Genomic DNA, 57671 nt, shown 5'->3' with positions numbered 1-57671 from the left:
ACCTATCCGGAAACCACCTATGGACTTTACGACACCCCCCTTTAATTCCCCCCTCGAGAGGGGACCAAGGGGGGTGTCCACTGCCGAGGTAGGTTTTCGGATAGGCTCTTAATCGAGGGACAGTCGTTTTATTCTGCGCTTGAGGAGGGAGACGTTGAAGTTCATGAGGGGATCCACGCTCTGATGCCCGTGAGTTTAAGGTAAGCAAGGAACTGGGCTTCGTGGATGGGTTGAAGGCGGTCGCAGGATTTGAGTTCCAGGAAGAGTTGTCGCACCACGGAGGCACGGAGGGCACGGAGCAGGAATCTTTTTTTACCGGCCGGGAGGCGGCCGGTAAGAAGGCTTGCCTTCAGGGTCTGAGGTCAAAGGGACGCAGGTCCATGCGGTATCCGCAGTCGAGTTTTGTTCTCTTGTAGTCGATAGGGAGAGGCTTTTCTTTTTCGTAGGGAATGGATCGGAGGTCCAGTTCCCTGCAGAGGCGGGTTGCGTAGGCGGATTCGAGGAGTCCGGGCCCCAAGGCTTTGTGGACTTCTATGGCTGCGCCGATCACCTGGCCGACGAGTTCATTGAGCTCGGAAGGAATCGGGGTTGCAGAGCGGTCAGAATCCATAAGGGCCTCCACCTGTTAGCAAAGGAGATCCTTTTTGCCGGCCGCCTCCCGGCCGGCAAAAAAGAATCCAACTCTGTGCCCTCCGTGTCTCCGTGGTTCTTCCATCAACCAATCCCAGTGTCCGGTTCCAATTATGACCAACCCTCTCATTTAATCCGCTACCCCGAACGTCTAGATTTCTTTCCAGAAAACGATAAGGTGCGCGCAGAACCCTTCCAGTGAAGATTAAAACTCCCCCCTTGAGGGGGGCCAGGGGGGGCAGGTTTTTCAAAATGAGAATCGCTGCCCAAAGCCCAGTTGGCCGGGCTTTTCTTTCAACTGGATCTTGGAAATTTTTTTTCTATGAAAGATTGCCAGGCCCGTAATACCGGAACCCAAAAGCAATAGCGTACCCGGTTCCGGAACGGGAACCGCTCCTCCAGTCGCACTCGTAGTCTTGGGGGAGGCAGAATCCTTATCATCGAGCCCGGTGGGATTCTTACCTTTGTTACTGTCATCAGCCATGGCAAAAAAATAGTCTCCCGGGTCAATACTGCCGGAGTATTGAAGCTTCACATTCAAGGCATAGAATGTTTGGTTGCCCGGAAAACCGGTGAGTTCATACCACCCCTTGCTCAAGTCCACCGGACCGAGATTCAATCCAAAATAGGGATCCGAATTGTATCCCTTTACTTTGCCGAAATCGTATTTGACGAGGGATTTTCCTTGAAAAGTCGGTGCATTCCGATTGTAAACGTCCTGGGAAGTGAGCAGGTAAATCTCCTTGCCTATAATGCTTGTAAAAAGCACCAGGTCGTGCCCTGAAGCCCCGATCAGGAAACCTTCCCCTTTTTCATCACTTGCCAGCTTGATGTAGGAATCAACGAAATAGTTTTGATAATCTTCCAGAAATCCATCCGGCCCGGAATATGCCACATCCGTTGCAACCCCCAACGCCGGAACTGCGTGGGCGGAAACCCACGGCAATCCAAGTAGAATAATGAACAACAGGAAACCGTTAACGAAAGCTTTTCTTCTGGTATTCACAGCAGACCTCCCATTCTGACAGCATAACTTCCATACAAAATTTTTTGTTTTTATGATCAGCCCGGCATCATCCTTGTGCTTATCGGCAGATTCCATAAAAACCTTCAATTTTATCGTGGAGAAGTCGCCCGGCCGGAATGGTCGATCTTATTCCCTGTCGAGTCACGCAAAACCCAGAAAAACCCAGTGGATGCAAATTTAGAAAGACCCTTGCTTTTCAGCGAGAGTTTCAGCGAGAGATCCTTCATCGGCAAAAGTCTCCAAACCAGGTTCATGCGGATGAGATCAGAGCGATCGCCTTCTGGGCTATTATTTTTTCCGATTTGATTTTGTCCTATGTCATGGGCTGACCCCAAATGACTGGGTTTCGCATTCTGAGATAATGCGCCGGATTTCTGCCGGTGTGATATCCAATTGTTCGGTCTTGGAATAGATGGTTATCAGCACGATTGGACCGCTACTGGGTCGATAATAGATAATCCGATAGCGCCACTCTTGCCTTTGGCTGCATCTGAATTTTTGGCTCGGACCTTGAAAACTTCGTATTGGATATGTTGAATTTGATCTCCCGGTGTCTTTCCCTGGGTTAGATCTTCAATGAGCGGTTGTACATCGGATTTTATACGTCGGTACTTCTTGGCCAACTGCCGAAGATTACGCTTGAACTCCGGAGTGTAAACGATCTCTGGCGCTTGAAGATTATTGGGCATCGATATCATCCCACAAGTCTTCCACCGGGGATGTCATGCCGCTTTGAGCCTCACACCACCCCTGCCGGAAGCTTTCCTCAGCCGGCTTCAGCGTAACACTCTCCCGGAAAGCACGCATCATCTGCAACAGAAATGGCAAATACTCTTCCGGCAGTGCATCTATCTCCGCCAGTACTTTATCTCGGCAAATTTTAGTCGCAGTACTCATATAAAACCTCCTTAGCTTGTAATCACCTCTTTTTCACCGCTAGAGGAGAAGTTCGTAATCTTCACCGTTCCATCGGGGAAAGGGGAAACGAGCCACCATATCGAGTGTCCCACCCATTGCCTCGATCGTCGCACGCAGAGCAGAAATGCAAATATCGGTGCGCTTTTCCAGCTCGCCATCCCACCATTCACCAAACTCGCCTGTGTATTTGATATCCTATATCAGATTTATACCTTGTGAAATATATATAGGGCTCATCCCACGGGAAGGCGGATGAAACACTCAGCAAAGATGTGCGCATTTCATGATGAAAAGACATCGAAGAACGCAAGTCAATAAACAGGTGAGCCTTAAACAAGGATTTCCTGTCCTCTTTGCGGGTCCTTGGCCGAGTTGAGGCAATTGCTTTTTCTATTCGATTTTATCCTATGTCAAGGGCTGACCCCGAATGATTCAGAAAAACCCAGTGGATGCACATTTAGAAAGACCCTTGCTTTTCAGCGAGAGATCCTTCATCGGCAAAAGTCTCCAAACCAGGTTCATGCGGATGGGATCAGAGCGATCGCCTTCTGGGCAATTATTTTTTCCGATTCGATTTTGTCCTATATCAAGGGCTGACCCCGAATGCACGATGTGGTTCGGTTCCGCCTTCAGCCCTTTGTCAGGCCAGAATTTCTGTGGGCTGGACTACGGAAAGTACCGATAGATATCGCTTCGATGCAGAAACCTGACGAATATAATCGTACCATCCACCACGCTCATACCGATTCTGTAATCGCCGAGCTTTATCCGGTAGTAGTGGCCCTTCACCCTGAGCTTCTTTAGATTCGCTATATCAGAAAGAGTCTGAGCAGATTCAGTCTCTTCAATTACTTTCTGAACTTGCCGATGAAGCTCTTTGTCCCTGACCCGCTTCAGGTCCCTGGCAAAGCTGGCTCTGAATTCGACTTTCATTCCCGGCCCTGAAGGATATCGAGTATCTCGTGTTTATCAGCCGGTTGAGTAGCCTCGCCTTCCGCAATAGCGTGCGCAAGCGCAATATCCTCAATTACCTCGGATAGTATTTCGTAAATCACTTCTTTACGGTCTTCAAGGACCTCCACGAGAGCCTGCTTCATCAATTCTTTGAGTTTACTTTCATCCACGCATATTTCCATGTAAATCTCCCATTCTGATGAGCTGGATACAATACAGCAATTCTCATTTTGGATGTCTCTCTTGATATTGGCACAGAGGGATTTTCACCGCTAGAGGAGAAGTTCGTAATCTTCACCGTTCCATCGGGGAAAGGGGAAACGAGCCACCATATCGAGTGTCCCACCCATTGCCTCGATCGTCGCACGCAGAGCAGAAATGCAAATATCGGTGCGCTTTTCCAGCTCGCCATCCCACCATTCACCAAACTCGCCTGTGTATTTGATATCCTATATCAGATTTATACCTTGTGAAATATATATAGGGCTCATCCCACGGGAAGGCGGATGAAACACTCAGCAAAGATGTGCGCATTTCATGATGAAAAGACATCGAAGAACGCAAGTCAATAAACAGGTGAGCCTTAAACAAGGATTTCCTGTCTTCTTTGCGGGTCCTTGGCCGAGTTGAGGCAATTGCTTTTTCTATTCGATTCTGTCCTATGTCAAGGGCTGACCCCGAATGACTGACCCCGAATGACTACCTGAACTTGACTGTCGGCTACGTGTCGCAATTGAAACGTGGGGTAAAGTGGCCGACAGGCGCAACGCTCGTCTTGCTGAACGTAATCCGCCGCAAGGGCATTGAAGCCATTCTTTAGAAGCTTTCACCTTTCACATTGCCTGCTTTACCGGACAACGCATCGAAAGTACTCCTGTTTTCTTTGCAAGTCCTTGACCGAGTTGAGGCAATTGCCTTTTTCTATTTGATTTTGTCCTATGTCAAGGGCTGACCCCAAATAACCAGAGCCTTTCATTCGTCGTCGGATTTCTTTACAGATTTACAATTTGGGGCAAACCAGCTTTGGGTAACACCTTTTGGAGCGTAAGCAAAATAACCGTCGCCAATGTTTACATTTTTCGCCCTATATGGAAAGGTGAATTTTGATTGGTTTGCATTTTTGGTAGCGTCATAACTTACTGACATATCATATGGAAACAAGAATAATTGAACAAATTGCAAGTTTGGCACAATACTTGTTAATTGTTAAATAAAAAAAAGAGGGCCAAAAAATAAGTTATAAAAAGCGAAACAAATTAATGATGGAGGATCTTATGCGCATCGATAGACTTTTTGCAGTTAGCTTCGTAATTTTGTTGAGTCTGGGGCTGGTAGTCGGTCAGGCGAGTGCTACCATGATTTATGATCTTAACATCTCTAACGTGAATCCGGCCAGCGGTGACTTTGGCACTGTAACCGTTGAATTGACCGATAGCACGCACGCAGCCATTACGTTCACAATCTCTGATGGTTACAAAATGGGCGATGGAGGAGCAGCCGCCTTCAACTTAAATGGCACCGCAACCATTACTCCTTCAAACTCTTCATTCACTTCAGAAGGTGCAGGGAATGAAGACGGCTTTGGCTCTTTCAATACTAAGTATACCACCGGTAACTTTAACCCTAGCAATCAGTTTTCCAGCGTTACATTCACCTTGCTTGCTACAGGCGGAACCCACTGGAACACCGACTCTGACGTTCTGACTGCGAATGCTAGTGGTTATATGGTTGCTGCTCACCTCACCGGTTTTATTCCCGATTCTGAAGGCAACATAACAGGATTTGTCACAAACGGTGCCCCTGTGCCCGAACCATCCACCTTGTTCCTTCTTGGTCTTGGATTAATTGGGGTGGCTGGACTCAGGAGGAAATATCTAAACTGATTCGTGTTCATTTGCAAGGTTGTACGACGAGGGCGAGGTCGGCAGTGGCCTTGCCCTCTTTTTTTTCTGTGCGCCCGGCAGGTGGATTAAAACCTTCAGCTTTTCGCAGATAGCCGTGATTTTTGGGAAATGAGGGACGCCCTTAATTTATTAACTTCTGACATGTGGCTGGGAGCAAGTCGGTTGTTCGAACAGCCAAGATTCCAAAAAAGAATGGAATGGACCGAGATTAAGTTAATAAGTTGAGGCTTGGTCATAATTAGAAAAACCGCGCCAGGACTTGCCTGAGCACGGTCACTGCCCTACTGTAGAGGTTAGTGTGTATCTGGGGTCAGCCCTTGACATAGTCAAATAGAAAAAATGATTGTCCAAGAAGTCGATCCAGCCAATCGCTTATGCCTTGGCTGAGGCATCAGAAGCACCTTGAAATGCCTTGTTTTTACTTCGAAAAGCCTCATTCCAGTATAAAGAGCCGGACCAAATCAATATATTTTTTTCGAATATTTGTTTTGAAGTTGGATGTTTTCGCCTTTAAAGCAGTTTTCTTGCATCCTTCTCAGTTTGCTTTGTGAAGACAATCTGCCGTTTCACCAGTCGGCTTTCTTTGCACATTCCTCGCTTGACGTATTCAGACCTTCCCTGATCTATTCTCGGATGCCGGGCATGGAGAGTAGATACACCGTTTCCTGTACAGTCCTCCAATCCTCCCCGGAGGCAAGAACGGCATTGGCGCTTTTGCCGGTAATGAGGATAGGCTGATGAAAAGCCGCTGTCTCATCGACTAGACGGTAAAGCTTCGAGCGAGCCCCGCCGACCGTAAGCGTTGCCATGAATTTCCTTTCCTTCCTGAACGTGACAATATTTCCGTCACGCGATCCCGTGCGATATGTCAAATGGCGGCTTATATGGCAGCAATTCTCATTTTGAAAAGTGAATACTCCCATGCCCTCCCTCAAGGGGGGAACTTGAACATTCAATTGAGCAATTTTATGCTTAGAGCCTATCCGAAAACCTACCTCGGCAGCGGACACCCCCCTTTAATTCCCCCCTCGAGGGGGGACCAAGGGGGGTGTCGCAAAGTCCACAGGTGGTTTCTGGATAGGTTCTTAACCTGAACACCAACCCCATCGAGAATTCCAGGGGCAAATTCCCCCTTTGAAGGGGGATCAAGGGGGATGTCGGAAATGCCAATATCATGAGAGACATCCAAAATGAAAATGGCTGCGCCTCCGATTTTGCCATCAAGATAAAAATACAATATGATTGTATGAGGTTCTCCGCAAATGAGAATCTGTCGGCTTTTAGAATACGGCAACACGGGAACACGTTATGCAGCTTTAGCCAAAGACTGCATTGTCGTCTTTATTGCACGGAGTGTAAGAAAAATACCGTTCCGATCATTTCCCTGATAAAGGCCCTCCAGCATGCCAATCATCTCCCTGTCCGCCAACGATAGGGAGCACATTGAAACAGGGTCGAAGTGAAGGAGTGTGTCATGTCCGAGCCGGCAAAGAAAACCGCGACCTATGAGGATCTCTACAGTATTCCCGAAAACATGATGGGAGAAATCATCAACGGGGAGTTGATCGTCACTCCGAGGCCGTCCCCGCAGCACATGCTCTCAACATCCGTGCTGGGGGGCAAGATATTGCCACCGTATCAATTCGGCGAAGGAGGTGGTCCCGGAGGTTGGATCATTCTTGTCGAGGTCGAAATCAGATGGGACGAACAGCTCGTCGTCCCGGATCTCGCAGGCTGGAGGAAAGAGAGATTCCCGAAAAAGTTGGAATACAACTGGATCGACGTCACCCCCGACTGGGTGTGCGAGGTCCTTTCCCCGAGCACAGCGCTGCGCGACCGTACGGTAAAGAAGACGCTTTACGAGCAACATGGGGTAAAGCACCTCTGGCTGGTCGATCCCTTTCACATGACTCTGGAGGTATTGAGGCTCGAATCCCATCGTTGGGTCCCTGCGGGTGTCTTCGGCGGCCACGAGAAAGCGCGCATGGAGCCCTTTCAAGAAATAGAAATCGATCTTGGCGATTTGTGGTTGGAGTCCGGATAACCTCTGTAGGACGCTTTCGTGTTTTGGCTGCTTGCTGTACCCCGGCAGTTCGAAGCCATGCGGAGGAAGATCCAGAGGTACGAGTCGGCCCAGGACATGGAAGACAGGGCTTCCCACATGAGGGCCATCGCTGGATGCATCCACAGCATCTACAGTGGGATGGAAAAAATTCTCAAAGATTTGATCCGGAGGTCATGGGAAAGGGGTCGGGCCGAACCAACATATTGTTTCTTCTTTGATATTTGTTTAAGAGTGAATACTTTTAGCCTCAGAAGGCCCTTTTCAACCTCCAAAATGCTTGTTTAAGGCTTCCGTGTTTTTGGATTGCGCTGTTTAATCTTTAGAGACAAAGCAAATCCGACTCGAAGCAAGCCTTGTCAGTCCGAAGTCACCGCAGGTCCAACAAAGCGCTGTGCAGCGGATTGGCTCCAGGCGCTGGCGCGCTTCCGCCAACCGGTGAGCGCCGTGATTAGTAGTCATAGCGAATGCCGTACCTTTCCGCATCAATTCGGACTTCCTCTCTGGTGGATGATGTCATATAATGATACTATGAAGCTGAGCAGCAGGCACCTAAAAACACTGCGTGCCATATTTGAAGATCCTGTCCGTTCTGATGTTGAATGGGCTGGTATCGAGAGTCTTCTCCTTGCCTTGGGGGCTGAACTGAGCGAGGGGCGGGGCTCAAGAGTACGCGTCTATCTGAACGGGGTTCGAGCTGTTTTTCACCGTCCACATCCACAGAAAGAGACTGACAAAGGGGCTCTCAAGTCACTGAGGCGGTTTCTGACAGAAGCAGGTATTCAGGCAAAGGAATAAAACGCATGCTGACGTACAAAGGGTACACGGGACATGTAGAATATGATGACGAAGCAGGTATCTTCCATGGAGAAGTCCTTGATCTGAAGGATGTCATCACTTTCCAGGGAAAAAGCGTTGAAGAAATAGAACAGGCTTTCCGGGAGTCCATTGATGACTACCTGGAGTTTTGCGAGCAGAGGGGGGAAGAGCCTGATAAACCATTCTCTGGGCGGTTAATGCTCCGCCTGCCACCGACCTTGCACCGGAAGGTATATGTCCGTGCCCTCAAAGAGGGCAAGAGCTTGAACCAATGGATTGCAGAGAGGCTTGAGAATGCCTGCTGATCGGGTAGTCGGGGCTCTTCCCCCCACAGCATCCGGCATGCGGGTATCTGGGGTCATCCCTTGATATAGTCAAATAGAAAAAATGATTGTCCAAGAAGGCGATCCAGCCAATCGCTTATGCCTCGGCTGAGGCATCAAAAGCACCTTGAAATGTCTTATTTTTACTTCGAAAAGCCTCGTTCCAGTGTAAAAGGGCGGACCAAATCAATATATTATTTTTTTATCGAATATTTGTTTTGAAGTTGGATGTTTTCGGCTTTAAGCTACTTGCTGTACTCCGACAGTTCAAGGGATCTTCATGGCACGAGGTTCCAAAGTCCGCACGGTTTGCCCGGCGCAACGATGCTGGATCACCCAAATGATTCATGTCGTTCCAATGGATTCCAGGCATGGAACGGCCCCCCTGATTTTTGGGATTTGACCGTCACTCCGAAAGAGCCGCTCCCAAAATCAGATGGGGATTTATCCTTCTTACCTGCTGTACCCCGGCAGTTCAAGGGTCGTGCAGCTGTTGCCCGGGCCGCAGTTTTTGGTCGTAACACTAGGGCCTGCAGCCTGCCCCTTTGACGATCCGGAATCCCCCATGATATAGCTGACGCGGCTCAGCACCCGTTCCAGGTCTTCGCACTGGCATTCCCTGCACTTCATTTCCACTTCCTCGGAACTGCTCGAAACGATGATTTCCTGAATATTTCCACACGCGGTACATCGAAATTCATAAATAGGCATTTTGATTCTCCTCGAGGATATCCATAAAAGTGACCTTAAAGCTGTGGGAACAATAACAAACGGCATTCAGGGTGTCAATTGCCCAAAAGGACACACTACTTTCTCACATTTAAGGCGTGACGCAGGCGGCACCGAGCCGTTATAATCCCCGGTACCATGAAAACCCTCTGCGCACCCACTCCCGAACTCGCCTGCTTCGGCTGCTGCCCACCCATTCGGCCGGCTCATTATGATCCCCTGGACTTTGCGGGCAGCCTGAGGCGCGAGTTCATCGAGAACCGTCGGACCTTCTTACAGGAGGGGCCCCGATACCGGCCCATCGTGGGGTATTCCTGTTGGGGGCTGGGTTTTCTGGATGCGCGGGGCCGCCGCGCCGGGTGCCTCCTGCACCCCTTCCAGAACGAGGGAAGGGATTTGCGTTACCTCATCGACTACGGAAACAAGTGCCACCGGGAGAGCTGCGAGCCATCCCGCATGTTTTCCCTGCTGCCCCCCGAAGGCCGGGAATTCTGGCTTCCCCTGGTTCGAGGCTTGAACACATTCCTCTATTCCAGCCCCCGCGCCAACCCGCTCTTTCACCTGATGCTGTGGGGGCCGCATGTTCTGGAACCCCTTCGAACGCTTGCACACTACATGAACTGGACGGAAACGGAACTCCTCCAGCGCCACCGGTTTCTCCTGGATTCCGCCTGGCCGCCTCGAACCTCCCGGTACCTGTTCCGACTGGTCCTCGAACGATTCCCCGGGACCACCGGGTCGGACGAACCCTTTGAAGAACTCTGCCGGGAACTCCGGCGGCGTGTTTTATCCCTCCCGGAAATCCGTCTTCCCCATGACACGCTCCCCGAAAGCGTATACACGCACAGATTGCCCATGGAACCCGACTTTTGCGATTTCCTGCGCCTGGGGCTGGGATGGAGAAAGGCATCTCCCCGACATGCCGGGAGGATCAAAGACCGAATCGAAGAAATTGCAAAGGAATGGGGCTGATTCCAAAGAGCGGCTTTATCTCTTTTTTGTGGACCCCGAGGTTTATCTCTTGGCCACAATAGGCTATATAGACCTGGAAATCAAGAATGGCGGCGCCGCCTTACATGGTGAAGAGGAAAACAAGGCTTGTGCCTTCAATCTCCTCGAACGCCGCCGTGGAAGGCGGCGCTACCAGGGAAGACAACCGGGTATCGGCAGTTCTCATTTAAAAAAGTGCCCCCACACCTTCCTTTAAGAGGCTGTCTGAAAATTCCTCTGCTTGGGAGCCGAACCTGCTTCGATTCCCCCCCTTGAGGGGGGGCCAAGGGGGGTGTTTTTCTGGTTCGCCAAATCTTGACACCCCCCTACCCCCCTCAAGGGAGGAATTTTCAGACAGCCTCCTAAGGGAGAAATTTTCAGACAATCTCTAAGGAAGGAATTCCCGGGGTAAAGCTCCCTTCGAAGGGGGATTGAGATGACGAGAGAGATTTTTCCATCCGTGTCGGGAAGAGGAATCCCGGCACGAAGGAACGAATAGGAAAGCTTCAATCCATCTGGACTATCAAGGAGAATGAGAGCACTTTATGACTTCTTCCAACAGCACTCGAAATCGTATGGATACAATGGGTTACCCGGGCGACTGGGACGTGGAAACGCTTCGCCGGAACTGGCTCGAATTTTTGACTTCGTTCATGAAAGAGACGGAAACGTCTCTCCCCTTGAAGCGCGTCCAATATCAGCTGGAACAGAGCATCACTTACCAGGAAATAGAAAACCGATGGCCGAGAATGAGTGCGTCGGAACGGCTGGATGCGTGGAAACGGCTGCTGGAATCCAGCGAACAGGTTGTCCGGGAAATCCTTCCCACCTGTGTGCAGTGCGGTGAGTGCTGCCGCAGGAGCGCTCCCACACTGCACCGGGAAGACCTCGAAATCCTCCGCCAGGAAAAGATTCCCTGGAACCAGCTGCTCACCCTTCGAAAGGGGGAGCCCGTTCGTTCGCCTCAGGAAGACAAACTGATTTTTCTGCTGGACGAGCGGATCAAGTTCCGGGAAAAGGAAGGATCTCAGGAATGCGTATTTTTCGACAACACCACCGACCAGTGCATGATCTACGCCGACCGTCCCCTCCAATGCCGGGCGCAGGCATGCTGGGACCCCAGCCAGTCAAAGGAACTCGCGACACAGCCCTACCTGAGCCGGCGCGACATTTTGCAATCGGTGGAGATTTTGCTGAAGATGATGGAGGAGCATGATGAACGCTGTTCCTTTGCAAAACTTCATGCGGCTTTCAAGAAGCTCGAAGATTCCAAAGGGGAAAACATCGATGAAGTGCTCCAGCTCCTCGCCTACGAAGACCATTTCCGACATTTCGCGGCCGAACAGTTGAATATCCCGGAAGATACCCTGGACCTCGTTTTCGGAAGAAGCTTCGCCGAAATGGTCCCCATTTTCGGCTTTCGCGTCACGGAGGAACCCGACGGCACCAGGTGTCTGGTCGCAGACCGGGGCTGAACCACAGCACTATTTCGAACTCGCTGCACACAGGAAAGGTGCAGCTTTTTTAAAACGACGCAAGAAGTACACTCAAACAGAATGGTAGCGCCGCCTTCCACGGCGGCGTTTTTGAGTTGTGGAGATTGCATCGGAGATTCCTGCCACCCACGCTCAAGCGGCGCCATGTAAGACGGCGTTATCAATATTGGGTCACCAAAACTATTCATGTCATTCCAATGGACTCCAAACCAGGACTTCCACCTGTTGATTTTTGGATTTGATCCTTCACTTTTCATCTTTCTTCGGCTTCAGCCAGGTACCTACCTGGGTGTAGCCCTGAGTAACCTCCTTGAGTTCCTTTCTGCGCGCCATGAACTCTCCTTTCATGCCCCTCAGCCATTCGGCATGGCGTTTGACGTCTTGCAGAGTGAGGAAAAGAGGGTGCTCCCCGGCTGTCGTCCTGATTTCCAACGCATTCTTTTCGTTCCACCCGTAGGGGCCCGAGCTGCTGCAGAGCATGCATCGAACCTGGCCGTTGGGAAGGAATCGAAAGGTATCTCCCCCACAGAGGGGGCAGACCGGGATCGAGGGGTCTTTTTCCCGCTCGCCGGTTTCAAGCGCCCGGGCCAGGCGCAGTGCCGTTTCTTTGCCTCCCTCCTTCAGGAAGATCTCTCCGGGAAGGGCTCCATAGACCACCGCCGATCCCCTATGATCCCCCAGAGTCAGCTTGATGAAGCTATCCACATTGAGCCTGGTGTAGCCTTCCATCCCTTCAATTCCAGCAATGGCAACCCCTACGGCGGGTTTTCCCCAGAGCTGGTCCGCATGGGCGTAAAAGCTCAGCCCCCGGTCCAGAAACCGTTTGAGGCTGGAAACGGCCCCCAGCAAGTAGGTGGGGACCGCAACCACGTAGGCATCCGACTCCAGCAAGGCTTGAAGAATGAACTGAAAGTCGTCGTCGAGAGGGCATTTCATCTCGCCGAAGAGGCACTGGTAACAGGCCCGGCAGGGCTGAATGTCCATCTCGGGCAGCCTCAGCAATTTCAAATCCCATTCCCCTGAAAGCCTACGATAGAGCTCCTTGATAAAAAGCTCGGAATTCCCAAACTTTCTGGGAGACACTACGAAACCCAACAGAGTTTTCCTCATTTCGATCATTCTCCTGGCAATGGCCGGTTCTTCCACCGAATTTAAAAAGCCCGATACGCGAACAAGAATTCGAGAATAGCATCAATTCATTACAGAGCGGAAAAAGTCTTTTCCCTGCCCACCACAGAATACGGGCAGGGCCGATGAACATCCAGGAAACAGGAACGAAGATAAAAAAAAGCTAACCGGAGGGGCTAGAACCGGTTAGCTTTTCGAGGAGGAAAGAGTTGATTTCTCTTTTGCTTTTCTATTTTGCAACAAGGATGCCAACTCCAATCATATTCATTATCATATTGTATTTACATTGTTTTTAAAAAATAACGGTTCTGAATTCATACACCTGGCGCCCTCAATTCACGACATAATCGCGTCAAATCCAAAAATAACGACATAATTGCGCCACAAAAAACCGCCAATCCCGCCATCCCCAGGGTGTTCTTCGGCGGATTTATGGATTCCCGCCATGAGCTATGAACCATGAGCCTTTTTTTCATATAAACCACGGAGGCACGGAGGGCACGGAGAAAAGCAACTATTCTCCATGCCGGGAGTCGGCATGGAGAATCCTGTCTGCCACCTCCGCGGCAGACAGGATCAGCTCTTCACTCTGTGTCCACCGTGCCTCTGTGGTTATTGCGCCAGGATCGCTTTCAACGCGTCCACCTCTGTGACCGGTTCTTTACACGCAAAGTTCTGGCAGACATAAGCCATGGGCTTGCCGTCGATGCTTTTGAGCGGTTTCACAAAGGGCGCCAGCTCCTCGATCCCTCCACTCCGGCCATCTTCGGACCGCAGCATCAAAACGCGATGGGGAAGGAACAAGCCATGAACGGTTTCCACCATTTCCTGTGTCGAAACTTCTTCGGGATTTCCAGCCACGATGATTTCCAGGGCCGGCCCCAGGGCGAAATCCACGGCATGGAGAAACTGAGTGTACCCCGCGGGAAAATCCGCGACCATCCCTGCAAATCTATTGAAGAGCTGTTGGGCCTTTTCTTCCCACTGCGTATTTCCCGTCATACGCGCCAGTCGAAGGAGGTTCAAGACCCCCACCGAATTGCTGGACGGCACGGCGGCGTCATAAATCTCCTTGTCCCGGACGATGAGCGGCTCATTGTCCTCGGCGGTGTAGAAGAAACCGCCCTCTTCCTCATCCCAGAAAAGATCCATCATCTGCTGATGGACCTTTACGGCCTCTTCCAGGTAGAACGCATCGAATGTGGATTCGTAGAGCTCCAGAAGCCCCCATACCAGGAAGGCATGGTCGTCCGCATATCCCCGGTGAGCCACCTCTCCGTGGCGATAGCGCCGGAAAAGCCTTCCCCCCTCCCGGCGCAGGGTGTTCAGAATGAAACGGGCCGCGGCGCAAGCCGCATCGAGGTAGGCGGGATCGCGCAGGACCTGGTACCCTTTGGCCAAGGCAGCGATCATGAGCCCGTTCCAGGCCGTGAGGACCTTGTCGTCTTTGAAGGGATGCACCCGTTTTTCACGCACGGCGAACAGCTTCAGCCTGCCCTTTTCCAGGAGCTTTTCCAGCTCTTCGGCTTCCATCCCGAAGCCCGGAGCCATCAGCTCCACTGACCTGGAAATGTGAGGGATACTCAGACTCTCTTCAAAATTCCCCTCGGGGGTAATGTCATAAAAGCGGCAAAAGACATCGCCCGCTTCCGCCCCGAGAATGTCCTTCACTTCTTGAGGCGTCCAGACATAAAAAAGCCCTTCTCTTCCCTCGCTGTCGGCATCTTCCGCCGAATAGAAACCGCCTTTCGAGTCCGTCATATCCCGGAGCACATATTCGAATATTTCGCGGGCCACCTGTGCGAATCTCGCTTTTCCGCCGGCCTGAAACGCTTCCGTGTAGGCCATGGCAAGCAGCGCCTGGTCGTAGAGCATCTTTTCGAAGTGGGGCACGAGCCATTTTTCATCCACGGAATACCGGTGAAACCCGAATCCCACCTGGTCGAAAATACCGCCGTCCCGCATGGCGTCCAGAGTTTTTTCCACGATATCGAGGGCTTCCGACTGAGGGTCACGCTTGTGCTGGCGTAGAAGGAAAGTCAAGTGATGGGGGGTGGGAAATTTGGGAGCCGCTCCGAAACCGCCCCACGTGTGATCGAAAGACCTGCTGAAATGGCGGTGGGCATTGTCCAGGGTTTCGGCATCGAGAGCCGGCCCCTGCCCTGTGGGCTTCCTCGGTTGAATGGCGTTGGTGATCTCATCGCTCACCCTCAACAGCCGCTGCCGGTCCTTTTTCCAAAGACCGGCCACCTGTGCGATGATGTCCATAAAACCGGGCATTCCCATCCGCCCCGATTTTGGAAAATAGGTGCCGGCAAAAAAGGGCTTCCGGTCGGGGGTCATGAAAACGGAAAGGGGCCACCCGCCGCTGCCGGTCAGGGCCTGACAGACAGTCATATAAATCTGGTCCACATCGGGGCGTTCTTCCCGGTCCACCTTGATGCAAACCGCATTTTCATTGAGAAGCTTCGCCACCTCCATGTCTTCGAAGGATTCATGTTCCATGACGTGGCACCAGTGGCATGTGGCGTACCCGATGGAGAGGAAAACGGGCTTGTCCTCCTCTTTGGCTTTTTTGAAAGCCTCTTCTCCCCACGGATACCAGTCCACGGGATTGTCGGCATGCTGCAATAAATAGGGACTCTTTTCCTGACTGAGACGATTGGCCATAGGTTTTACTCCCTTTATAAGAAAAAGGCTCATGGTTCATGGCCTCATGACGGTGCGGTGCAAATCAGGCCAAATGGATCCGCAGATTTCGCAGATTGCACAGATTAAATAAATCCAGTTCACGATAGTAAAGTTTCTCAATCTGCGAAAATCTGCACAATCTGCGGATCGAAAAGGAGGATTTCAATTGTTCGAAGGTCTCGAAAATGAAGGGAAAGGGCTTTAGCCCTTTCCCTTCCGGGACGTTTCAGTTCAGGAAGAAGAACAGGTGGCGGGAATTTTTGCAAAGAAGATTCGGAACAGGATCTTATCGCGGAGCATCTGCTTTCGCTGTAGATTCTATGGTGCACTTCGTGAAATCGATCTCCTTCTTGCAGCCTGGGCAGATATGCGGCTTGTCAAACTCATCGGAGAAAATTTCCTTTTCCTTGCCGCAATTCGGGCATTTGCAAATAAAAGAACTCAAGTTCTTAAATTTTTCCAACCCAGGACAATGTGCAGGCGTCGTACCGTTCATGGTTCCCTCCAATCAATGAATGTTTGAAACAGGCCCAATGCACTTCATGCGCACTTCTTATAGATGACGGTCGCAGGGTCTCGGCGGTACATTCGCGCATTCCCTGAAAAGATTTTCTTCCAAAAAAGAAGAGAAGGAACGCGGCGACCGAGTACTCCGCAACCTCTTTCATCCTGAATTCATCAAACCTTAGATTCTTCTTCCTCGATAATCAACTTTCCTTTGATCTTCGTCCCACAAGAAGGACACAAAATTTCAATCTCCTCCTCGGGACCGATATATTTTTCTTTCATGGTCTCTGGAGGAATGAATGACACATCACCACACGCACATTGTGGACACTGCCCGGTCACTTTATGCCTTTGTTTTTTGGCCATTTGAATTTCCTTCTAAAATTAACCCGTCTCCCCGTGTCACTCCATCGCTTGGGAAGATTTTCCATTTCACGGACCGGTTCCTCGATGTTTGGCTTCTCGTTGATCTCATGCAGATCAATATAATGCACAATACCCTCTTTATCGACAAGGAACAAGGCTTGATCCATGAAGGCTGCCGAAAACCTGTCCTCGGCAGCGCCTACATTCACTTCCCCCCCTTGAGGGGGGCTAACGTTCATGCCGAGATGTTCGCGGCACCCCTGATGATGAAAGGTGGTATAAAGGGAGCTGGCGAGGGCGAGGTCGCGCAAGTGAATACGTGGCTTGGACCCAGTCAGCTAACGAGACCCATTGTTTCGCATCGCACCCCGGATTGCTTCTATAGAGAGCGCACGGTAATAGGGCCACGGGTGCCGGGCACCCGCAGGTTGATTCGAAACATGTCCTCGCCATCTCAACATACATTTTACAGGAGGAGTCGAGGACATGGAACTGGAACCGATCCACAAGAGCGCTATAGGCCTTGATGTTCATCAAAAGCATGTGACGGCCTGTCTGATTGCGGAACAGGAAGACGGATCGATCCACACGGAAACACTGACTTTCGGTACGTTTAAGCGGGATCGGCGAGCTTTGGCCAGGTGGGCCAGAGACGCCAACCCCGAAATTGTGGTCATGGAGAGCACGGGCATCTACTGGAAGAGCATCTACTCGGCCTTGGAACGCGAGGGAATCGTTGCCGCCGTTGTCAATGCCCGACACGTCAAGCAGGTTCCCGGTCGCAAAACGGATGTGGCCGACAGTCGCTGGCTGGCCATGCTGGCCCGTTGCGGCCTGCTTCGCGGGAGCTTCATTCCTCCAGAAGAACTGGGAAACCTCCGTCTGATTTCCCGTGAGAGACAGAAGCTGGTTGGGATGCTTGCCAGTGAAAAGAACAGGCTTCATAAAGTCCTCACGGATGGCGGAATACGTCTTTCCGTGGTGGTCAGTGATATTCACGGTCAAGCCGCCCGGCATATGATCGAATGTTTGATCGAGGGCGGAACACCCCTGCAGGCGCTGGAGTTTGCCAACTCCAGGCTCAAAGCCACTCCCGAGGAGTTGCTCGACGCACTCGATGGCGATTTGACTCCCGCCCATCGATTCGTCCTGCGCGAAATCCTCCAGCACATCCGTGAGCTCGAGGCCCGTATCGCTCGATTCGACACCCAATTGCTGGCTGAACTGGAGTCTCACCGCTGGGCTCTGGACCTTCTCCAGACCATACCTGGAATCGATGCCGTGGGTGCGGCTATGTTGATCGTCGAGATCGGACTGGACATGGAGGCCTTCGGCTCCCCACAGCGTCTGGCCTCGTGGGCCGGGGTCTGCCCTGGCAATAACGAATCCGCCGGAAAGCGAAAAAGCGGTCGCATTCGCAAGGGCAACCCATATGTACGACGACTGTTGTGCGAAATGGCCAATGCCGCACGTCGTACCAAAAGCATGTTCCAAAGCAAGTATTCGGGGCTTGTCATACGCCGGGGACACAAGCGCGCCATTATTGCTTTGGCTCATAAGATTCTGAAAATCGTTTTCATTCTGCTCAGTCGCAGGGTACCTTATCGAGATTCACAGGTGGATTACAAAGAGCTGATGGTTCAGCGCAATGCTCCTCGATGGATCGCGGCTTTGCGCCAGTACCATATGCTGCCCACTGCGATCTGAACAGACCTTACCACAACTCAGGTTTTTTTCAATCCGCCCAAAAGCGGAGATGGTGGACTGTTCCCGAGAGCTCATAGTACTTTCACGGTAAGAACCTATCCGGCCCCCCCTGTGGACTTTGCGACACTCCCCTTCAATTCCCCCTCGAGGGGGGACAAAGCGGGGGTGTCCGCTGCCGAGGTAGGTTTTCGGATAGGCTCCAAGGGGGGTGTTCCGAAGTCCATAGGAGATTTCCAGATAGAGGTTTTCACGAGGTGTCAATCAAATAACCTGGGTTTTCTGGATTCCCGCCAAAAGCATGCGGGAATCCAAACGCTGAGCCTTCAAAACAGACAAGTCATTCCTTGACAATTCTTAGGCCGCTCCTCCTGCTCCATCCAATCTCCAGCCACCTTTTTCCATCATCCAGTTTTCCGTATCCACATAATAGAGCTTCAGGTCGGCAAGGAGCACGAAGTGTTCCCGCTCTTCCGAGATCATCCGCTCCAGCAATGCCCGCTCCACGGGGTCGGTTGCCCGTTTGAGTTCTTTTTCAAAAAATTCGATGGTCGCATTTTCCAGGTTCATGCCCGTTTCAATGGCCACCACATCGTCCAGACAAGCCTTGGGAAGCTTGCCGTGTTCCTTGGCCACTTTCCTGAGAAGCGTTTTCTTGTCGGCGCTTTCGAATGCATGAAACTTGCAGGTATCCGGGCCGATTTTCCCCTTCTTGAGCTCTTCATAGGCTGCCTGAAGGCTCTTGAGGTGTTCATCTTCAGCATTTACAAGCATCCGGAACGTCTCTATTCCGACCTGGTCGGGGCAGGATTTCATGGCGTCCTCGTACAATGCTTTTTTCTTTTCTTTCATTTCGACGGCAGTACAGAACATGTCAAGAGATGCTGATTCACTATTGCTCATGATACCCTCCTGCACAGTTGAAATATGCCTATCCCCCATCTTCTTAACGAAAACCTTTTATTTATATAAGAACTCCCACCGGACATGTCCATTCGTAATGCAAGTACTTTGATACGAAAGAATTTCGGTCACCATAGCCTTACCGAAAATCGGTCCCTTTCCGTCATCGAATGGAACAGAAAGGAAGGCACAAATATTGCTTTAGAACCTATCCAGAAACCACCTGTGGACTTTGCGACACCCCCCTTGGTCCCCCCTTGAGGGGGGAATTAAAGGGGGGTGTCCGCTGCCGAGGTAGGTTTTTGGATAGGCTCTTAATACTAATGCGACATTGTCACATTAGCCACGGAGACACGAAGAAAGACTTTCCAACTGAAATCTCCATGTTCTCCGTATCTCCGTGGTTTAAAGGAAAGCACCTCGAAAATATCGTTCGTTTGAAAATGGCAAACCAGTCGAAAGGCTGGGGCGCAAAGCTTCTGGCCTAAATCCTCACAGGATATGGCAGCGGGGTTGCCGGGCGAATGGAGCGCCTTCAGGGATGTGCATCGCAAAGCAAACCGCTTCGACAGGCACGCCGGGGAGGCCCGACCACGATACGTTCTTCCTGGCCCCCCGCAATCATTCCAAAGGCATCTTTTCCATCAAGAAGCTACAGATCCGGATTTTCAAACGGATTTGGCGGCATCGAGCCCATACAACCGGCCATGAAAATTACAAAAACCTATTATCTGATTTTTGGGACGCACACGGAAGACGTCATACCTGAGCAACACACTCTGTGATGCGGTTATCTGTGAGAGAGCTTTCCGAGGAAGACGGGGAGAGGGGCAACAGGCAGATCAAATAAACAAAAAGACGGGCGCAAATCCATACAGCTGAGGTTACCCATGAAAAAATGTCACACATTTTCAACGGAGGGATTCACTCTGGTGGAACTCATGGTCGTCGTTGCCATTACGGCCATATTGGCTTCCGTCGCCGTCCCTGCCTACATCAACCACATCAACCGGGTAAAACAGAGTGAAGCGGCAAGTCAACTGTTGACAGCCCGGATAGAGATGGAAGAATTCCTTTTGGACAACAACCGATATGCCGGAACGATCGGCTGCCTGCCCTCCTTCAACTCAAACCCTGCCTGTCTGGCTTCCTGCAGCGCCTGTACTCAAACCACACACAAGTTGAAATACTATTCGTTTTTCATAGAAAACGCGAGCACCACCCATTACAGAATCGCCAGTACGAGAAAAATCTACTCCTATGCACAAACGGATAAATTGATCATCAGCGCCAGTACACAAACTCCCAAGGTCTTGAATGAAGATGCCTTGAAATTTTCCGTTTACAAATGGCTGTTCGATTGATGGGATTTCGCATCAGGATCAACGATTCCCGGAAAGGCTTATTCAGACCTCTACCAACCGGACCATGTACTCATTCAAAAATTTTTGATTTTTTATAATAATAAAAACCACATAGAACTGATATGCTCAGAGCCGATCCACGCAAAAAATCGTCAAACGGTTGACTTTAAAGTCAAGAAATCAACATACAAAATATTTTTTGAACTCTTGATCGGACTTTAACTTAGAGGCACTCGAAGGAGACCATATGCTCAGAGCCCTGTGCATCACAACACTCATATTGGCTGTCTTAACATCTCTTTCTCATGCTTTTACCACGAAGGCAACGGGCATTCGACCCATGAACAAATCTCAAGCAATCAATGCCAAACCGGCACCTTCCATCCACACGGCGGTTAAAAACATTGTGCTACATAAAATAGAGGGAGGATACATCTATTCTCGAGACGGCCAGGCTTTTCAGATCAACCCCACCACTAAAATTATTGATAATTCGGATAAAAACAGCAGCAAAATGCGAATCGCGGAACTCTTTTTTCAAAGAGGAATATTAGTGGCCGTATCCATTAAATAGGGTTTTTCAGTGCAGCCTCTTAAAATAACTGCAATGATTAAGGATTCATATGAAAAGAAGCCTGATCGGTCTCATGACTATTGTTTTCCTGGCTCCGTGCTTTGCAAAAGTGGCTTGGGCCACAAAGCCCTCTAAATCCGCTACCATCAAAATCCTTTCCCCTCAAGGCGGGGAAAGCTTACTTGCAGGTACATCTCAGACCATTCAATGGGAGTACAAGAATGTTGGTCCCGGAGAAACCGTAACGATCAAACTTTTTGACGGGACCACTCCAGTTCAAACCATAAGCAGCGCCGCTTCTACCGGAAGTGATGGAACGGGATCGTACATTTGGCCGATCTTATCAAACCAGTCGACAGGAAATAACTATAAAATTAAAATCATTAGCAATGTTTATGATGTCAGCAGCACAAGCGGCACATTCTCCATAAGCTGCCAGTGCAACTCTCCTCCCTTCGCGAGCAGCGACATAAAGCCCAACGTTTTGATCATATTGGATAACTCTAACAGCATGGATGAAAACTTCTGGGGAGGAGCGGTTGGGTCCTACTCCTTTGCCGGTAAGTCACTGGTTGCAAGATTGGCTTTGAAAGAATTCGTGACGCAACTCAAAGACAAATTGAGAATAGGGTTGATGACCTACAAATTGAAGGACGATGTTGAAAAGCGGTATCTTCACAATGCGGCTTATTTTGCTTCATACAATCCGAAATCCTACTGCCCCAATCCACCGGCAGAATGCGTAGAGTATTGCCAGACAGGAGACAGTGCGAAGCAAGCGGCTTGCGTGGACGGATGCAAAAAAGGCAATGAACTCTTCGATCCCGATTATTTCGACGAGATCATAACCAACTATAGTACAGACAGCGAACGAAGAAACAGATATTGCAGCCTGGTATACCCGAAGGCGCAGCGCATCCCCAATCCCACGGACCGTTTGAATTACATTTATGTTAAACAGGCTTATCCTTACTATGATGTAAAGAACCAGGGAACCGGTTTTTTTTACTCAGAGAATTATAATCCTGACGAAGGGGGAGACACATATATTCCATATCTTACTAAAGTGGGGATAGACGATGGTTCCACAGGCTACTCCGATGGTCTTGCTCCTGTGTCGCTCGGACCTACCGATTCGGATTATGCTCTTGGATATCACGACTTTGGAAGGCGCATCCCCTGGTACTATGTGGGTGAAACCTGGTATTCCAACAGTTCGCCGGGGGGGGGATTCCTGCACGTCCCGGTCGGTGAGCTGAATGAGATAGTCGACGGCATAACCACCACGACGACGAATTACTCTTCGTTATTGGAAAAGCTCGGTCCCACGGCGGATGTCGAAACGGCCAATGAAGCAGACGTCCAGGCCGCTTACATGTTTTGCACGGCATCCGACAAAAACACGTGCTCGTACATCATCAATGCGGGCCTCACCCCGACGGCGGGCACATTGCAGACGGCCCTCGATTATTTCAAAGATGAAACAAACAGTCCTATCCAGGCAAGATGCCAGAAGAATTACATCATCTACGTCACGGATGGATTGCCCAGCGTCGATGAATCCGGCAGAACCGGCAATGCCGTTACACTTATGCCCACCGTATTGGAAAAATTGGACAGTCTTCGCACCACCATTACCAAGCCCTTTGCCGTCGACAACAATAGGGTAACCTATTCTTTCGATGTTAGAACATATGTTCTGGGAGTCGGGCTCTCCGACTCGGCAAAAAGCCAGCTCGACACCATGGCTGTCCACGGAGGCACCGCCGTCAACGGGCATGCATATTATGCCGATGATCCCGGCAAACTGATAGATGCACTGAGCACCATTTTCAGTAACATACTTTCACAAACTTCTTCGGGAACCTCCGTATCCATCCTTTCCGAAAAGGCCCAACAGGGGGCCAACATGATGCAGGCCGTGTTCTATCCCTCCAAGAAATATGGCGATTCGAACAACTGGTTGAACTGGACGGGGTATCTCTACGATTACTGGTTTTATGTATCGAAAACCGAATCCAATCTGAGGGAAGATACCGAGCAGAACAATATCCTGGATCTCGATGCCGACTACGGCCTGACATTCGATTTCGATACAGCGAAGAGTCAACTTTTAATACAACGATGGCAAGATCTCAATGGAGACGGAAATCTCACGGAGGATGCAACAGTGGGTGATCCCATCACCCTGGATGAGGTTGCCGCTATCTGGGAGGCTGGAGAGCTGCTTTCCAGGCGTTCGGGGTTGGATAGTGACTCGGATCCCCCTCCCCCGGATCCCAGAAAAATCTATACGGTAAGCTCTTCAAATCAGCTCGTTGAATTCAAAGCCGCCAACCTTGATGACTTTAAAACTTATTTGGGCGCTCCCGGTTCCTTTGCCGGTTGCCTCAAAGGAGCCGATGATAACGCGACTCTCGCCAATCTTGTCGACTATGTACGCGGCACCGACATCGCGGAATGCCGAAACAGAAGCTTTTCCATCCAGGAAGGAAGCACCACAAATACCTATACCTGGAAGCTCGGAGACATTGTCTATTCCACTCCCAAGGTTGAAAGCGATTATAAATACTGCTACGACAGCACAGCTCAGCAATTCACCAGCACTCTCTGCACAACGGATACACAGTGTGGAACATCTGGAACATGCAAGAAAAAGGAAAGCGTCGTCTTTGTAGGAGCCAATGACGGCATGCTGCATGCCTTCAAGACAGGGATACTGAGTAAGAATAAATCCGGGCTGTCGGACAAACAGGCGGCAAAGCTCGAAGGAACGGAGTTTGGCAAGGAACTCTGGGCATTCATTCCCAAAAATATCCTTCCCTATTTAAGGTGTCTCGCAAATTCCGACTACTGCCATTTGAGTTACGTGGACCTTTCTCCCCACATCGTCACCATGGGAAACAAGAGGGTTCTGATCGGCGGAATGCGGCTGGGAGGGGGAACTTGCGATGCGAGTCAGCTCACGGGCATCCCGTGTGACGCCCCTTCAGACACCTGTTCCGCGATATCCTGCACCAGTTGGGATTCGTGTTTCAATCCAAGCAATTGTGTGGGGCTCTCATCCTATTTCGCACTCGACATCACGGACGCGGAATCGCCGCAACTGCTGTGGGAGTTCAGCCATCCACAGCTTGGCTACAGCTATTCGGGTCCCGCGGTGATCCACAGAAAGGTCAAATCCGCTTCCGGAAACCTGGCAGAAAAATACTTCGTGATGTTTCTTTCAGGCCCAACGTCGAGGAATGGCACCTCGAACCAGACCCTGAAGGCCTTCATCCTCTCCCTGGACGACCAGCTGAAGCTTCCCTCCAACGGCCTGTACGTTCATACGTTCGGAACGAACACAAAATACGCCTTTGGAGGAAGGCTTTTCACCAACGGTTTGGATATAAATGAAGATGGGTATACCGATTTTGTGCTCTTTGGATACAGTGACGGTGATCAAAAAGAAACTATCGGTGCATTCAGCGGAGGCATCATAAAACTCTGGACAGGGGATCACGATACGACAGACACGACTCCGGAGCCCCGAAGCTGGGAATTTAAGGAACCGTTCTATAACGCAGGGCAGCCCATTACGGCCAAGGTTGAGGCCATGAAGTGCTTCAACCAGTGGTATGTTTATTTCGGCACTGGAAGATACTTCATCAAGGATGACAACCCGGATCACAACCAGTCGAATTCGATCTATGGAATCCCATTCCTTTGTACCGCCAATGACACAGATTGCTCTACGATCAATTTCGGACACGCAAGCAGCACATTCTGCGAAAGCCTCAGCAAAAAGGCGCAACAAATGGCATGGAACTGGCCGTTGGAGATACCGGTGGACACAGGCTACTACAAGGAGCGGTGCATCACGGATCCCACTGTGTCAAGCCAAGACATTGTCTACTTCACCACGACGGAACCGACATCCGATCCGTGCAGCTTCGGAGGCCGGTCCAGGATCTGGGGGCTGAACTGCGCGACGGGGGAAGCGATCGCCGACGAAACCTGTCCCTTATATGTCGTAAGGAATACGGACGGAGCGATCTACCTGCAGACATCCACCGGAGCGATCACCAAGATCAGCGCCGATCCTTCCAATTCGTCATTCACCTGCGGAAAAACAAAAGACACCGATGCGACCGGGAAGACCTCGGAATGGATCCCTGGAATTCCGCCCGAAAGCGCCCCTCCCCTGGTGCCTCCTTTTTCATTGAAAACGGGGAAAATTTTGCATTGGATCGAAAAATGAAAAAGTATAACGGGTTTTCTCTCATCGAAGCCATGGTCGTTCTCGCGATTTTTGCCCTCGTGATTACTTTCGGCATCCCAGCCTTTTCCACATGGAATAAAAAGCAGAGTGCAGAAGGGCAAATATCAAAACTTTACAATGACCTGCAATATACCAGAATGAAAGCTTACAGTGACAAAGTAGTCTGCGGAATATGGTGGGGAGGTTCCAGTACTTTCACCAGCTACATCCTGAAAGAAGATGGAGATTCGGCATCAGGGACAGCGCCGGACGGGGACATCGACGATGCATCCGGAACGGACGAGTTCATTGAAACCGTAGCTTCAAAATATTCAATCACCACCACAAACAATGCAACCAACAGGCTGGAATTTAATGGAAGAGGCTTTAGCAGGAACCTTGCAAGTTTTTACATTCCCTCCTCTTCCGGCGCGGCACAGGACTGCCTGACGGTTTCACGGACCAGAATCATAATGGGAAGGTGGAATGGAACAAACTGCATTCCTAAATGACAAAGGATTCACACTCATAGAAGTCCTCGTGGCCATGGTCATCCTGCTCCTGGGACTGATGGGGTCGCTCTTCGGGGTCATGACCGCGCTGAATTATAATCTGGGGAACCTCCTTCGAAATGAAGCCATGACCATCGCCCAGGAACGAATGGAAAATATCAGAAATATAAATTCCGCCACACTGGATGTCGCTATCGATACCATGCCGACCAGTGAGACGGTCCAAAGACAGGTCAGAAAAGCCATGCGGCCGTTTCAGGTAACGACGGATGTCGTTCCCAAAGACAAGGGCAAGGATTTGTACCATGTGTCAGCCACCGTGCAGTGGACGTTCAGAAGCAAAACCCACTCATACAACCTGAACACCGTAGTGAGACCATACAAATGAACTATCAAAAGGCAGCAATTCTCATTTTGAAAAACCTGCACCCCCCTACCCCCCTCGAGGGGGGAATTTTTAAGATAAAATCCCCCTTTGAAGGGGGATCGAGGGGGATGTCGGAAATGCCGATATCACGAAAGACATCCAAAATGAGAATTGCTGATCAAAAGGGCATGACCCTTGTAGAGATACTGGTGAGCCTTGTCGTCCTTCTGATCGTCATCGGCGGGGCCGGCGCAGCATATTTGAAGCTTTTGAAAGGGTTTAAAACCCAAAGCAAGGTTTCTGAAAGTTACACGGAGAATTTGGCTGCGAGGGAACTTCTGCGGTACGACATTGAAATGGCCGGCTATGGATTGCCTTACGACCTGACAAACTTAAGCAGTCCGAAATACAATGAAGCGGTTTCCAATGGAGCAGTATCACCGGATCCACCGGACCCGGCCTCGTTCAATGACGCTCCGGACAACATTCCCAGACCCTTCGCTTTTTCAGACAACCAGGGCCAAAATAGCTCCGACGTACTGGTGATCAAATCACAAGCAGCCGGTATCAATAAGACAAGCCGCAAATGGTCCATTCTTTATTACGACAGCGCCACCAGCCAGTGGAAAATCAAAAAGTGGAACAATACCGAGCAGGATTTCGGCAATCCAGACAGGTTCATTATACTGGATACATCCAGGGCCTTACAGAAGACCAGCACCAACTGGTACTTCACCTTTCTAGCAGCATATTATTCGGATGCCTCAGCTCTGGCTATTCCAGGCACTACAGCAAACCTCAACCTGGTCTATGGGGTCGATCCGGACACAAATCTGCGCATGCCCTTCAACCGGGTGGATTACTACCTCAAGAAACCGGATAGCAACTTCCCGAGCAGATGCTACGAGAACAGTTACATCCTCTATCGGAGCACGATCAACCAAGGTGACGGAGCGCGAAACGAAGAACCTCTGATGGATTGTGTCATGGACTTTCAGGTGGCTTTTGGACTGGACACGGACGGAGACCGAAATATGGAACCATGGATAACCGATCTGAACACCATAGCCGATACAAATGGAAACGGAACCGCAGACGAAATACGCAACCAGGTGCGTCAAGTGAGCGTTTCCATATTGTTCCACGAAGGGAGAAAAGACGATACCTTCCAGTTTTCCGGAAGCCTGAATTTGTCCGATGTTGCCGCCTTGGGGAGCTTCACGCCCACAGGGGATGCTGTTCACTATCGTTGGAAAGTGCTGCAATTGGCCATCAAGCCAATGAATTTGATGGAATAAAAATATGTCTCACAACACCCCCAAAAATGAGAGAGGCATCGCCCTCATCACCACGCTGCTATTGATGGTGATGGGCTTCGCCGTTGTGGTGATCCTTCTTCACCTGGTCACCCAGGGAACAAAAATCTCCGGCATCGAGCAACGCTATTCCACCGCACTCGAGGCATCCAAAGGTGGAGAGTATGTCATTATCGACACCATTCTAAATGACGGTACCCTCAACGACGACCTCATCGCATCGGGCAACATCCTCGACGATGCATTCAACGCCGACTGCCTGTACCAAAAATTGACCAAAGTTACTTCTGCATCTCCCAAAGTGAACTGGCCTTCCTGTACCGACTACGCATCGACCACAGATCCAACGAAGGACCCCGATGTGATTCTCAATCTGAGCAATTACCAAGTTTCCATAAAAATCGTCGATACAAAGGAGACCAGCGAGGCTTTTATCTACACGATAAATGTCCGGGCCCAGGTGCCAAACAGCCCGGAACACAGTGAGATTTCCTTCCTTTATCAGGTGGACAAATAGACTCACACCCTGTACGGAGGAATCCCAGAAGAATTCCAAAATCTTCTCCGTGCCCCCCGTGTCTCCGTGGTGAATAACGGGATATTGGAATCCGCCAAATCCCTAAGCCTGAAGCCTATCCGAGATGGGCCGCACATTCACGGCCTTGTCCGCTCGAACCTTCACCTTCAGGTCGCAGTCGTTTGCACGGGCAAGGCCCCGCTCTCCCCGGAAGGCAGCGGAAAGACAATCCGAAAGGTCGTCCCCTCTCCGGGGGTGGAATCCAGCTCGATATAAGCCCCGTGCTTTTCGAGAATTTGGCGGGAAATACTCAAACCCAACCCCGTTCCTTCCGGTTTTCTCGTAAAGAAGGGATCGAAAATCCGGCTCCTGTCCTCTTCCAGAATTCCCGGCCCGGTATCACTCAATTCCAGCACCAGGGCGGTGGGGGCTTTCTGGTATTCCGTCTTGATGGAGAGCTTCCCCCCACCCGTCATCGCCTCGATGGCATTGAGGATCAGGTTCATCACCACCTGGCTGATCTGGCTGAAGTCCATGACAAGAGTGGGTATATCCTTTTCCAGCTCCAGGGACACTTCCACGTTGGCCTTGCGCAGATGCACCTTGGCGAGATCATGGCAGTACCGAACGACATCATTGAGCTGGTTGGGCAGAAACTGGGGCTCGCGCGGCCTTGCAAAGAGGAGGACCTGCTGGACGATCCGGTCGATTTTCTTGATTTCCTGCACCATATCATCAAACATCTGTTCCTGGGCAGGATCAAGGGAGAGTTCCCGCAGCAGCATCTGTGCATTGAAATTGATGGTTGCAAGGGGGTTTCGAATCTCGTGTGCAATTCCTGCAGCCAGGGTCCCCAAAGCCTTGAGGCGATCGCTCTGCTGAAGCCTTTGCTCCAGCTTTCTGGCCTCCGTGGCGTCCTTTTCGTAATAAACCACACGCTCCAGGGTCCCCGTCGGATTGAAAACCGGGAACGCGTAAAAGTGATAGTAACCTCCCCAACGGGGATGGGGGCCCTCCCGCCGAACAGGCTGCCCGCTCCACAGGCAGGCCCAGATGGCGCATTCCGGGTGAGGCTGCTCCATATTGTAAAGAATATTCGTGTACTTTTTCCCGATCAGTTCTTTCGAATCGCCATAGACCATTTCACTGGTGCGGTTGACCCGGTAGATGCGCATCCGCGTATCTACCAGAAAGATACTGTGCTGAATGGCGTCAAAACTGATTTCCAGCTCGCTCTTCGCCCTCTCCACAGATTCGAAGAGTTGCGCATTTTCAATGGACACCCCCAGTTGCTGACCGATGGTCGTCAGGAGTTCACTGCGATCCGGTTTGAGCTGCAAGGGTCCATCGTTGGTCACGTAGAGAAGGCCCAACACCTTCTTCTGGGTCATCAAAGAGATAGAGATGATCTCTTCGATCCCCTCCTCCCTCATACGATCCCTTAGCCTGGAGAAAACAATCTTACCGATGGGCAGCCACCTGACAGGATTTTTGAAGTAATACCCCTCGATGAGCTTCCTGGGCGCTGAAAGGAATTTGATACTGTTGGCGAGCGTGTAGGAAACGCCGTGATGTGCCGCCAATTCCAGCAGCAGTTGGTCCGCCTGGACCTCCTTGAGGAGATAGATCGCCCCCATTTTGAACTCGAGATTGCTCAAAATGGCCATCAACGCTTTTTGAAGAACGTCCTGAAGATGAGGGGAACCATGAAGGGCGGAAGAGATATCGTAGAGTATTTGCAGTTCGTAGCGTTGCTGCAGGCATGCTTCCCGTGAAAGAATCGGACAGGAAAAGGACTTTTGTTGATTGGATTCCATCGACTTACACCAATCTTCTGCCATGCGGGTAAAACTGTGTTCCCAGGATCCAATAAAAGATGCCGAGGGCCGGTTCCTCTGTCTCAATGCCTATCCAGGCACTTCTCAACCTCAATGTTGTTGAATCATGCTCTCAACGGTCGATAATTGCACTTTTGCAGGAGTGGCGGGGACGCCGCTCCTGCATGACGATCAACATGAGAGGATCAAAAGCCTCAATTTTATCGGTGCAGAGTATCGTTCCTTTACAGGCCTTTACAGAAAGGGATAGCAGGCGGCTGCGGAGTGAAAACAGCCGATTACGCTTTCCCCTGGATGGCTTCCCATTGGGAACAAACCACTCTGGCGACCCGAATGGAAGCGGCGTCCACCATTTTGCCATCGATGGCGAGCGAACCGCATCCCTCTGCCTGGGCTTTCCCGTAAGCTTCGAGGATCCTTTGCGACCGTTCCACATCCTCCAGCGAAGGGGTGAACATCTCGTTTACCACCTGAAGCTGGTTGGGATGAATCACCCACTTACCATCATAACCCAGAGCGGCGCTAAGTAAACAGGAGCGTTTCAAACCTTCTTCATCCTTATAGTCGCCGTAAGGAGCGTCGATGGCCGCTAAACCTGCAGCCTTGGCCGCCATGGCCATGCGGCTGAGGGGGAAATGCCAGCGGTGACCCGGGTAAAAATCTTCCTTGTCACCATGCCCGCTCACCCCTTTGCTTTTCATGGTGAGAGATGCCCCGTAATCGGCCACTCCGAATACGAGGGCTTCGAGGCGAGGAGAGCTGAAGGCGATCTCTTCCACATGCATCATGCCCATGGCTGTTTCTATGGAAGCTTCCAGGCCGATGGGTTTGGTGAATCCCATGCGCATTTCGATCTGAGTGAGGAGATAGTCGATGGCCTTGATCTCGCCGGCATCGTTGACCTTGGGCACAATGATGACATCCAGGCGGTCTCCCGCAGCTTCCACCACATCGATGATATCCCTGTAGGCAAAGGGAGTATCCATGGAATTGATGCGGTAAGCGCGCACCTTGTCCTTCCAGTCCTGTTCCTTCAGGGCCTCGACCACGCGTTTGCGGGCTTCTTCCTTTTCCTGAACGGGGACGCTATCCTCCAGATCCAGCATGACAAGGTCGACCGGAAGGGTAAAAGCTTTGTGAACCATCTTTTCACGGTTGGCTGGAACCGACAGAATCGAGCGACGTAAGCGAATGGGCTGTTCCACTTGCATCTCCTAACGTTCTCAACACCCCATCCACATTCAAAACGGTAGCGCCGCCTTCCACGGCGGCGCAGGAAGGGATGGAATGCCGGCAATGGCGGTTTTCACATAAATACCCGTTTGCAAGACACAATGAACGCCGCCATGGAAGGCGGCGCTACCGGGTATAAGGAAAATCTGCTCGCTCAAGTCAACGCGCCCATGATGCTCCAGCACGGGAAGCTGGATTCAGGGCTGCGTGACCGCCATCTTGAACCCTCAGCACTTGTTTTTGGACCGGATGGCCGCCTGAGCCGCAGCCAGACGGGCTACCGGCACACGGTACGGTGAACAACTCACGTAGTCCAATCCGATGCGGTGGCAGAAGTCCACGGAAGAGGGTTCCCCACCATGCTCTCCACAGATCCCGATCTTGAGGTCCGGCCTGGTGGCGCGTCCTTTCTTGACGGCAATTTCCATCAAACCGCCCACACCCACCTGGTCCAGTTTTTCAAAGGGGTCGTATTCCCAGATGCGCGCATCCAAGTAATCGGGCAGAAATTTGCCCGCATCGTCGCGGCTGATCCCAAAAACCGTCTGGGTCAAGTCATTGGTTCCAAAAGAGAAAAACTCTGCGACTTCGGCGATTTCATCCGCCGTCAATGCGCCCCGGGGCACTTCGATCATGGTCCCCACGCGATAATTGACGGAAACGCCATAGCGTTCCATGACTTCACGGGCCACGTCATCCACGACCTTTCGCTGGTTTTTCAGTTCCGAAACATGGCCCACCAGGGGAATCATGATTTCCGGCTGAACATCCACTCCCTCTTTTTTCACTTCACAGGCAGCCTCCATGATGGCTTGAGCCTGCATCGCCGTTATCTCAGGGTAGACGATGCCCAACCGGCAGCCTCTATGTCCGAGCATGGGATTGGCTTCATGGAGACTTTCCACTTTTGCCTTCAACCGTTCTACGTGAACCAGCATTTCAGTGGCCAGCTTCTGGATATCTTTATCTTCATGCGGCAGGAATTCATGCAGCGGGGGATCCAGGGTCCGGATGGTCACCGGTTTTCCCTTCATCACCCGAAAAATGCCCTTGAAGTCTTCTTTTTGCATGGGAAGCAGCTTGGCCAGGGCACGCTTTCTCCCTTCCACATCATCGGCAAGAATCATCTCACGAACTGCGTCGATGCGGTTGCCTTCAAAAAACATGTGCTCGGTCCGGGTGAGCCCGATACCTTCAGCCCCGAATGCGAGGGCCACTTCCACCTGGTTGGGCTGATCGGCATTGGTCCAGACGCCCAGGCGGCGACATTCATCCGCCCAGCCCAGAAGTTCCATATAATCCTGATAAACTTGAGACTTTGCCGAATCCATCTTTTTGTCGATGATGACACTCAAGACTTCCGAAGGTTGCGTGGGGATCTGCCCCACAAAGACTTCACCCGTCGTACCGTCCAAGGAGAGCCAGTCCCCTTCGCGGACGATACGGTCGCCCACCATCATGCGATGATTCCGGTATTCGATCTCGAGGGCATTACAACCGACCACGCACACTTTCCCCATCTGGCGGCCCACGAGAGCGGCGTGAGAGGTCATTCCACCCCTTGCGGTAAGGATTCCCTGGGACGCGTGCATCCCTCGGATGTCTTCAGGAGAGGTCTCCAAGCGCACCAAAATGACCTTCTCTCCCCGCTTGGCCCATTCTTCGGCATCAGGCGCATTGAACACCACACGGCCTGTTGCGGCGCCCGGCCCCGCGTTCAGGCCCTTTGCCAGGAGCGCCTTGTTTCTCACCGCTTCTTCCTTGGCTCTTGGATCGAAAATGGGGCGAAGGAGCTGATTCAACTGGTCGGGGTCCACCCGCATGAGGGCTTCGTCCTTGGAAATGATTCCCTCCCGCACCATGTCCACGGCAATCTTGAAGGAAGCAAACCCCGTGCGCTTTCCCGTACGTGTCTGGAGCATCCAGAGCTTTCCCTTCTGAATGGTGAACTCGATATCCTGCATGTCGCGATAGTGCCGGTCGAGCGTTGTGCGCACACGCTCCAACTGCTGATAGATTTCCGGCATGGTTTCTTCCAGGGAGAGTGTGTTCGGATCCGTCTTCTGGGCCTTGTTGATGGGCTGGGGGGTACGAATCCCCGCCACCACGTCTTCCCCCTGTGCATTGATGAGGTACTCCCCGTAGAAGACATTTTCTCCAGTGGCCGGATTGCGAGTGAATCCAACGCCGGTCCCGCAGTCTTCCCCCATATTACCGAAAACCATGGCCTGAATGTTCACGGCGGTCCCCATGTCAGACGGGATGTTGTTCAGTTCCCGGTAGGCAATGGCGCGCGGATTGTTCCAGGAACCGAACACCGCTCCAATGGCGCCCCAGAGCTGTTCCATGGGATCCTGTGGAAAGACCACGTCCTTGTGGGCCCGAATGAGTGTTTTGTACCTCTCCACGAGTTCCTTTAAATCCGAGGCGGGCAGTTCGCTGTCGAATTCGACCTTCCGACGTTTTCGCATCTCTTCGATGATCTGGTCGAAGGGATCCATTTCGTCCTTGTGCACGGGTTTCAACCCCAGGACCACGTCGCCGTACATGGCCACAAAACGCCGGTAACAGTCATAAGCAAAACGTTCGTCCCGGGTCTCCTTCATGAGCCCGAGCACGGTTTGATCATTCAATCCGAGGTTGAGGACCGTATCCATCATGCCGGGCATGCTGCTCGCTGCGCCTGAACGCACAGAAACCAGAAGGGGATTGTCCGGATCACCGAATTTGCGCCCCATCATCTCTTCGAGTCTGCGCAGAGCATCCTCCACCTGACCCTTCAATTCCGGTGGATACTGCTGATTATTTTGATAATAATAGGTGCAAATCTCGGTTGTGATGGTAAACCCGGGAGGAACCGGAATTCCAAGGTTCGTCATTTCCGCTATGTTGGCTCCCTTGCCTCCCAGCAGATTCTTCATTTGTGCGTTCCCGTCGGCTTTTCCTCCACCAAAAAAGTAGACGTATTTATGGGCCATAGTGTATCCTCCCCCTCTTACAGCAAGCTTTTCGCATTTCATTTGAGTCAATATACGGGCAATTTCCGATAAGCTGTTTGTTGATCCCTCCAACCATTATCCACAAGTCCGGAAGGTGCCGCAAGATCATAATCGCAGCGCAAGTCTGCCTTAATTAAATACTTTTCGACACAATAGCAACAACGAAAAATCGAAAATTCCCTCATCTGCCCGCTCATGCACTATTTTTTGAATGAGGAAGAGAGGATCTGCCCCGTAAAAACCTATGATTTGGAAAGGAAAACAGACCCGAAGGGCCTTTTGGAAAATCGGAAAGGCTTGCCTGGTTTTGACCTTCCCCCCGGAGGGGGAAGGAGTACGGAAGAAAGTGTTGATTTATGAAACAGTGGAGGGCATTCGAACCGGCTATTTTTTTGATCTTAGACTTCAAGCCAGGAATCAGAATAGAGTGTGTGACCCAGAATTACTTTTGCGGTCTTGACATAATCTGCCTCTTCCTTGGAAAGAGAGCTCATGTCAATGGCTTCGCCGTCTTCCACCTTGTGGACCAGAGCTTCCAGTTCGGGATGTTTGCCTCTGGCGATCTCGTGGAGTTTCTTATCAAAACAGTCAACGATGGCCGAATAGAGACCGTGCCGCTTCAATATGATCAGCATGACCTGGTTTAAAATGGGCCTCAGGTGATCCGGAGGACCGTTGGATACATTGGAAAGACCGATGGTGCTGCGACACCCCGGCGCGATGTCCTGGAACATTTTCATGAACTCCAAAACGCTCATGATCTGTATCTGCTGCACATTCACAGGGGTTTGGATGGGGTCCACATACATGCGTTCGGGGGCAATCCCGAACTCGCCCTCGGCCTTGTATACGATTTCCGAGCAGAGGGCTCCGCGTTCGTTTTCATCGCGCGGCATGCCTTCGGGTCCCCAAAGGAGCGCCACAAAATCGGCGTCATATTCTTTGGCCAGGGGAAGCAGGGCTTCCATGCGCTCGGGGCGCACCATAATGGAATTGATGAGGGGCCTGCCCTTTTTGTGCGCTTTGAGCCCGGCCGCGATGGCTTTGATGTTTGAGGTGTCCAAGGAAAGAGGAAGATCCACGACTTCATGCACAACAGGCACAAGCCATGCCATGAGTTCTTCACCGATCTTCCCTGCAGGTCCGATATTGAGATCGATCCAATCCATCCCGGCTTCGGCCTGCTGGATGGCAAGCTCCTGGAGCGGTTTTGCGTTTTTTTCCTTTAATGCCTTCCCGTATATGTTGCTCATAATGTTTAAATTTTCACCAATGAGCTTCATTCCATCTTCCTCCTTCGGGCACTGCGACGATTGTTTGTCTGCTTGCTTGCTCATTTCTATCCGCGACTGCCTCATGGAGGGCAGCCGAAAGCAATGAGCCGACCCTCGGATAACGGCTGGCCGGCTCGAAATTTCGTAATCTTAAGGCTTCCATACCTTGAGGAATTTAGGTATCTGGCTGGCTTCCCTGGGTCCCACGCTTATGGTCCATCCGCCGAGCTCTTCTTCAAGCTCACCGCTGATGCCCGCCGCATAGCCGGGAATGATGATGTTGGTGTGTTTCACCTTGTCTTTGATACCACACTTGTTGATAAAACTCCCGACACTTTCTCCCGAGAACTTGCCGGCGGCCCAGGCCGTCATGACGGAAAGGCCTTCCGTATCCTGAACACAAAGCCAGGAAGGTACACGGCTCGATTCAATTTCACCCGAGACGATAAAATAGGTCAAGGAAAAATTACAGGTAACCAGTACCGGAGAATTCTCATCGGGATTGTTGATGGGATAAATTCCCTGTTCGGCAGTCATGGGCCGTTGCGGGTCGGTATAGATATTCAACCGCTCCAGGAAAAGCGGAAAGAGACTGTGCGGCTGAAAATCGCTCATGGTGATCACAGCACCGTATTTGGCGATGAAGGTTGCAGCCACCAGAGACTCGTTCATCAGGTCGTCCGCCATTTCATGGGCCATGATGATGGTGGGAAAACCCAGCGGGCGGTATTTGTCCTTCAAGGCGGCCCGGCGGATGAGGATCTGCTCCTCGAAGACCTTTTTCAGATCACGGCTTCCGGTGTCGATGACCAGGTCCTTGAGTCCCATTCCGGTGAGTTTTTCCGTCAAGGCGGCCACACTGTCCAGGCTTCCATCCCCCTTGACCACCAAGGGACAGGCCACTTCCTTGGCCAGCTCCCCGAGAGCGTCGGCATTGGCTGCGGTAGCTGCATAAAGGAGCGGCTTCTTGTCCTTCAGTTCCGATGCGGCGGCCTTCAGCACATCCACCTTGTCGGATTTCAAGATCAGGCTGGCGCCCGTTCCATCGGATACCTTCTTTGCCAATCCAACGAATTTGGCGGCATCCCCCGATGCGTCGTTTACGAGAAACATCTCGGCCCGCAGGGTCAAACCGACACGATCGTACTGAGCGGCCTTGAACCGGTCCATCTTGCCTTGAACCGAGGCGTCATCCTCATCTGTGCTCACCATGGCGGCCAACCCCGGAGGATTCACGAAGGTCTTTTCATGGCGGAACATAACGGTTTCGCCACCCACCTTGACCGCATAGTCGCCGGTTCCAATGGTCAGGGGTCTGATCGGCGGAGCAGACTCCGACGCCAGTTTTTCCTTGGCTTCTTCGGAGACGTAGGGGCATTTTTCCAATTCCGCCTTGCCTGCTGCCAGATTCATGGCAAAGGCCAGGCAGGTCGGAACTCCACACTCCCCGCAATTGGTTTTGGGAAGTAACTTAAAAATCTGTATACCCGTTAAGCCCATCTGTTTCTCTCCTCAACACAGTTCGCATTCAACTCAGATGACCATCGCAGACAAGCAGGGGGAAAATCCCCCTGCTCTTCCAGAGTCCCTATCCTAGAATCGATTCCATGGTCAAAGCTGGATGGCCCACTTTTTCGAGGAAGGCGTAGATTTCATCTTCGGTGGTTCCATTTTCCTCGGTGGCGATCATATCGATGAAATTCGGAATTCCAATTTCTTCACCGCGTTTCATCAGGCGTTCCCGAATCTCATCCTTGAACATCTTGGGCATCCATACAAGCCGCTTCAAACCACCGTCACCAGCAATGAACTTGCGCTGGGTGACATTGTATTTACTGTGACCCACAAAGCCGGGCGTAACGTTGCCACCGCCGATGGTTCCCGCCAGAGTGGTGAACTTCATTCCACTGGGGGTCATACCGGTGTAGTCGCGGTTTACCGTCATGACGCCGTTGCACATGGGAAGTACGGCGGCGATGCATTCGCAGCACCCGCAAGTGGTCATGGGATCGTAAACGATGCTGTAGAAGTTGTAGCTGGAAACGGACTGGCGCGACGCCTTGTAGACGAAATCGTTGACGCCCTTCCAGTTGCCGAGCTTGGCATCCAGGGTATCCCCCTTCTGAATGGGCTGGTTGGGACCCGTGGGGTTGATTTCAAAGGATGCCTTACAATCCAGCCAGTTGTAGGCACCACAAAGACCGGTGCGTTCCGGGCTGATGACGCAGACGTGGGTGGGAGCAAAGGATTGGCAAAGCGTGCAGGAGTAGTAGGTCTCGGTTCCTTCATCCGTCATGCCTTCGATGCGCTCATCGCGCGTCTTGTAGGCTTTCTGGGCCAGGGGAACCATCTCGTTGACCTTCTTTTCATCAGTGTAGATTTTGACCTGGCATTTGTCGAAAATCGCTCCAAAGTCCTGATGATATTTGGCATGCAGGATTTTCCCGATGTGCTCGAGAGTAAAACCCTTCTCTACCGCCTGTTTGCCGATGCGATACCAGGCAATGTCACGCTGCCCGATGTGCATGATCCCCTGGGCATAGTTCACCAAATGGTGGATCTGCCGCTCGAGGATGGGTTCATAATCTTCCTGCATCTTGCGGCCTGCAACCTGCACCACGACCGCCAGGGGAAGCCTGCTTCCGGGCTTGACATCCTTGATGTCGGGACCGATGACTTCCACTCTGCCGTCTTCAACCTCACTCATATCGGCAATCTGAACGAGCTCACAGCAAGGGGTCTTGCCACCGCCGCATTCCAGGTAGACGTCATCCTTGCGTACCCGTTCCCCTTCAAACGCCGGCCCGTAAGAAACGGGGATGGGAATTTCCGTGACGGCCACCTTGAGTCCGCGCACTTCAATGGACTTGGCCGTCATCTGGTCATGAGGCACACTGGATACCACGTGCTCATAGGTACAGATACCCGTGGGAAGAATTTCAGGAATATCCGTATCCGCGATGGTGGGGAAGCCCCAGTTGATGGCGCCCGCGGCATTGGCCGCCCATTCGGCGTTGACTTCACCGAGGGCGTTCACGAAGGCGAAGACGCGGTCCTTGTTGTACTTGAGCACCGTCGCGTAATCGCCGGGTTTTACCCCACCGAAGGCCATGGCGGCCCTGTTGGCAAAACCCAGGGCAAACACCGCCGCCGAAATATCCGGACCAAACGGCACGAGACGGGTTCCCCATCCGACCTGCACGCCGGCTTCCACCAGCTGTTCGGCGAAGGTGGTGCCGGACTGGTTGGCGCACATGAAGATGTAGAGGTTCTTCTTCTGATAGTCTTCGGCGATCATCTTGGCGATTTCAGGATTGGGCGCGGCCCCCACGATGGCGGCAAACCCGGGCGCACTGCCGTCCACAAATTCAACACCGCGCTTTCTCATGATGGTATCGTCTGCGGCTCCCAGCCAGATCTTGCCGTTTTCAACATCACAATCTTCACCCAGCAGATAAAAATCAGGGTCTTCCACGTAACGGATGGCTTCAAAGACTTCCTCAGCCAGGATGGCTGCCATACCGGCATCCAGAGTGTGCCCCAGATAAGGGACATGAATGGGGCCTTTGATATGAGGCGGCAACAACTCCTTACATTGTTTGAGCACCGCCTCCGCATCGGCCAGTTTTTCCACCTTGATACCCAGAACCGAATAAATGACGGGCAGATAATAAGCCGTGTTGGGGAAAGCCAGCGGCTGATTGGGACCGTATTTGTCCATTGCCCGTTTGAAAGCACCTTCCACCTTAGAGACTATATTGTATGCGCCTTGAATCGCGGCAAAAGCGACTAACCTGGACATGTTCTACTCCTCTTCTTAAGGGCCATTTCCCTTCACGTATAAATCCGTTGCATCGGCTTCAAACCGACATTTCTTCGAGGGAAGGGGGAAAAGCCGCTTCAAACCGGCAGCCCCCCCATTTCAGCCGGCCTTACGAGACCCGTCGATCTTCCATGCTGAAGAGCTTGCGTTCACGCTCTCCCATGATCCCCAGAGCCATTCTCTTCTTATCGATATGGGCGATCATCTTATGAGCCATCTCGATAGGATCTACCGCAAAGTCCCATTTCCCGAGCCCTTGCTCCTCCAGACCTTCAAAGAGTAGTTTATGGAACTTGGTCCCCTCTATACTGGGGAAGGTCACACCAAAAATGGTGTAAACACCCGAAGCTACAAAATAATGTCCAATGGAAATCGCCTTCTCACTCATGTATTCAGGCGCCGCTCCCGCAACAGGAAGGTCGGCAATGCTGTCGCCAAGGCCTCCTGTGCGGACCATTTCCGCGCAGGCGATGAGAATACGGCTGTTGTCCACGCAGGAACCCAGACTCAAAACAGGAGGCATACCCACTGTTTCACAGACTTCCCGCAGACCATCCCCGGCCAGCACGGCTGCATCGGGCTTCATCAACCCTGCTTTGGCCAACGAAATCTGGGAACATCCCGTCTGCACCACCAGAACATTGTTCTTGATCAACTCTTTCACACATTCCACATGCACGTAGTCATGCTTCACGCGAATGTTGGTACAACCCACCACACCGGCTACACCACGGATGCGCCCGTTGATGATATTTTCATTCAGAGGCGTATAAGACCCCCGGAACTTCCCTCCCAGCATGTAATTGACGTATTCATGGGAGAAGCCGTGGATTCCCAGGTCACGGCGATTGGGAATCTCGATGCGGGCCGTACGGTTTTGAAAACGGTTGACAGCCATTTCAACGATCTTGTCGGTGCATTCCCGGGGAGTATGTTCGTGGAATTCTATGTGGGTGGCTCCGTCGATCTTGGCCCGGGGGTTCGTGGTGAAAAACCTGGTCCCGTAGCATTCCGAAAGCTTGGAAAGTGCCTGCATGATACACTGCACATCCACCGCCATCGCATCCACCGCACCCGTTACGATAACCGCTTCCGTGCTCATGAAATTGCCCGCATGGGGAATGCCATGGCGACCCAGCACCTCGGCCCCAGAACAGCACATGCCCAACAGGTTGATGCCTTTGGCCCCTGCGGCCTTGGCCTTTTCTATGTTCGCCGGATCATTGACCGAACTGATCATGGATTCGAAGAGGTTGGGTTCATGACCGTGGACGATGATGTTCACCTCGTCTTCCTTCAGATATCCCATGTTGACGCCGGCCACGATGGGCTTGGGGGTCCCGAACAGGATATCGGAAAGTTCCGTGGCCACCATGGACCCGCCCCAACCATCGGAAAGGGCGGTCCTGGAACATTGTTTGACGATATTGTTGTATTCCTGATCGACACCTATGTGGGTCCGGTGCATGATTTCCATGATTTCGCGCATGGCTCCACGGGGAACGATGCCGAGTTTATGCCACGTCTCCAAGGTCTTGGGCGGGACCCGCTTCGCGAAGGGGATTTCCCCTTCCACCTGAGTGTACGTCCGCTCCAGTTCTTCGTACAGATCCTTGGCGATATCCATGGTCTCGCGGCCTTCCACTTCAATCCCGATGCTCGCCGCTACATTGCGCAGTTTCGTTTCGTCTTTGATCTGATAATCCTTGATCCTTCCATTCACCACTTCGCGGAAGACATCGAGCATACTCATTCCATGATCGGTATGAGCCGCCGCACCGCTGGCAACCATTCTTGCAAAGTTACGCGCCGCGATGGTATCGATGGTCGCCCCGCATATACCCGTTTTTGCATAAGGATCTTTGGAATTCAAACGGCAGGGACCCATGAAGCAGTGCTTACAGCAGGCGGAATCGGCTCCAATGGGGCAAGGCTTCATCTCCGCAGCCCGCGTAAACGCCGTTTCCACCCCGTCTTTAGCGGCTTTTTCCAACATCTGAATCGTTGCTTCACAAATAGATACGTCCCGAAAATTGATTGGCTTTTGCTTTTTTTCTTCTTGCGACATAGTGCACCTCATTCCCCTTCCTGGGGTCATTAAAAGCTCCGGAGCGAAAACCGAATGAAACACGGCGTCATTCGACAAGCTTCCTTCGGCTACATCATTTTCTGGATGTATCCTCTGATCAGCTTCACCGTTTCAGGGTGGCGCAAAATCACCACGTCCGCTCCAGCCAGGAGCAAATCCACTGCCGTAATGGCTTCCATCAGCACCGCCCGTTGGGTGGGATCGCCCAATTGAGGAGCATCCTCCGCGCTCAGGTTGGCTTCCTTGGACTTCCACACTTCGTTGCCCACATTGGCGATGATGGGTTGCTGCAGTTTGTCGTCTTCCTGAGTCAACGCGGCCTGCACGATTCTTTCCATAACGGAATAGCTGTATTCCAGGCCGTAGCCCAAACCACCCGTGGTCGGATCGATGATGATGTCCTTGTTGTTGACCCCCAGGTTTCCGAGCAAGATATTGAGTTGTTTTGCAAGATTGACGTCGATGGGGGAGGAAGAAACCACGACGTGCTGATAGCCCAGGCACGCTGCGCCAATCTGCTTGTAGTCCCCTTCTTCCACCGGGGATATGGCCAACCGCTTGCCGGTGCACTTCTCGGCAACAGCACGCATGACCTCCGTGTCTTTCTCGTGGTTGGCCACACCCCAAACCACCACGGGCACATCCACGGCGTCCACGACCTTCTTCACCACCTCCGCCACTTCGGCTGCGGGCTTGTTGTCCGCATTGGGGTCGGCACTCTTGGTCTGGACGACCAAAATGTCCGCACCATATTCCACGCATTTTTTGGCCCAGGCGACAGGATCCCCCAAAACATCTTTATAGGGCGCCTTTGCGGCCTCACACCAATCTTCCGAAGGGTCCTTGTCCCAAATCTCCATAGCTATTTTAGGGGGGTTGGGAATCTCACCTTCGAAGGAATGGAACGGATAAACGGCTTTGCCGCCAACGACCACCGCCTTATCTCCGACTCCAAGCGTCACTTCCCTAATTTTTCCCGAATAAACTTGTTTCGATGGTTGAAAAGCCAAGGCTGGGTCCTCCTTTCAATTCAGTACCTGTTGGATTGACTCTACCGGTAGCCACCTGTGAACCCTACACTCTTCTCCTTTTTTCAATTGAGAAACAAATCACGCAACGGCAGAACGCAAAAACCCCTATCGCTCAAGCACAAAATGCGCAAAGCTCAGCGGCAGAACACACTCAGAAAACATGGGAGCAATTCATTGATATCATAGAAGATTCTTCTTCTACTGCTTAGAAAAGACTCTATCGGTTTACAACAAATCGGGAATGGAAATCTGCAATCGCAAAGAAAAAGAACAGGAGAAAAACAGCAAAGGATCAGAATACACAGAAAGAGAAAGAGCAACCGATAAGAATTGGAGATCGACAGCTCAGGGGGGCTCACACGAGCCTCCCCTCATTGAGGGCAAGTTCCACTTGACTTGATAGTCAATACTTTCATACAGAAATAGCGGTCAAATGTCAACCCGGTTTATATCGTTGCGCAACATTGCACAAAAAAAAGACAAGCCATTGGAGTTATCCAGGGAAGTCCGCATTTCGAAACGGTTTCCGCGGAACTGTTTTTTTGAAGCCATAAAAAAAGCCGGATGCATGAAGCATCCGGCCCTCGATGCGCCTATTTCAATTCGGCGTTTTCCGCTTGACTGAGGGCAAGCTTCGCTTTCACCAACCTTTTATAATAGGATTCCACCTTTTCCGGCTTATTGGCAAGAACCGCCTTCAGCAAGTCACCCTCCAGTTCGGCAACTTCGAGTCTTTCATAATAATCCAGCATTTCTTTGAAATGAGCGATGACGATTTTGCCCGTCAGGAGGGGATGATTATTGGTGACATTGGCGTCTTTAAATTGAATGCCATGCTCCAGTTCAACCTCGAGCCCCATGCGGAAGCGCTCCAGGTCAATATCCATTCCCTCGGGGTTGAGTTCGGAAAGAATGATCCGGGCTTCTTCCAGCGATACCTTGCCGTCCGTCAACCGGGTCCAGTCACTGATATTGAGCAGCTTACAGACTCTTTGCACCTCTTCCCTGGTCACATATTCGGGCAATTCCATATTCTCCTCCTTCCGATTTGTCGGACAAACCTCCGTTCTCATGAATCACGAACCGATCACAACGGGCAAACGAAGTCTCGACCTCCTGTTTCGTCACGTAATTTTTCCTATTCTTTCATCCTTTCTTTCAGGTACTCCTCAAGTGCGACGGCATTATTGAATTCTCGATCTTTGGCGGCAAAAACCAAAGTCACCGAATGTTTTATCGCTGCTTTCATCAGTTCTTCCACGACTTCGGGCCTCTCATCGAGTTCCTGAAAGTAGCGATTCTTGAATTCCTTCCATTTGTTCGGATCGTGACCGAACCATTTGCGTAATTCGTCACTCGGCGCGATCTCCTTTAGCCACACGTCAAGGCGAGCCGCTTCCCTGCCGACGCCTCGAGGCCAGATCCGATCGATCAGAACCCTGTATCCGTCATCTTCCCCAGGAGGATCATAAGCACGTTTCAGGCGAATGGACATGAGCGGGGCACCTCCCCGATTTCCTTTATTTGCCTTCTCGAAAAAAATACCGGCAAAACCGCGATCCGTTTATTCTTGTTAAGGACCGCTCAAAAGAAATGCAATACATCCCGAGGTCTTCGCCCCGCGGAACACTCATTTTCAGACAACAAACCGTCCACATCACACCAACTCACGAAATATGGAGACAAACGTCGTCAGCGAATATCCGCATGATAGTTCTGAATGGATTTAACGTCGCTCGCCCCCCGCCTGAAGGCCTCAATTCCCCGGGCCGTGGCTACAGCCGCCGCCAAGGTCGTGATATGAGGGACCTTATACTTGATGGCCGCCTTGCGAATGTAGGAATCGTCGTATTTGCTCAGCTTGCCGCTGGGGGTGTTGATGACCAGCTGAATTTCCCCATTCTTGATGGCATCCACAATATTGGGACGCCCCTCGTGCATCTTGTCTATGGGTTGAGCCGCTATCCCCTTTTCGTTAAAGAACCGCCAGGTCCCCCGGGTCGCCATGATTTTAAATCCCAGGCCTTCAAATCTTCTGGCTACCTGGAGGGAAGCCTGTTTTTCATTGTCCGAAACCGAGATCAAGACGGTCCCTTCCGATGGAAGACGCTCCCCTGCAGCCTCCTGCGCCTTGAAGAAGGCAAGCCCAAATGAATCCGCCATTCCCAATACTTCGCCCGTCGACCGCATCTCGGGCCCCAGAACAGGGTCCACCTCGGGAAACATGTTGAAGGGAAACACCGCTTCTTTCACTCCGAAATGAGGAATATGCCTGGTGACAAGCTTCTGCTCCGCCAGTTTTTTCCCCAGCATCAGCTGAGTGGCAATGCGGGCCATGGGGATGTTGCACACCTTGGAGACGAGGGGAACCGTACGCGATGCCCTGGGATTGGCTTCCAGCACATAGACCGTTTCGTCGGCAATGGCGTACTGCATGTTCATGAGCCCGACGACATGGAGCTCCACGGCGATTTTCCGGGTGTACTCCCGAATCGTTTCCATATGCCTTTCGGAAATGCTGATAGGGGGAATCACGCAGGCGGAATCCCCGGAATGAATGCCCGCCAGCTCGATGTGTTCCATCACGGCAGGCACGAAAGCGTCCGTCCCGTCTGCAATGGCATCCGCTTCGGCTTCGACGGCGTTTTCCAGGAATTTGTCGATGAGGATGGGGCGATCCGGAGTCACACCCACAGCCGCCGCCACGTAATTCTTGAGCATTTCCTCATCATGAACGACTTCCATGCCCCGGCCCCCCAAAACATAGGAAGGGCGGACCATGAGGGGATACCCGATCCTGCGGGCCACATCCAGAGCATCTTCCAGGGTACTCGCCATTCCCGATTCCGGCATGGGGATTCCCAACTTTTCCATCATCCGGCGGAACTGGTCCCGATCCTCCGCCAGATCAATGGCCTGAGGCGTCGTGCCGATGATTTTTACTCCCGCTTCGGCCAGTTCTCTCGCAATATTGAGAGGAGTCTGTCCTCCGAACTGAACGATGACCCCTTCCGGCTTTTCCTTTTCATAAATGCTGAGGACATCCTCGACGGTTATAGGTTCGAAGTAGAGTTTATCGGAAGTGTCATAATCCGTTGAAACCGTCTCCGGATTGCAGTTGACCATAATGGTTTCAAAGCCCTGGTCCCGAAGGGCGAAGGCGGCGTGCACACAGCAATAATCGAATTCGATGCCCTGTCCGATCCGGTTGGGACCTCCACCGATCACCATGATCTTTCGGCGGTCGCTGGTCGCCACCTTGTCCGGAGCGTTGTAGGTGGAATAGTAATAGGCGGCGTTTTCCACTCCACTTACAGGAACGGGTTCCCATCCCTGCAGGATTCCGAGAGCTTTCCTGCGCTCTCGAATCTTCTTTTCCGGAATCTCCAGGAGCTGCGAAAGATAGCGGTCCGCAAAACCGTCCTTCTTCGCCCGAGACAGCAGTTCATCCGGCAGGTCCCCCCCCTTATATCGAAGGATTTCCTCTTCCAGATCCACCAGCTCCTTCATCTGCTGAATGAACCAATGCTTGATATGGGTCTTTTCATGAAGGGCATCCACGGACGCCCCCTTTCGAAGGGCCTCATACATGATGAACTGGCGTTCGCTGGTGGGGGAGGAGAGAAGCTCCATGAGTTCATCGAGGTTTTTTTCATGAAAATCCCTGGCAAAACCCAATCCGTAGCGCCCGTTTTCCAGAGAGCGGATCGCTTTCTGGAAAGCTTCCTTGTATGTCTTTCCGATACTCATCACCTCACCCACGGCACGCATCTGGGTCCCCAGCCGGTCTTCCACTCCCTTGAACTTTTCAAAGGCCCAGCGTGCGAACTTCACCACCACATAGTCCCCCCAGGGAGTATACTTTTCCAGGGTGCCTTCCCTCCAGTAGGGGATTTCATCCAGCGTGAGTCCTCCGGCGAGGCTCGCGGAAATGAGAGCGATGGGAAACCCGGTGGCCTTGGATGCAAGAGCCGATGAGCGGGACGTCCTGGGGTTGATCTCGATCACCACCACCCGCCCCGTTTTGGGGTCGTGCGCGAACTGCACATTGGTTCCCCCGATCACTTCAATGGCCTCGACGATGTCGTAAGAATATTTCTGCAACCGTTTTTGCAGTTCCGGATCGATGGTGAGCATGGGAGCGGTGCAATAGGAATCGCCGGTGTGGACCCCCATGGCGTCCACATTTTCAATGAAACAGACCGTGATGCGCTGATTTTTGGCATCCCGCACCACTTCCAGTTCGAGCTCTTCCCATCCCAGCACGGATTCTTCCACCAGGATCTGACCGATGAGGCTCGCTGAAAGTCCACGACTGGCAACCGTCTGCAGCTCTTCAACATTGTAGACGAGCCCGCCGCCCGTTCCCCCCATGGTGTAGGCGGGACGAATCACCACGGGATATCCCAGGCGCGAAGCGATTTCCTCGGCAGCTTCCACGCTGAAAGCCGGTTCGCTCCGAGGCATCTCGATCCCCAATCGATCCATTGTTTGCTTGAAAGCGATGCGATCCTCCCCCCGTTCGATGGCGTCCGCCTGGACTCCGATGATTTTTACACCGTATTGATCCAGAATACCCCGGCGAGCCAGTTCCGCACTGAGGTTGAGCCCCGTTTGCCCCCCAAGATTGGGAAGGATGGCGTCGGGACGCTCCTTTTCGATGATCTTCGTCATGGTCTCCACCGTAAGTGGTTCCACATAAGTCACATCCGCCATTTCGGGGTCGGTCATGATGGTTGCGGGATTGGAATTGACCAGCACGATCTCATAACCGAGCCTGCGAAGCGCCTTGCAGGCCTGAGTCCCGGAATAATCGAATTCACAGGCCTGGCCGATAACGATGGGTCCAGAACCTATGATCATCACTTTCTTGATATCTTCTCGTCTTGGCATCGAGCATCACCCTCCCCACTTTGAAAAACGTCGTTTACTGACTGCAACACCTTGCAGAACCGAACTTGACATTGTCAGATTTCATAACCACGGAGACTCGGAGATTAGCCGGCTCCCAAGAAAATCGCGAATGGAAGCCACTCCTGCAAAAATACAATGATCAACCATTGCGAGCATAAGTATCACTAAATTTTATTTTTCGCCAGATATCAGCAATCCTCCTCTGGAAGCCCGGAAATGGAACGTTCATATTCCGGGCAGTTCCACTTTGCCCGAAAGGAACAACCGCCAGGAATCGAACAGGCTCTTTAAGCCATACTGAAGAAAGGGCGTGTCGCCGTTCGGAGGGATGTTTAACTCGACATTGTCGGATTTTATCTGAACCACGGAGACCCTGAGAACACGGAGATTTCATTTGGAGGTCTTTCTCCGTGCCCTCTGTGTCTCCGTGGTTAATGTGACAATGTTGTTGCGTTAAACGGGGGAATAGATACAGGAAGGAAGGACAGGGGCCTGGGCGAATGGTTCTCTTTCAGGCCCTGTCTTTTGAAAGCGGGTATGGTTCTTTCGATAGAGCACTCAAACCAGACAATCAATCTCAAGGATGCCTTTTATGATAGTGCTTCTCTACCCATCTGGGATGAACATGCCTGTATTCGACGACCGTGGGACGTTCCACAACCACCACGCGGCGAGGCCTGACCACTACCGGCGCAGGCGCTACCACTACGGGAGCGCGTCTGACCACGACGGGCGGAGGCGCCACATATACGGGCGCCGGTGCGACATAAAAGCCGGGAAGCGGCACATCGATTCCCACATGGACATCCACACCACCCGCCCCGGCTTTTGATACACCCAGCAGCAGAGCCGGTATCATTAACAACATGATCTTGAACATAAAAGCCCGCATCATTCCCTTGCCTTGCTTCATATGTCTCCTCCTCTTTAAATGCCAAGACCGCAAATTGAACAGACGAAAAAACTTTCATCGATGGGAAAGCCGTAAAGCAATTCACATACCGAAATGCGGCCATGCTCCAAAAGGCAATCGTTCCTCCTTGAACGCACGGTTCTCTCAACCCGCCTTTCCGGCGCCATGAGAATATTTTCAGGCGATATTTCGAAGAGTCTATACATCCGGGCATAGAATCTGTCAACAAGCCACCATGACCGGACAGGCCACACAAACCGTGTGTGGTGAAAATCAGCCTAAATGGATCCGCGGATTACACAGATTTTCGCAGATTGAGGAACTTTCTATCTTTGGGTTGGTAGGATTTATTGAATCTATGCAATCTGCGGATAAAAAGAGACAGGATTTTTGTCTTGAAAACAAGCCATTCGAACATGGCATTTTAATTAAATATCGTCAAAAACTCTTTTTTTCGACCAAAGCCTGCGGTGAAACCGTGGAAAAATCCTTGGAACACCTTGTGAATTCAGTGTAAAGTGCTATCTCAGTCAGGACATGCAATTTGGAATCATTCGATGAAGCCTGCGGCAAGAGATGATCGGCAACCCTCTCCACAGTGATGACCTGGAGGTGATGTCAATGCCAAGACACCCGGATATTTCGCATTTGTCTCATGATGATCGGTACAAGGGGAAAATATTCCTGCTCTCGATGCTCTTGTCGATGCTTTTGTCTCTTGGCTTCCTCCTTGAGGCCCTCCCCGGCCATGCAAAGGATACCCCCCTTTCCTCAGGCACTTCCGGACCCCCACTGAAGATTCTTCGTATCACTCCATCCGGCGAGGATGTACCGCCTGGACGTCAGATCGTGTTTCTATTCGACCGATCCGTCGTGCCCCTGGGGCGCATGGAGCGCAGTGCGTCCGAAATCCCCATTACCATCGAACCGCAGCTCAACTGCCTGTGGAGGTGGCTGAATCCTTCGACCCTCGCATGTCAGTTGAATGAAAAGGACGCTCTTCTTCCGGCCACGCGCTACCGCATTTCCATCGCTCCGGGAATCACGGCGGAAGACAACTCCACCCTCGCCCAGCCGGTTTCTCACTCCTTCATCACGGAACGCCCCAGGGTAACGGATACATGGTTCAGAACGTGGGCATCACCGGGCACCCCGAAAATCTCCGTACGTTTCAATCAGCCGGTCACGCAAGCCTCCCTGGCCGCACATCTCTTTTTCCAGGTCACGGGTGGGAAACGCATTCCTGCCAGGGTTGAACCAGATTCCGAATACCAACGTTCTCCCGATTCGGAGTCCTGCCGCGTGTGGATTGCGGCTCCACAAAGAGAGCTTCCCAAGGACGCTTCCGTCTCTTTGCGGGTGGAACCGGGGATTGTTTCGACACAGGGGCCGGAACCGGGAATCGAGAATCGGCGCATCGATTCTTTCGACACTTTCCCGGAATTTCGTTTTCTCGGCGTTGAGTGCAAGGACAAGGCAAACAATGCTTTTGTCATCCGTCCAGGTAAAGCCACCCCTTCCGAGCGCCGGTGCCTTCCTTCGGGTGGGGTCTCCCTGCTCTTTTCATCCCCGGTTCTCAAGACGGAAATTCAGAAGGGTTTGCAGATCACTCCCCCCCTGACCGGCAAGGGCACAGAACCGGATCCCTGGGAATGGGTCTATACGGATTCACGACTTTCGGAACCGTATGAGAAGGGAAAAACGTACCCGGTATTTCTCCCCGAAGAGATCCTCAAGCCTTTCACTTCCTATCGCCTGCAGTCTCCTTCCGAAGCCGTCAAAGACGAATTCGGCCGCCCGCTCGTTTCCCCCATCGACCTTCCTTTCGCCACAGACCACAGGGCGCCCGATTTTGCCCTCACAAACCACCTACCCATCCTGGAAAAGGGGCTCGATACCGACGCTCATCTTTGGGCGGTGAATCTGGATGAAATAAAAGTCCACTACGAAACCCTCACCACTGAAGGGAAAAAGCCTCTCCAAACAAAAATCATCAAGGTTCCTGGGCCCCGAGACGCTTCCATTCCCGTTCCCCTCGGAATACGTGAAATGCTTTCCGAACATTCCGGGATTGCTCAGGGGACCTTCGCCACCAACCCAACTGTCCCCGGCAAGTCTCCTGAAGATGCATGGTTTTTCGCCCAGATCACCCCCTTCCAGGTGCACGTGAAACTGGGGCATTACAATACGGTCGTCTGGGTCACCGACCTTCAGACAGGAAGTCCCGTGCCCGGCGTTGAGGTGCAGATACTCAAGGAGACTTTTCAAGACTTCGGGGAAAAACCGGAGATCCTCTCCGACATAAAAACCGGGGAAGACGGTGTTGCAAAACTTGCGGGAACGGTCGTTTTGGATCCGGAATTGAAGCTCTTGTGGGCTTACAAGCCGGAAGAGCCCCGCCTTTTCGTGCGGTGCCAAAAGGGAGAGGACCTGGCGGTGCTGCCCCTGAGATACGAATTTCAGGTGGCCGCTGAAGGAGCCAACCGGGAATTCATTCCCGATTGGCTCCGCCCCCTTCACGGCCACATGCGCTCCTGGGGTTCTACCGCCCAGGGGATTTACAAGGTGGGAGACACCATTCAGTTCAAGATTTATGTACGCAATCAGGACAACCTGCGGTTCACACCTCCACCCGGTGCAGACGGGGTTTTGGCGTCCTCCTCCCTCCCCACGGAACCGCAATCATCGGTTGAAGATGCCGGACAAAAGCCCTCCATCCCCGCATCCCCCAAATACCGGCTGAAAGTTCAAGACCCAATGGGAAAGGTGATTTACGAACTCGAAGACATTCAGATCTCCCCCTTTGGAGCCTTCAATGGAGAAGTCCCCATCCCCAGGAACGGAGCCGTGGGCTGGTATCGTTTTGTGCTCTCCGCCAATTTTTCTCAGGAAGAGTGGGAACCCATGCGGGTTCTGGTGAGCGATTTCACTCCCGCTCCCTTCCGAGTCACCACAGATCTGAATGGAAAGACGTTTCAGACGGGAGATACGGTCAAAGTCTCCACCGAAGCAAAACTACACGCGGGTGGGCCATACAGCCGGGCCAACGTGAAAGTCAACGCCACCCTCGATGCGCGCCCTTTTGTTCCCGAAAACCCCAGGGCCCGCGGGTTTCAGGTGGACGTATTGGAAGCCGGGGAAAATGAAACAACCGGGCCCCAGACACTTTATGAGACTCAGGGCACTTTGAGTGACACGGGGTCCTTCGAAACTGAATTCAAAATCGTCGAAACTCCCGTCTGGTACGGGCAGCTCACCGTGGAAAGCGCCGTGCAGGACGACCGTGGAAAATCCATCGCCAACCGGGCCACGGCGACCTGCTTCGGGCGGGACCGCTATGTGGGACTCTTGCAGGAAGACTGGGTCCTGCAGGAGGGAAAACCTGCCGGGCTGCGGATCCTGGTGATAGACCCCCGGGGCAATCCCGTCGAAGGAGTGAAGATCGGGGTCAAGACGGAATACGAAGAAACGAAGGGGGCACGGGTCAAGGGGGCCGGAAATGCGTATCTGACTCAATACGTGCACGAATGGCTGGAAGAGGAGCAGTTTGAGCTGGTATCGACCGCCGACCCGCTGGATGTGAAGTTCACTCCCAAACATGCGGGGACCTTGAGGATAACAGCGGCCATTCAAGACACGCAAGGACGCACCCACAAGACGGTGCTCCGACGCTGGGTAACGGGGAGAGGCCACATTTTGTGGGAATCCATTCCCGGCAATCTGCTCAATATCTTCCCTGAAAAATCGGACTATCACGTGGGCGAGACCGCCCGTTTCCTCGTTCAAAACCCCTTCCCGGGAGCAAGAGCGCTCATCACGGTGGAGCGTTTCGGCGTGTTGCAAAGTTGGGTGAAAACCCTTGAGAGCAGCACCGAAATCGTGGAAATTCCCGTTCTGCCCGACTACCTTCCCGGATTTTACGCATCGGTGATGGTGACGAGCCCACGAGTGGAAAAACCCATGGGGCCGGGGGGAGAAGATCTGGGGAAACCCACTTTCAGGATGGGGTACGTCAAGGTTCCAGTGAAGGACCCTTATAAGGAAATCAGCGTGAACGTTCGACCGGAGAAAGAAGTCTACAAACCCAGGGACACCGTCACAGTGAACCTGGAGGCTCATGTGCGAAACCCTGCGCCCGGAACCACCCCGCCCCCCGTGGAACTGGCTGTGGCGGTGCTCGACGAATCGGTTTTCGACCTTCTGCATCAGGGCAGTAAAGCTTTCGATCCCTATGAAGGGTTTTACCGCCTGGATGAACTGGACCTCGCCAACTTTAATCTCCTCATGCACCTGGTGGGCAGGGAAAAGCTCGAGCTCAAGGGTGCCGGTGCCGGGGGAGGCGGCGGCCCGGACCTCAGCATGCGTTCGGTCTTCAAATTCGTCTCCTATTGGAACCCTTCGCTTCGAACGGACGCGGAAGGAAAAGCCACCATTCAGTTTGAAGTCCCGGACAATCTCACGGGGTGGCGAGTGCTCGCCATGGCCGTGACCCCGGAAGACCGCATGGGACTGGGAGAAGGGGTTTTCCGAGTGAACCAGTCCACCGAAATCCGGCCCGCGCTTCCCAATCAGGTGACGGAAGGGGATCGTTTCGAAGCCGGTTTTTCCCTCTTGAACCGGACGGATGAAACCCGCACCCTGGAGGTCACCCTGAGCGCCGAAGGGCCCGTCGAGGCTCCCGGGACATCCCAACCGCTTCCTGCGGGCGAAATCCGCAAGGGTGAGTATTCCATCAGCCTGACCCGTCAGGTTACCGCTGAGCCCTACAAGCGCATCACGGTTTACCTTCCCGTGCAGACCAAGGGGCACGGCGAGATCACCTTCACGGCCCTTGCGGGAGACGACAAGGACCGGGACGGCATCATAAAGACCCTCAAGGTGCTGCGGAGCCAAACGCCCGAAACGGCTGCAAGCTATGGCATGACTACGGACCCGGAAACGACCCGGTCCATCACGTTTCCGGAAAACATGCGCGAAGACACGGGAAGCCTCGGCGTGGAACTCTCGCCCACGGTCATCGGGGGACTCGAAGGGGCTTTCGAGTTCCTGCGAGATTATCCTTATGCCTGCTGGGAGCAGAGGCTTTCCCGGGGGGTCATGGCGGCATATTATAAAAAATTGAAGCCCTATCTGAATAAGGACTTTTCCTGGGATGAGAGCGGGAAGGCGGTGGAAGCGACCCTCGCCCTTGCGGCCGAACATCAGGCGCCCAACGGAGGAATGGCCTACTACGTTCCCAGAGACGAATACGCAGATCCCTATCTCAGTGCCTTCACAGCCCTCGCCTTCAACTGGCTGAAGGAAGAGGGTCATCGGCCTCCGCGCCAGGTGGAAGAAGGACTCCAGAATTATCTTCTGAATTTCCTGCGCCACGATGCCACAACCGCCCCATCCAGCAAAAGCATGACCGATACGGTGCGGGCCGTCGCTCTGGCGGCTCTCGCGGAGCAAGGCAAGGTCAACGCACCGGATGTCCTTCGCTACTCCGACCATGTCCCTGCCATGAGTCTTTTGGGAAAGGCTTTTTATCTGCGTGCATTGATTGACGCCGGCGGCAGCCCCAAAATCCAGCAGGATGTTCTCTCGGGCATTCTGGCTCATGCCGACCAAAGCTCCGGAGGGATTCTCTTCAGTAAGTCCCTGGACGCCGGCTACCGAATGCTTCTCACATCTCCCATTCGAGACAACTGCGTCGTCCTCGGTTCTTTGCTCGCTTACGAGGCCGCGAATCCATCCGATAGAACGCTCGGAGACATTCCCCTTCGCCTCATGCGGACCATCGCTTTGAGCCGCAAAGGGAAGGCTCACTGGGCCTCCACCCAGGAAAATCTCTTCGCCGTCAAAGCCATGGTCGATTTTGCACGCGTTTATGAAAAGGATTCGCCGGACATAACCGTTCAAACCTTTCTGGATAAAGAATCTCTTGGAGAAGCCCGGTTTACGGCCTTCGACAATCCACCCGTCCTCCTGGAAAGAGCGCTTCAGGCGGGAGATGCCGGACGAAAAGTGAAGGTCCGCATCGAAAAAACCGGCCAAGAGAGGCTTTATTACTCGACCCGCCTCACTTATTCGCCTTCGAAGATCAAAACGGATTCCATCAATTCCGGGATCGAGGTGCACAGGGAATACAGCGTCGAGAGGAAAGGCAAGTGGACCCTGCTCGAAGATCCCATGGAAATCAAAACGGGGGAGGTCGTGAGAGTGGACCTCTATGTTTCACTCCCTGCGGAACGGTACTTCGTGGTTGTGGAGGACCCCGTACCGGGAGGCTTGGAACCCGTCAGCCGGGATCTGGCGACAGCATCCATGATGGATGCCGACAAAGGCGAAATGGAATATCCAGAAGGGTCGTACCGGAACACTTTTGCTGAATGGATAGAAGATGCAATCTCCCGCTGGAGCTTCTACCACCGGGAATTGAGGCATGATGCGGCAAGGTTCTATTCCGAACGTTTGCCTGCGGGCCGCTATCACCTTTCCTATTCAGCCCAGGCCGTTTCACCCGGCGTATTCAGCGTGCTGCCCCTCCATGCCGAAGAAATGTACGAACCGGATGTCTTCGGGAAGGGGACTCCGGCGATGCTGCGCATTCAGGCAACGGATGCTACCTACGGACAATCGTAGAACCCAGGGAAGGCAAACGAGAATGTCCATGGGAACAACGGCTCGAGAATAAGCGTTTCGCTACATCCTCTATACCATCTCGGCTGGATGTGGTAATACCATCGGCCGTCGTGCCGAAAATACCACCGCCTGCCATCAAACGCATACTTTCCTCCGGCATGACGGTAATACTTCCAATGTCTTGACGGAGTATAATAGCGGTGCCCTTTATAGTATCCATGGCTTCCACTATAATAACGATATCCGTGTCTGCCGCGACGGTAATCGACCTTGCCATGGTTTCTGCCATAATGTTCAATTCTTCCGTGACCATCCCTGTGGAAACTTTTCTGATGGGCACCCCGATACGTTCTTTCAGAACTCTGGTGCCTGCCTCTGCTTTGAACCGCCCCTTCCCTCTGCGCCTGAGCGATGAGTTGAAGGGGGCTCAGCAGAAAGGCCAACGTCCCGATACCTACAACAATTATTTTCGACACATTCATCTCTTAAACCTCACTCGATGTTTTTTTCGATACCAGACATCCCCGCCATCACACCGATAAATCCGACCACAATATTGACAAACACCCCCTATTTTGGAGATAACCCGAACAACCACCACGATGCATCAGAATCTTTTATCTTAATAAAACTCCATTGTGTTCGAATCAAGATCATCGTTAAAAAATGTGCAATGATCTCAGTAAAATAAAACTGGAGATCCGTATGTCGCATCGGGGTGTAAGGGCGACCGCCCATGCCGTGTTTGCAAGAATCCTGTTATCTAATGGCGTGCTATGAAGAAAATCCATTACCCATCGGAGAGTCCTTATAATATCCAACTTTTATGCTTCCTGATCTTGTCATTGGCGCTGACAGGTTTTTTCGCATGGGAAACACACCGGGAGCTGCGGCCGTTTCCCGAAGGGCTTCGGCCCAATGGACTCTCTTCTCATAAAGCACAATTCCTGGACCGAAACGGTATTCCTCTTTCCGTGACCTACACTCATCCCTGGAATATCAACGACTGGCTTCCTTTGCACGAAATTCCCCCCCTATTGCAAAACGCCTTCATCGAATCCGAAGACCGCAGATTCTTCGACCATCATGGTGTGGACTGGATTGCACGAGCACATGCAATGGCACAGAACTTCCTCGCCTTGAGGCCAGTGCGTGGAGCAAGTACCATCACCGAACAGGTAGTGCGTATCCTCCATCCACGTCCACGCACTCTATGGTCCCGCTGGATCGAAGGATATGAAGCCGGTCAACTGGAAAAACATTTTTCCAAATCGGATATACTGGAATTTTATCTCAACCAGGTTCCTTATGCACGGCAGCGGCGAGGAATTTTACAGGCGTCCCGGCTGTATTTCGACCGAGATCTGGACACGCTGAATGCACGTGAAGCATTGGCGCTGGCTGTTTTAGTCAGGGCTCCCAGCCGCCTGGATCTCCCGAATGACAGCAAACGACTGGAAAAATCCATCCAAAAATTGGCTCGCCATATGCGCCGAGAAGGAAAGCTATCCGACGACCAATACGTTTGCGCACTGAAATCCCCCTGGGTCCTCTCAGAATCTCGATTGCCGGTGGATGCCGGCCATTTCATTCAGCACGTGTTTCGCCTCGGATTCATTCAGAGACACCATTCAGTGGGCTCCGCATCTGCAAACCCGGTCGGCGGGCTTCATCTACAAGAACCATATTCATCATATTCCGCCAGAATCATGACCACTCTGGACAGCTCTTTGCAAATAAAAGTTCAGAACATTCTAGACCAACGACTCCAGGATCTTCGGGGAAAAGATGTAAGAGATGGAGCGGTGCTCGTCGTCAATCATGAAACAGGTGAGGTCCTGGCATGGGTCAACGGAGGAGGTTTCTCCAGAGATACTCCGGGCGGGTGGATCGATGCAGTAACCACTCCAAGGCAGCCGGGATCGACGCTGAAACCTTTTCTTTATGCAATGGCCCTTGACCTGGGCTGGACCGCAGCCACTCTCATTGAAGACTCCCCCGTGATCGAGGCAGTGGGTTCAGGCCTGCACCCCTTTCGAAACTACAGCCGTAAATTTTATGGTCCTCTGCGTTTACGGGAAGCACTGGGCAATTCACTGAACATCCCCGCAATACGCACGATTCAGTTCACCGGAGTGGATCGATTTCTGGAACGGCTGCATGAATTGGGATTTCGAAGCCTGACCCAGCCTTCCGCATACTACGGTGAAGGGTTGGCACTGGGTAACGGCGAAGTCAGCCTTCTCGAACTGGTACAGGCCTATTCCGTCCTGGCTCTCAATGGGGAATTCCGCCCTTTGCGCTTCACTTTGGGAGAAGCTCCCGGCAAAGGGGCGTCACGGAGGATTTTCAGCGACGAAGCGTCATCTCTGATTGCAAACATCTTATCGGATCCTCAGGCTCGTCGTCTTGAATTCGGTTCAGGAAATATTCTTCGACTTCCCGTTCAAACGGCTGTAAAGACAGGAACATCCAACGACCACCGTGACGCGTGGGCTGTGGGTTTTTCCTATCGCCATACAGTGGGAGTCTGGATGGGCAACCTGGATCGGCGTCCCACCAATGGCATCACCGGAACGACAGGGCCCGGCCTGGTCCTGCGCGCTGTTTTCGCCGAACTCAACCGACTTGAAGAATCCCGGCCGCTTTATCTGAGCCCCCATCTCACGGTGGTGAACATCTGCAGGGAAAGCGGCCTTCGAGCAACACCTCTCTGTCCTACCATCCGGGAATGGTTCAAAAGGGATGACATCCCTCAAAGTTTTTGCCCTTTGCACTCAGGCTTTCAAAGCATCAAGAAAGTCGACATCACACCCCAGGAGGAGCATTTCACTAACCTGCACCTTTTGCAGCCGACACCGGACCTGCAACTGGCCATGGACCCATACA

General features: G+C 52.2%; 43 protein-coding genes, 1 pseudogene and 1 riboswitch (1 of these 45 running past the window's edge). Of the genes and pseudogenes, 19 read left to right on the top strand and 25 right to left on the bottom strand.

What is annotated here, in order from left to right:
• Positions 1-161: 161 nt before the first annotated feature.
• From QMG16_RS19680 to QMG16_RS15780, 6 genes are all read right to left on the bottom strand, one after another.
• Positions 162-275: a GxxExxY protein gene (locus tag QMG16_RS19680; protein WP_373878752.1), complete on the bottom strand. Its 114-nt coding sequence runs from the start codon at positions 273-275 to the stop codon at positions 162-164.
• Positions 276-349: 74 nt separating this feature from the next.
• Complete coding sequence (locus QMG16_RS15800; RefSeq protein ID WP_281795786.1) at positions 350-610, bottom strand: GxxExxY protein; 261 nt, start codon at positions 608-610, stop codon at positions 350-352.
• Between the two features lie 267 nt (positions 611-877).
• On the bottom strand, positions 878-1636 hold the full coding sequence (locus tag QMG16_RS15795) for a PEP-CTERM sorting domain-containing protein (protein WP_281795784.1): 759 nt from the start codon (positions 1634-1636) through the stop codon (positions 878-880).
• 699 nt (positions 1637-2335) lie between these two features.
• Positions 2336-2554: a hypothetical protein gene (locus tag QMG16_RS15790; protein WP_281795783.1), complete on the bottom strand. Its 219-nt coding sequence runs from the start codon at positions 2552-2554 to the stop codon at positions 2336-2338.
• 687 nt (positions 2555-3241) lie between these two features.
• Complete coding sequence (locus tag QMG16_RS15785; RefSeq protein ID WP_281795781.1) at positions 3242-3508, bottom strand: type II toxin-antitoxin system RelE family toxin; 267 nt, start codon at positions 3506-3508, stop codon at positions 3242-3244.
• Positions 3505-3699, bottom strand: coding sequence for a hypothetical protein (locus QMG16_RS15780; RefSeq protein WP_281795779.1), 195 nt, complete (start codon positions 3697-3699; stop codon positions 3505-3507). The genes QMG16_RS15785 and QMG16_RS15780 overlap by 4 nt, the downstream gene beginning before the upstream one ends.
• A 530-nt stretch (positions 3700-4229) precedes the next feature.
• Here QMG16_RS15780 and QMG16_RS19675 point away from each other — a divergent pair.
• Both QMG16_RS19675 and QMG16_RS15775 read left to right on the top strand, forming a co-directional pair.
• Positions 4230-4349 (top strand): annotated as a pseudogene (locus QMG16_RS19675) (helix-turn-helix domain-containing protein); the annotation flags it as partial.
• A gap of 454 nt (positions 4350-4803) precedes the next feature.
• On the top strand, positions 4804-5412 hold the full coding sequence (locus tag QMG16_RS15775; protein ID WP_281795778.1) for a PEP-CTERM sorting domain-containing protein: 609 nt from the start codon (positions 4804-4806) through the stop codon (positions 5410-5412).
• Positions 5413-6056: 644 nt separating this feature from the next.
• Here the strand turns inward: QMG16_RS15775 and QMG16_RS15770 are convergent.
• Complete coding sequence (locus QMG16_RS15770) at positions 6057-6242, bottom strand: type II toxin-antitoxin system Phd/YefM family antitoxin (protein ID WP_281795776.1); 186 nt, start codon at positions 6240-6242, stop codon at positions 6057-6059.
• Positions 6243-6907: 665 nt separating this feature from the next.
• On the opposite strand from QMG16_RS15770, the gene QMG16_RS15765 reads away from it, so the two are divergent.
• The 3 genes from QMG16_RS15765 to QMG16_RS15760 all read left to right on the top strand — a co-directional run bounded on the left by QMG16_RS15765 (position 6908) and on the right by QMG16_RS15760 (position 8619).
• The gene (locus QMG16_RS15765) at positions 6908-7477 is read left to right on the top strand and encodes a Uma2 family endonuclease (protein ID WP_281795773.1); all 570 of its coding nucleotides are present in this window, start codon (positions 6908-6910) and stop codon (positions 7475-7477) included.
• A gap of 549 nt (positions 7478-8026) precedes the next feature.
• Complete coding sequence (locus tag QMG16_RS19670; protein ID WP_373878684.1) at positions 8027-8293, top strand: type II toxin-antitoxin system HicA family toxin; 267 nt, start codon at positions 8027-8029, stop codon at positions 8291-8293.
• 5 nt (positions 8294-8298) lie between these two features.
• Positions 8299-8619: a type II toxin-antitoxin system HicB family antitoxin gene (locus QMG16_RS15760; protein WP_281795772.1), complete on the top strand. Its 321-nt coding sequence runs from the start codon at positions 8299-8301 to the stop codon at positions 8617-8619.
• Between the two features lie 471 nt (positions 8620-9090).
• On the opposite strand, the gene QMG16_RS15755 is transcribed toward QMG16_RS15760, so the two are convergent.
• Complete coding sequence (locus QMG16_RS15755) at positions 9091-9348, bottom strand: FmdB family zinc ribbon protein (RefSeq protein WP_281795771.1); 258 nt, start codon at positions 9346-9348, stop codon at positions 9091-9093.
• A gap of 156 nt (positions 9349-9504) precedes the next feature.
• Here QMG16_RS15755 and QMG16_RS15750 point away from each other — a divergent pair, with 156 nt between their 5' ends.
• From QMG16_RS15750 to QMG16_RS15740, 3 genes are all read left to right on the top strand, one after another.
• Positions 9505-10338 carry a hypothetical protein gene (locus tag QMG16_RS15750; RefSeq protein WP_281795769.1) on the top strand — a complete coding sequence of 278 codons (834 nt, stop codon included), beginning with the start codon at positions 9505-9507 and terminating at the stop codon, positions 10336-10338.
• 49 nt (positions 10339-10387) lie between these two features.
• Positions 10388-10573: a hypothetical protein gene (locus QMG16_RS15745; RefSeq protein ID WP_281795767.1), complete on the top strand. Its 186-nt coding sequence runs from the start codon at positions 10388-10390 to the stop codon at positions 10571-10573.
• A 328-nt stretch (positions 10574-10901) separates the two neighbouring features.
• The gene (locus QMG16_RS15740; RefSeq protein WP_281795766.1) at positions 10902-11831 is read left to right on the top strand and encodes a YkgJ family cysteine cluster protein; all 930 of its coding nucleotides are present in this window, start codon (positions 10902-10904) and stop codon (positions 11829-11831) included.
• Positions 11832-12098: 267 nt separating this feature from the next.
• On the opposite strand, the gene QMG16_RS15735 is transcribed toward QMG16_RS15740, so the two are convergent.
• The 3 genes from QMG16_RS15735 to QMG16_RS15725 form a co-directional block, all read right to left on the bottom strand.
• Positions 12099-12962, bottom strand: coding sequence for a flavodoxin family protein (locus QMG16_RS15735; RefSeq protein WP_281795765.1), 864 nt, complete (start codon positions 12960-12962; stop codon positions 12099-12101).
• 630 nt (positions 12963-13592) lie between these two features.
• Complete coding sequence (locus QMG16_RS15730) at positions 13593-15650, bottom strand: thioredoxin domain-containing protein (protein ID WP_281795764.1); 2058 nt, start codon at positions 15648-15650, stop codon at positions 13593-13595.
• Positions 15651-16349: 699 nt separating this feature from the next.
• Positions 16350-16544 (bottom strand): hypothetical protein, encoded by a 195-nt coding sequence (locus QMG16_RS15725; protein WP_281795763.1) that lies wholly within the window; start codon positions 16542-16544, stop codon positions 16350-16352.
• A 486-nt stretch (positions 16545-17030) separates the two neighbouring features.
• Between QMG16_RS15725 and QMG16_RS15720 the strand changes: the two genes are divergently transcribed.
• A complete protein-coding gene (locus tag QMG16_RS15720) occupies positions 17031-18251 on the top strand; it encodes an IS110 family RNA-guided transposase (protein ID WP_281792048.1) in 1221 nt (406 codons plus the stop codon).
• Positions 18252-18605: 354 nt separating this feature from the next.
• Here the strand turns inward: QMG16_RS15720 and QMG16_RS15715 are convergent, their stop codons facing one another.
• On the bottom strand, positions 18606-19151 hold the full coding sequence (locus QMG16_RS15715; protein ID WP_281795761.1) for a ferritin-like domain-containing protein: 546 nt from the start codon (positions 19149-19151) through the stop codon (positions 18606-18608).
• A 435-nt stretch (positions 19152-19586) separates the two neighbouring features.
• Positions 19587-19672: riboswitch (cyclic di-GMP riboswitch) on the top strand.
• 369 nt (positions 19673-20041) lie between these two features.
• Here QMG16_RS15715 and QMG16_RS15710 point away from each other — a divergent pair.
• From QMG16_RS15710 to QMG16_RS15680, 7 genes are all read left to right on the top strand, one after another.
• The gene (locus QMG16_RS15710; RefSeq protein ID WP_281795759.1) at positions 20042-20515 is read left to right on the top strand and encodes a type IV pilin protein; all 474 of its coding nucleotides are present in this window, start codon (positions 20042-20044) and stop codon (positions 20513-20515) included.
• A gap of 247 nt (positions 20516-20762) precedes the next feature.
• Complete coding sequence (locus tag QMG16_RS15705) at positions 20763-21089, top strand: hypothetical protein (protein ID WP_281795758.1); 327 nt, start codon at positions 20763-20765, stop codon at positions 21087-21089.
• Between the two features lie 49 nt (positions 21090-21138).
• The gene (locus QMG16_RS15700; protein WP_281795756.1) at positions 21139-25332 is read left to right on the top strand and encodes a Ser-Thr-rich GPI-anchored membrane family protein; all 4194 of its coding nucleotides are present in this window, start codon (positions 21139-21141) and stop codon (positions 25330-25332) included.
• Positions 25329-25844: a prepilin-type N-terminal cleavage/methylation domain-containing protein gene (locus QMG16_RS15695; protein WP_281795754.1), complete on the top strand. Its 516-nt coding sequence runs from the start codon at positions 25329-25331 to the stop codon at positions 25842-25844. Before QMG16_RS15700 ends, QMG16_RS15695 begins: the two co-directional genes overlap by 4 nt.
• Positions 25819-26232: a type IV pilus modification PilV family protein gene (locus QMG16_RS15690; protein ID WP_281795753.1), complete on the top strand. Its 414-nt coding sequence runs from the start codon at positions 25819-25821 to the stop codon at positions 26230-26232. Before QMG16_RS15695 ends, QMG16_RS15690 begins: the two co-directional genes overlap by 26 nt.
• Positions 26233-26375: 143 nt before the next feature.
• Positions 26376-27509 carry a PilW family protein gene (locus tag QMG16_RS15685; RefSeq protein WP_281795751.1) on the top strand — a complete coding sequence of 378 codons (1134 nt, stop codon included), beginning with the start codon at positions 26376-26378 and terminating at the stop codon, positions 27507-27509.
• Positions 27510-27513: 4 nt separating this feature from the next.
• Positions 27514-28044, top strand: a complete 531-nt coding sequence (locus tag QMG16_RS15680; protein WP_281795750.1) for a hypothetical protein — start codon at positions 27514-27516, stop codon at positions 28042-28044.
• Between the two features lie 167 nt (positions 28045-28211).
• On the opposite strand, the gene QMG16_RS15675 is transcribed toward QMG16_RS15680, so the two are convergent.
• The 12 genes from QMG16_RS15675 to QMG16_RS15620 form a co-directional block, all read right to left on the bottom strand.
• Positions 28212-29861 (bottom strand): sensor histidine kinase, encoded by a 1650-nt coding sequence (locus QMG16_RS15675; protein ID WP_281795749.1) that lies wholly within the window; start codon positions 29859-29861, stop codon positions 28212-28214.
• 299 nt (positions 29862-30160) lie between these two features.
• Positions 30161-31093, bottom strand: coding sequence for an HpcH/HpaI aldolase/citrate lyase family protein (locus QMG16_RS15670; protein ID WP_281795747.1), 933 nt, complete (start codon positions 31091-31093; stop codon positions 30161-30163).
• Between the two features lie 249 nt (positions 31094-31342).
• Positions 31343-34093 (bottom strand): pyruvate, phosphate dikinase, encoded by a 2751-nt coding sequence (ppdK, locus tag QMG16_RS15665; RefSeq protein WP_281795745.1) that lies wholly within the window; start codon positions 34091-34093, stop codon positions 31343-31345.
• A gap of 419 nt (positions 34094-34512) precedes the next feature.
• Positions 34513-35397 carry a dihydropteroate synthase gene (locus QMG16_RS15660; protein WP_281795743.1) on the bottom strand — a complete coding sequence of 295 codons (885 nt, stop codon included), beginning with the start codon at positions 35395-35397 and terminating at the stop codon, positions 34513-34515.
• Positions 35398-35538: 141 nt separating this feature from the next.
• Complete coding sequence (acsC, locus tag QMG16_RS15655) at positions 35539-36888, bottom strand: acetyl-CoA decarbonylase/synthase complex subunit gamma (protein WP_281795742.1); 1350 nt, start codon at positions 36886-36888, stop codon at positions 35539-35541.
• A gap of 88 nt (positions 36889-36976) precedes the next feature.
• On the bottom strand, positions 36977-39190 hold the full coding sequence (acsB, locus tag QMG16_RS15650) for an acetyl-CoA decarbonylase/synthase complex subunit alpha/beta (RefSeq protein WP_281795741.1): 2214 nt from the start codon (positions 39188-39190) through the stop codon (positions 36977-36979).
• A gap of 130 nt (positions 39191-39320) precedes the next feature.
• Positions 39321-41279 carry an anaerobic carbon-monoxide dehydrogenase catalytic subunit gene (cooS, locus tag QMG16_RS15645; protein WP_281795740.1) on the bottom strand — a complete coding sequence of 653 codons (1959 nt, stop codon included), beginning with the start codon at positions 41277-41279 and terminating at the stop codon, positions 39321-39323.
• Between the two features lie 89 nt (positions 41280-41368).
• Entirely contained in the window at positions 41369-42310 is a 942-nt protein-coding gene (locus QMG16_RS15640) for an acetyl-CoA decarbonylase/synthase complex subunit delta (protein ID WP_281795738.1), read from the bottom strand.
• A gap of 614 nt (positions 42311-42924) precedes the next feature.
• Positions 42925-43362 carry a DUF5661 family protein gene (locus QMG16_RS15635; RefSeq protein ID WP_281795737.1) on the bottom strand — a complete coding sequence of 146 codons (438 nt, stop codon included), beginning with the start codon at positions 43360-43362 and terminating at the stop codon, positions 42925-42927.
• A gap of 107 nt (positions 43363-43469) precedes the next feature.
• On the bottom strand, positions 43470-43826 hold the full coding sequence (locus QMG16_RS15630) for a DUF488 domain-containing protein (protein WP_281795736.1): 357 nt from the start codon (positions 43824-43826) through the stop codon (positions 43470-43472).
• 197 nt (positions 43827-44023) lie between these two features.
• The gene (gene carB, locus QMG16_RS15625) at positions 44024-47224 is read right to left on the bottom strand and encodes a carbamoyl-phosphate synthase large subunit (RefSeq protein WP_281795735.1); all 3201 of its coding nucleotides are present in this window, start codon (positions 47222-47224) and stop codon (positions 44024-44026) included.
• A gap of 598 nt (positions 47225-47822) precedes the next feature.
• Positions 47823-48158: a hypothetical protein gene (locus QMG16_RS15620; protein WP_281795734.1), complete on the bottom strand. Its 336-nt coding sequence runs from the start codon at positions 48156-48158 to the stop codon at positions 47823-47825.
• Positions 48159-48393: 235 nt separating this feature from the next.
• Here QMG16_RS15620 and QMG16_RS15615 point away from each other — a divergent pair, with 235 nt between their 5' ends.
• Positions 48394-48675: a hypothetical protein gene (locus QMG16_RS15615; RefSeq protein WP_281795733.1), complete on the top strand. Its 282-nt coding sequence runs from the start codon at positions 48394-48396 to the stop codon at positions 48673-48675.
• Positions 48676-48779: 104 nt separating this feature from the next.
• Positions 48780-54782, top strand: a complete 6003-nt coding sequence (locus QMG16_RS15610; RefSeq protein ID WP_281795732.1) for an alpha-2-macroglobulin family protein — start codon at positions 48780-48782, stop codon at positions 54780-54782.
• Here QMG16_RS15610 and QMG16_RS15605 read toward each other — a convergent pair.
• On the bottom strand, positions 54763-55122 hold the full coding sequence (locus QMG16_RS15605) for a hypothetical protein (RefSeq protein WP_281795730.1): 360 nt from the start codon (positions 55120-55122) through the stop codon (positions 54763-54765). The two genes, QMG16_RS15610 and QMG16_RS15605, sit on opposite strands and share 20 nt — an antisense overlap.
• Before the next feature lie 436 nt (positions 55123-55558).
• On the opposite strand from QMG16_RS15605, the gene QMG16_RS15600 reads away from it, so the two are divergent.
• A protein-coding gene (locus QMG16_RS15600; RefSeq protein WP_281795728.1) for a transglycosylase domain-containing protein crosses the window boundary here: on the top strand, positions 55559-57671 show its 5' portion. The gene runs 224 nt beyond the window's last position; the window shows 2113 of its 2337 coding nt (coding positions 1-2113); its start codon is at positions 55559-55561; its stop codon lies beyond the right edge, outside the window.

Origin of the sequence: Desulforhabdus amnigena (assembly GCF_027925305.1) — a bacterium.
In the GTDB taxonomy this organism is placed as follows: Bacteria; Desulfobacterota; Syntrophobacteria; order Syntrophobacterales; family Syntrophobacteraceae; genus Desulforhabdus; species Desulforhabdus amnigena.
This window is presented reverse-complemented; position numbering and strand designations above follow the sequence as displayed.

Bases quoted from the DNA above. Each gene is read 5' to 3' on its own strand.
- QMG16_RS15675 (WP_281795749.1), bottom strand. From the start codon at position 29,861: ATGGAATCCAATCAACAAAAGTCCTTTTCCTGTCCGATTCTTTCACGG.
- QMG16_RS15695 (WP_281795754.1), top strand. From the start codon at position 25,329: ATGAAAAAGTATAACGGGTTTTCTCTCATCGAAGCCATGGTCGTTCTC.
- QMG16_RS15700 (WP_281795756.1), top strand. From the start codon at position 21,139: ATGAAAAGAAGCCTGATCGGTCTCATGACTATTGTTTTCCTGGCTCCG.
- QMG16_RS15730 (WP_281795764.1), bottom strand. From the start codon at position 15,650: ATGGCCAATCGTCTCAGTCAGGAAAAGAGTCCCTATTTATTGCAGCAT.
- QMG16_RS15710 (WP_281795759.1), top strand. From the start codon at position 20,042: ATGAAAAAATGTCACACATTTTCAACGGAGGGATTCACTCTGGTGGAA.
- QMG16_RS19670 (WP_373878684.1), top strand. From the start codon at position 8,027: ATGAAGCTGAGCAGCAGGCACCTAAAAACACTGCGTGCCATATTTGAA.
- QMG16_RS15800 (WP_281795786.1), bottom strand. From the start codon at position 610: ATGGATTCTGACCGCTCTGCAACCCCGATTCCTTCCGAGCTCAATGAA.
- QMG16_RS15740 (WP_281795766.1), top strand. From the start codon at position 10,902: ATGACTTCTTCCAACAGCACTCGAAATCGTATGGATACAATGGGTTAC.
- cooS (WP_281795740.1), bottom strand. From the start codon at position 41,279: ATGTCGCAAGAAGAAAAAAAGCAAAAGCCAATCAATTTTCGGGACGTA.
- QMG16_RS15725 (WP_281795763.1), bottom strand. From the start codon at position 16,544: ATGGCCAAAAAACAAAGGCATAAAGTGACCGGGCAGTGTCCACAATGT.
- QMG16_RS15705 (WP_281795758.1), top strand. From the start codon at position 20,763: ATGCTCAGAGCCCTGTGCATCACAACACTCATATTGGCTGTCTTAACA.
- QMG16_RS15770 (WP_281795776.1), bottom strand. From the start codon at position 6,242: ATGGCAACGCTTACGGTCGGCGGGGCTCGCTCGAAGCTTTACCGTCTA.
- QMG16_RS15715 (WP_281795761.1), bottom strand. From the start codon at position 19,151: ATGAGCAATAGTGAATCAGCATCTCTTGACATGTTCTGTACTGCCGTC.
- QMG16_RS15690 (WP_281795753.1), top strand. From the start codon at position 25,819: ATGGAACAAACTGCATTCCTAAATGACAAAGGATTCACACTCATAGAA.
- QMG16_RS15670 (WP_281795747.1), bottom strand. From the start codon at position 31,093: ATGCAAGTGGAACAGCCCATTCGCTTACGTCGCTCGATTCTGTCGGTT.
- QMG16_RS15755 (WP_281795771.1), bottom strand. From the start codon at position 9,348: ATGCCTATTTATGAATTTCGATGTACCGCGTGTGGAAATATTCAGGAA.
- QMG16_RS15610 (WP_281795732.1), top strand. From the start codon at position 48,780: ATGCCAAGACACCCGGATATTTCGCATTTGTCTCATGATGATCGGTAC.
- QMG16_RS15685 (WP_281795751.1), top strand. From the start codon at position 26,376: ATGAGAATTGCTGATCAAAAGGGCATGACCCTTGTAGAGATACTGGTG.
- QMG16_RS15775 (WP_281795778.1), top strand. From the start codon at position 4,804: ATGCGCATCGATAGACTTTTTGCAGTTAGCTTCGTAATTTTGTTGAGT.
- acsC (WP_281795742.1), bottom strand. From the start codon at position 36,888: ATGGGCTTAACGGGTATACAGATTTTTAAGTTACTTCCCAAAACCAAT.
- QMG16_RS15790 (WP_281795783.1), bottom strand. From the start codon at position 2,554: ATGAGTACTGCGACTAAAATTTGCCGAGATAAAGTACTGGCGGAGATA.
- QMG16_RS15750 (WP_281795769.1), top strand. From the start codon at position 9,505: ATGAAAACCCTCTGCGCACCCACTCCCGAACTCGCCTGCTTCGGCTGC.
- QMG16_RS15660 (WP_281795743.1), bottom strand. From the start codon at position 35,397: ATGAAGCTCATTGGTGAAAATTTAAACATTATGAGCAACATATACGGG.
- QMG16_RS15630 (WP_281795736.1), bottom strand. From the start codon at position 43,826: ATGTCCATTCGCCTGAAACGTGCTTATGATCCTCCTGGGGAAGATGAC.
- QMG16_RS15785 (WP_281795781.1), bottom strand. From the start codon at position 3,508: ATGAAAGTCGAATTCAGAGCCAGCTTTGCCAGGGACCTGAAGCGGGTC.
- QMG16_RS15635 (WP_281795737.1), bottom strand. From the start codon at position 43,362: ATGGAATTGCCCGAATATGTGACCAGGGAAGAGGTGCAAAGAGTCTGT.
- QMG16_RS15735 (WP_281795765.1), bottom strand. From the start codon at position 12,962: ATGAGGAAAACTCTGTTGGGTTTCGTAGTGTCTCCCAGAAAGTTTGGG.
- QMG16_RS15615 (WP_281795733.1), top strand. From the start codon at position 48,394: ATGACCGGACAGGCCACACAAACCGTGTGTGGTGAAAATCAGCCTAAA.
- QMG16_RS15765 (WP_281795773.1), top strand. From the start codon at position 6,908: ATGTCCGAGCCGGCAAAGAAAACCGCGACCTATGAGGATCTCTACAGT.
- QMG16_RS15760 (WP_281795772.1), top strand. From the start codon at position 8,299: ATGCTGACGTACAAAGGGTACACGGGACATGTAGAATATGATGACGAA.
- carB (WP_281795735.1), bottom strand. From the start codon at position 47,224: ATGCCAAGACGAGAAGATATCAAGAAAGTGATGATCATAGGTTCTGGA.
- QMG16_RS15680 (WP_281795750.1), top strand. From the start codon at position 27,514: ATGTCTCACAACACCCCCAAAAATGAGAGAGGCATCGCCCTCATCACC.
- ppdK (WP_281795745.1), bottom strand. From the start codon at position 34,093: ATGGCCCATAAATACGTCTACTTTTTTGGTGGAGGAAAAGCCGACGGG.
- QMG16_RS15620 (WP_281795734.1), bottom strand. From the start codon at position 48,158: ATGAAGCAAGGCAAGGGAATGATGCGGGCTTTTATGTTCAAGATCATG.
- acsB (WP_281795741.1), bottom strand. From the start codon at position 39,190: ATGTCCAGGTTAGTCGCTTTTGCCGCGATTCAAGGCGCATACAATATA.
- QMG16_RS15720 (WP_281792048.1), top strand. From the start codon at position 17,031: ATGGAACTGGAACCGATCCACAAGAGCGCTATAGGCCTTGATGTTCAT.